General features: G+C 72.8%; 51 protein-coding genes and 1 tRNA gene (1 of these 52 running past the window's edge). 19 read left to right on the forward strand and 33 right to left on the reverse strand.

Features of this window, described 5'->3' with window-relative positions; translation table 11 throughout:
• Positions 1-75 precede the first annotated feature (75 nt).
• Both rph and murI read right to left on the reverse strand, forming a co-directional pair.
• A complete protein-coding gene (gene rph, locus DEI81_RS11270; RefSeq protein WP_111010820.1) occupies positions 76-825 on the reverse strand; it encodes a ribonuclease PH in 750 nt (249 codons plus the stop codon).
• Positions 822-1,679 (reverse strand): glutamate racemase, encoded by an 858-nt coding sequence (gene murI / locus DEI81_RS11275; RefSeq protein WP_111010821.1) that lies wholly within the window; start codon positions 1,677-1,679, stop codon positions 822-824. Before murI ends, rph begins: the two co-directional genes overlap by 4 nt.
• A gap of 234 nt (positions 1,680-1,913) precedes the next feature.
• Between murI and DEI81_RS11280 the strand changes: the two genes are divergently transcribed.
• On the forward strand, positions 1,914-3,161 hold the full coding sequence (locus DEI81_RS11280; RefSeq protein ID WP_375334772.1) for a nicotinate phosphoribosyltransferase: 1,248 nt from the start codon (positions 1,914-1,916) through the stop codon (positions 3,159-3,161).
• A 12-nt stretch (positions 3,162-3,173) separates the two neighbouring features.
• Here DEI81_RS11280 and DEI81_RS11285 read toward each other — a convergent pair whose 3' ends face one another.
• The 3 genes from DEI81_RS11285 to DEI81_RS11295 are packed head-to-tail and all read right to left on the reverse strand — an operon-like array spanning position 3,174 to position 6,396.
• Positions 3,174-3,437, reverse strand: coding sequence for a DUF3039 domain-containing protein (locus DEI81_RS11285; RefSeq protein WP_111010823.1), 264 nt, complete (start codon positions 3,435-3,437; stop codon positions 3,174-3,176).
• A gap of 50 nt (positions 3,438-3,487) precedes the next feature.
• The gene (locus DEI81_RS11290; protein ID WP_111010824.1) at positions 3,488-5,059 is read right to left on the reverse strand and encodes an ABC transporter permease; all 1,572 of its coding nucleotides are present in this window, start codon (positions 5,057-5,059) and stop codon (positions 3,488-3,490) included.
• Positions 5,035-6,396, reverse strand: coding sequence for an ABC transporter ATP-binding protein (locus DEI81_RS11295; protein ID WP_258368664.1), 1,362 nt, complete (start codon positions 6,394-6,396; stop codon positions 5,035-5,037). Before DEI81_RS11295 ends, DEI81_RS11290 begins: the two co-directional genes overlap by 25 nt.
• 265 nt (positions 6,397-6,661) lie before the next feature.
• Here DEI81_RS11295 and DEI81_RS11300 point away from each other — a divergent pair, with 265 nt between their 5' ends.
• The 4 genes from DEI81_RS11300 to DEI81_RS11315 all read left to right on the forward strand — a co-directional run bounded on the left by DEI81_RS11300 (position 6,662) and on the right by DEI81_RS11315 (position 9,385).
• Positions 6,662-7,357, forward strand: coding sequence for an NTP transferase domain-containing protein (locus tag DEI81_RS11300; RefSeq protein ID WP_111010825.1), 696 nt, complete (start codon positions 6,662-6,664; stop codon positions 7,355-7,357).
• A 43-nt stretch (positions 7,358-7,400) separates the two neighbouring features.
• The gene (locus tag DEI81_RS11305) at positions 7,401-8,219 is read left to right on the forward strand and encodes an ABC transporter permease (RefSeq protein ID WP_111010826.1); all 819 of its coding nucleotides are present in this window, start codon (positions 7,401-7,403) and stop codon (positions 8,217-8,219) included.
• Positions 8,219-8,989, forward strand: coding sequence for an ABC transporter ATP-binding protein (locus tag DEI81_RS11310; protein ID WP_111010827.1), 771 nt, complete (start codon positions 8,219-8,221; stop codon positions 8,987-8,989). Before DEI81_RS11305 ends, DEI81_RS11310 begins: the two co-directional genes overlap by 1 nt.
• Positions 8,990-9,103: 114 nt before the next feature.
• Positions 9,104-9,385, forward strand: a complete 282-nt coding sequence (locus DEI81_RS11315; protein ID WP_111010828.1) for a hypothetical protein — start codon at positions 9,104-9,106, stop codon at positions 9,383-9,385.
• Positions 9,386-9,408: 23 nt separating this feature from the next.
• Here the strand turns inward: DEI81_RS11315 and DEI81_RS11320 are convergent, their stop codons facing one another.
• The 5 genes from DEI81_RS11320 to DEI81_RS16600 form a co-directional block, all read right to left on the reverse strand.
• On the reverse strand, positions 9,409-10,683 hold the full coding sequence (locus DEI81_RS11320; protein WP_111010829.1) for a CDP-glycerol glycerophosphotransferase family protein: 1,275 nt from the start codon (positions 10,681-10,683) through the stop codon (positions 9,409-9,411).
• Between the two features lie 45 nt (positions 10,684-10,728).
• A complete protein-coding gene (locus tag DEI81_RS11325) occupies positions 10,729-11,574 on the reverse strand; it encodes a glycosyltransferase family 2 protein (RefSeq protein WP_258368666.1) in 846 nt (281 codons plus the stop codon).
• Between the two features lie 62 nt (positions 11,575-11,636).
• Positions 11,637-12,530: a CDP-alcohol phosphatidyltransferase family protein gene (locus DEI81_RS11330; protein WP_111010830.1), complete on the reverse strand. Its 894-nt coding sequence runs from the start codon at positions 12,528-12,530 to the stop codon at positions 11,637-11,639.
• Between the two features lies 1 nt (position 12,531).
• Positions 12,532-13,575 carry a glycosyltransferase family 2 protein gene (locus tag DEI81_RS11335; RefSeq protein WP_111010831.1) on the reverse strand — a complete coding sequence of 348 codons (1,044 nt, stop codon included), beginning with the start codon at positions 13,573-13,575 and terminating at the stop codon, positions 12,532-12,534.
• Positions 13,576-13,751: 176 nt separating this feature from the next.
• Positions 13,752-15,578, reverse strand: coding sequence for a S1C family serine protease (locus DEI81_RS16600; protein ID WP_258368668.1), 1,827 nt, complete (start codon positions 15,576-15,578; stop codon positions 13,752-13,754).
• Between the two features lie 290 nt (positions 15,579-15,868).
• On the opposite strand from DEI81_RS16600, the gene DEI81_RS11345 reads away from it, so the two are divergent.
• Positions 15,869-17,074: an aminotransferase class I/II-fold pyridoxal phosphate-dependent enzyme gene (locus DEI81_RS11345; RefSeq protein WP_111010832.1), complete on the forward strand. Its 1,206-nt coding sequence runs from the start codon at positions 15,869-15,871 to the stop codon at positions 17,072-17,074.
• On the opposite strand, the gene DEI81_RS11350 is transcribed toward DEI81_RS11345, so the two are convergent.
• From DEI81_RS11350 to DEI81_RS11365, 4 genes are all read right to left on the reverse strand, one after another.
• Positions 17,061-17,867 (reverse strand): carbon-nitrogen hydrolase family protein, encoded by an 807-nt coding sequence (locus tag DEI81_RS11350; RefSeq protein WP_111010906.1) that lies wholly within the window; start codon positions 17,865-17,867, stop codon positions 17,061-17,063. The two genes, DEI81_RS11345 and DEI81_RS11350, sit on opposite strands and share 14 nt — an antisense overlap.
• Before the next feature lie 146 nt (positions 17,868-18,013).
• Positions 18,014-18,087: transfer RNA gene (locus DEI81_RS11355), tRNA-Met, on the reverse strand.
• Positions 18,088-18,166: 79 nt separating this feature from the next.
• On the reverse strand, positions 18,167-21,217 hold the full coding sequence (locus DEI81_RS11360) for a UPF0182 family protein (protein WP_181435399.1): 3,051 nt from the start codon (positions 21,215-21,217) through the stop codon (positions 18,167-18,169).
• Between the two features lie 162 nt (positions 21,218-21,379).
• A complete protein-coding gene (locus DEI81_RS11365; protein WP_111010833.1) occupies positions 21,380-22,492 on the reverse strand; it encodes a PDZ domain-containing protein in 1,113 nt (370 codons plus the stop codon).
• Positions 22,493-22,627: 135 nt separating this feature from the next.
• On the opposite strand from DEI81_RS11365, the gene DEI81_RS11370 reads away from it, so the two are divergent.
• Both DEI81_RS11370 and DEI81_RS16265 read left to right on the forward strand, forming a co-directional pair.
• Positions 22,628-23,989 (forward strand): zinc-dependent metalloprotease, encoded by a 1,362-nt coding sequence (locus DEI81_RS11370; protein ID WP_111010834.1) that lies wholly within the window; start codon positions 22,628-22,630, stop codon positions 23,987-23,989.
• A gap of 81 nt (positions 23,990-24,070) precedes the next feature.
• Positions 24,071-25,024: a hypothetical protein gene (locus tag DEI81_RS16265; protein ID WP_181435400.1), complete on the forward strand. Its 954-nt coding sequence runs from the start codon at positions 24,071-24,073 to the stop codon at positions 25,022-25,024.
• Here DEI81_RS16265 and DEI81_RS11380 read toward each other — a convergent pair.
• Together DEI81_RS11380 and nudC are read right to left on the reverse strand one after the other, a co-directional pair.
• Positions 24,915-26,630, reverse strand: coding sequence for an ATP-dependent helicase (locus DEI81_RS11380; RefSeq protein WP_111010836.1), 1,716 nt, complete (start codon positions 26,628-26,630; stop codon positions 24,915-24,917). The two genes, DEI81_RS16265 and DEI81_RS11380, sit on opposite strands and share 110 nt — an antisense overlap.
• A gap of 71 nt (positions 26,631-26,701) precedes the next feature.
• Positions 26,702-27,637, reverse strand: coding sequence for an NAD(+) diphosphatase (gene nudC, locus DEI81_RS11385; protein WP_111010837.1), 936 nt, complete (start codon positions 27,635-27,637; stop codon positions 26,702-26,704).
• Positions 27,638-27,784: 147 nt separating this feature from the next.
• On the opposite strand from nudC, the gene DEI81_RS11390 reads away from it, so the two are divergent.
• Positions 27,785-28,786, forward strand: coding sequence for a phosphotransferase (locus tag DEI81_RS11390; protein ID WP_111010838.1), 1,002 nt, complete (start codon positions 27,785-27,787; stop codon positions 28,784-28,786).
• A gap of 3 nt (positions 28,787-28,789) precedes the next feature.
• Here the strand turns inward: DEI81_RS11390 and DEI81_RS11395 are convergent, their stop codons facing one another.
• Both DEI81_RS11395 and DEI81_RS11400 read right to left on the reverse strand, forming a co-directional pair.
• A complete protein-coding gene (locus tag DEI81_RS11395) occupies positions 28,790-31,993 on the reverse strand; it encodes an ATP-dependent DNA helicase (protein ID WP_111010908.1) in 3,204 nt (1,067 codons plus the stop codon).
• 83 nt (positions 31,994-32,076) lie between these two features.
• A complete protein-coding gene (locus DEI81_RS11400) occupies positions 32,077-35,280 on the reverse strand; it encodes a UrvD/REP family ATP-dependent DNA helicase (protein ID WP_111010839.1) in 3,204 nt (1,067 codons plus the stop codon).
• A gap of 103 nt (positions 35,281-35,383) precedes the next feature.
• Between DEI81_RS11400 and DEI81_RS11405 the strand changes: the two genes are divergently transcribed.
• The gene (locus DEI81_RS11405) at positions 35,384-35,608 is read left to right on the forward strand and encodes a DUF3107 domain-containing protein (protein WP_111010909.1); all 225 of its coding nucleotides are present in this window, start codon (positions 35,384-35,386) and stop codon (positions 35,606-35,608) included.
• A 13-nt stretch (positions 35,609-35,621) separates the two neighbouring features.
• Complete coding sequence (locus DEI81_RS11410) at positions 35,622-35,924, forward strand: hypothetical protein (RefSeq protein ID WP_111010840.1); 303 nt, start codon at positions 35,622-35,624, stop codon at positions 35,922-35,924.
• Positions 35,925-36,025: 101 nt separating this feature from the next.
• Here the strand turns inward: DEI81_RS11410 and DEI81_RS11415 are convergent, their stop codons facing one another.
• The gene (locus DEI81_RS11415) at positions 36,026-36,739 is read right to left on the reverse strand and encodes a ferritin-like domain-containing protein (RefSeq protein WP_258368670.1); all 714 of its coding nucleotides are present in this window, start codon (positions 36,737-36,739) and stop codon (positions 36,026-36,028) included.
• A 119-nt stretch (positions 36,740-36,858) separates the two neighbouring features.
• Here DEI81_RS11415 and DEI81_RS11420 point away from each other — a divergent pair, with 119 nt between their 5' ends.
• Complete coding sequence (locus DEI81_RS11420) at positions 36,859-38,400, forward strand: DEAD/DEAH box helicase (protein WP_111010842.1); 1,542 nt, start codon at positions 36,859-36,861, stop codon at positions 38,398-38,400.
• A gap of 87 nt (positions 38,401-38,487) precedes the next feature.
• On the opposite strand, the gene DEI81_RS11425 is transcribed toward DEI81_RS11420, so the two are convergent.
• Entirely contained in the window at positions 38,488-39,363 is an 876-nt protein-coding gene (locus DEI81_RS11425) for a PHP domain-containing protein (protein ID WP_111010843.1), read from the reverse strand.
• A 93-nt stretch (positions 39,364-39,456) separates the two neighbouring features.
• Between DEI81_RS11425 and DEI81_RS11430 the strand changes: the two genes are divergently transcribed.
• Together DEI81_RS11430 and DEI81_RS11435 are read left to right on the forward strand one after the other, a co-directional pair.
• Positions 39,457-40,935 (forward strand): aminopeptidase P family protein, encoded by a 1,479-nt coding sequence (locus DEI81_RS11430; RefSeq protein ID WP_181435401.1) that lies wholly within the window; start codon positions 39,457-39,459, stop codon positions 40,933-40,935.
• Positions 40,936-40,965: 30 nt separating this feature from the next.
• Complete coding sequence (locus DEI81_RS11435; RefSeq protein ID WP_111010845.1) at positions 40,966-41,451, forward strand: GNAT family N-acetyltransferase; 486 nt, start codon at positions 40,966-40,968, stop codon at positions 41,449-41,451.
• A 42-nt stretch (positions 41,452-41,493) separates the two neighbouring features.
• Here the strand turns inward: DEI81_RS11435 and DEI81_RS11440 are convergent, their stop codons facing one another.
• Positions 41,494-42,435, reverse strand: a complete 942-nt coding sequence (locus DEI81_RS11440) for a general stress protein (protein ID WP_111010846.1) — start codon at positions 42,433-42,435, stop codon at positions 41,494-41,496.
• 68 nt (positions 42,436-42,503) lie between these two features.
• Between DEI81_RS11440 and DEI81_RS11445 the strand changes: the two genes are divergently transcribed.
• From DEI81_RS11445 to DEI81_RS11455, 3 genes are read left to right on the forward strand one after another with little or no spacing between them, the layout of a single operon-like run.
• The gene (locus DEI81_RS11445; protein WP_111010847.1) at positions 42,504-43,832 is read left to right on the forward strand and encodes a magnesium transporter MgtE N-terminal domain-containing protein; all 1,329 of its coding nucleotides are present in this window, start codon (positions 42,504-42,506) and stop codon (positions 43,830-43,832) included.
• 52 nt (positions 43,833-43,884) lie between these two features.
• Entirely contained in the window at positions 43,885-44,430 is a 546-nt protein-coding gene (locus DEI81_RS11450) for a DUF1003 domain-containing protein (RefSeq protein WP_111010910.1), read from the forward strand.
• A complete protein-coding gene (locus tag DEI81_RS11455; protein ID WP_111010848.1) occupies positions 44,423-45,604 on the forward strand; it encodes an Mrp/NBP35 family ATP-binding protein in 1,182 nt (393 codons plus the stop codon). The genes DEI81_RS11450 and DEI81_RS11455 overlap by 8 nt, the downstream gene beginning before the upstream one ends.
• Before the next feature lie 110 nt (positions 45,605-45,714).
• On the opposite strand, the gene DEI81_RS11460 is transcribed toward DEI81_RS11455, so the two are convergent.
• On the reverse strand, positions 45,715-46,074 hold the full coding sequence (locus DEI81_RS11460; protein WP_111010849.1) for a Sec-independent protein translocase TatB: 360 nt from the start codon (positions 46,072-46,074) through the stop codon (positions 45,715-45,717).
• A 62-nt stretch (positions 46,075-46,136) separates the two neighbouring features.
• On the opposite strand from DEI81_RS11460, the gene DEI81_RS11465 reads away from it, so the two are divergent.
• Positions 46,137-46,769: an O-methyltransferase gene (locus tag DEI81_RS11465; protein WP_111010850.1), complete on the forward strand. Its 633-nt coding sequence runs from the start codon at positions 46,137-46,139 to the stop codon at positions 46,767-46,769.
• Here the strand turns inward: DEI81_RS11465 and DEI81_RS11470 are convergent, their stop codons facing one another.
• From DEI81_RS11470 to dapE, 4 genes are all read right to left on the reverse strand, one after another.
• Entirely contained in the window at positions 46,770-47,492 is a 723-nt protein-coding gene (locus DEI81_RS11470) for an AAA family ATPase (RefSeq protein ID WP_111010851.1), read from the reverse strand.
• 202 nt (positions 47,493-47,694) lie between these two features.
• Entirely contained in the window at positions 47,695-47,865 is a 171-nt protein-coding gene (locus DEI81_RS11480) for a DUF3117 domain-containing protein (RefSeq protein ID WP_111010852.1), read from the reverse strand.
• Positions 47,866-47,971: 106 nt separating this feature from the next.
• Positions 47,972-49,216, reverse strand: coding sequence for a hypothetical protein (locus DEI81_RS11485; RefSeq protein ID WP_111010853.1), 1,245 nt, complete (start codon positions 49,214-49,216; stop codon positions 47,972-47,974).
• Complete coding sequence (gene dapE / locus DEI81_RS11490) at positions 49,201-50,283, reverse strand: succinyl-diaminopimelate desuccinylase (RefSeq protein ID WP_111010854.1); 1,083 nt, start codon at positions 50,281-50,283, stop codon at positions 49,201-49,203. Before dapE ends, DEI81_RS11485 begins: the two co-directional genes overlap by 16 nt.
• 214 nt (positions 50,284-50,497) lie before the next feature.
• Here dapE and dapD point away from each other — a divergent pair, with 214 nt between their 5' ends.
• Positions 50,498-51,445: a 2,3,4,5-tetrahydropyridine-2,6-dicarboxylate N-succinyltransferase gene (gene dapD / locus DEI81_RS11495; RefSeq protein ID WP_258368677.1), complete on the forward strand. Its 948-nt coding sequence runs from the start codon at positions 50,498-50,500 to the stop codon at positions 51,443-51,445.
• A 95-nt stretch (positions 51,446-51,540) separates the two neighbouring features.
• Here the strand turns inward: dapD and DEI81_RS11500 are convergent, their stop codons facing one another.
• The 7 genes from DEI81_RS11500 to typA all read right to left on the reverse strand — a co-directional run.
• Positions 51,541-52,770, reverse strand: a complete 1,230-nt coding sequence (locus DEI81_RS11500; protein ID WP_258368678.1) for a citrate synthase — start codon at positions 52,768-52,770, stop codon at positions 51,541-51,543.
• 172 nt (positions 52,771-52,942) lie between these two features.
• Positions 52,943-54,091, reverse strand: a complete 1,149-nt coding sequence (gene dapC, locus DEI81_RS11505) for a succinyldiaminopimelate transaminase (RefSeq protein WP_111010855.1) — start codon at positions 54,089-54,091, stop codon at positions 52,943-52,945.
• 3 nt (positions 54,092-54,094) lie between these two features.
• Positions 54,095-54,412 (reverse strand): ferredoxin, encoded by a 318-nt coding sequence (gene fdxA, locus DEI81_RS11510; RefSeq protein WP_111010856.1) that lies wholly within the window; start codon positions 54,410-54,412, stop codon positions 54,095-54,097.
• Positions 54,413-54,449: 37 nt separating this feature from the next.
• Positions 54,450-55,712, reverse strand: coding sequence for a PIG-L family deacetylase (locus DEI81_RS11515; protein WP_146244084.1), 1,263 nt, complete (start codon positions 55,710-55,712; stop codon positions 54,450-54,452).
• 62 nt (positions 55,713-55,774) lie between these two features.
• On the reverse strand, positions 55,775-56,362 hold the full coding sequence (locus DEI81_RS11520) for a hypothetical protein (RefSeq protein WP_111010858.1): 588 nt from the start codon (positions 56,360-56,362) through the stop codon (positions 55,775-55,777).
• Complete coding sequence (locus DEI81_RS11525) at positions 56,362-57,555, reverse strand: amidohydrolase (protein ID WP_258368672.1); 1,194 nt, start codon at positions 57,553-57,555, stop codon at positions 56,362-56,364. The genes DEI81_RS11520 and DEI81_RS11525 overlap by 1 nt, the downstream gene beginning before the upstream one ends.
• Before the next feature lie 113 nt (positions 57,556-57,668).
• Positions 57,669-57,671, reverse strand: partial view of a translational GTPase TypA gene (gene typA / locus DEI81_RS11530; protein ID WP_111010860.1) — the final stretch only. Its footprint extends 1,920 nt past the window's final position; 3 of the gene's 1,923 nt are visible here — the last part of the coding sequence; its start codon lies beyond the right edge, outside the window; it ends in the stop codon at positions 57,669-57,671.

A 57,671-nucleotide genomic window follows, 5' to 3' on the forward strand; every position in this document is an offset into this window, starting at 1 on the left:
TGGCCCCGGCGGCGTCGTCGGCGTGGACCGGGGCGGCGGCGTCGGCTCCCTCCGCGGCCCCGGCCCCGGCCCCGGTCATGCCGTCGCCGTCTCGGCGAGGACCGCACGCTGGATCGCCGCGAGCGAGGCCGTTCCGGCGAGCCCGAGGTCGAGCAGCGTGTCGAGCTCGGCCCGGTCGAACGGAGCGTGCTCGGCGGTGCCCTGCACCTCGACGAAGGTCCCGGCACCCGTCGTGACGATGTTCATGTCGGTGTCCGCGCGCGAGTCCTCCTCGTACGCCAGGTCGAGCATCGGCACGCCGCCGACGATCCCGACGGAGATCGCGGCGACGCTGTCCGTGAGCGGCGTCGCCTTCTTGCCGACGAACCCGCGCTCGCGGCCCCAGGCGATCGCGTCGGCGAGGGCGACGTACGCGCCCGTGATGGACGCCGTCCTGGTCCCGCCGTCGGCCTGCAGGACGTCGCAGTCGAGCACGATGGTGTTCTCGCCGAGTCCCTTCATGTCGACGACGGCACGGAGCGACCGGCCGATCAGCCGCGAGATCTCGTGCGTCCGCCCGCCGACCTTGCCCTTGATCGACTCGCGCTGCATGCGCTCGTTCGTGGAGCGCGGGAGCATCGAGTACTCCGCGGTCACCCACCCGGTGCCCTTGCCCGCCATCCAGCGCGGGACGCCGTTCGTGAAGGACGCCGTGCAGAGCACCTTGGTGCCGCCGAAGGCGATGAGCGCGCTGCCCTCCGCCTGGGCGCTCCAGCCGCGCTCGATGGTCACGGGACGGTGGTCGGTGGCGGTGCGTCCGTCGATGCGGGTGCCGTCGTCGGTCATGGTGTCCTTCCGGTGGTGGCTGGGATGCGTGGCAGGTCGATCGCGCCGGTCTCGAGATGACCGACGCGGGAGACCTCCGGTCCGAGGAACCGGCGGGCGAGCCGGATGAAGCCGGCGCGGTCGGTCCCGGTGGTGTCGAACGCGTACGTCGGCGGCGTCGTCGCCGTCCGCTCGATGCCGTGCTCGACGAGTCGACGGTAGACGTCGTTCGCGGTCTCCTCGGCGCTCGAGACGAGGGTGACGTCCGGACCCATGACGTACTGGATCGCGGCGGACATGAGCGGGTAGTGGGTGCAGCCGAGCACGAGCGTGTCGACGTCGGCGGCGCGGATCGGCGCGAGGTACTGCTCGGCCACGGCGCGGAGCGCGGGCGAGGCGGTGTCCCCGGCCTCCACGAACTCGACGAACCGGGGACAGGCGGCGAGGGTCAGCGTGACGTCGGAGGCCGCCGCGAAGGCGTCCTCGTAGGACCGCGAACCGATGGTGCCGATCGTGCCGATGACGCCGATCCGGCGCGTCCGGCTCTGCTTGACCGCGGCGCGCACGGCTGGCTGGATCACCTCGACGACCGGGATCCCGTAGGCCTGCTCGTAGCGCTCCCGGGCGTCCCGGAGCACGGCGGAGCTCGCCGTGTTGCAGGCGATGACGAGCGCCTTGACCCCTTGGTCCACCAGGTCGTCCATGACCTCGAGCGCGTACCGGCGGACGTCGGCGATCCGCTTCGGGCCGTACGGCGAGTGTGCGGTGTCCCCGACGTAGCGCATCGACTCGCGCGGCAGCTGGTCGATGATCGCGCGGGCGACGGTGAGGCCGCCGACACCGCTGTCGAAGACTCCGATGGGCGCGTCCGTCACGGCCCCCAGCGTACCCGCGCGGCTCGGCCGGGAGGCCCGACACCCGTCCGGCGGTCAGGTCCGCCCATCCCGCGGCCGCTCCGCCGCGCGGCCGCTCCGACGGCCCGCCGGTCCGGCGCGCGGCAGGTCGGCAGCACGACGGCAGCACGACGGCAGCACGACGGCAGCACGACGGCCCGGACTACGCTCGGGCGGGTGACCACGGCCCTCCTCACCGACCAGTACGAGCTCACGATGGTGGACGCCGCCCTCAAGGACGGCACCGCGGACCGCCGCTGCGTGTTCGAGGTGTTCGCACGGCGCCTGCCCGACGGCCGCCGGTACGGGGTGTCCGCGGGACTGGGACGGTTCCTCGCCCTGCTCGACGAGTTCCGCTTCGACGACGACGACATCGCGTTCCTCCGCGACCGACGCATCGTCGCCCCCGGCACCGCGGACTGGCTCGCGGGCTACCGGTTCCGTGGCGACGTCCGGGCGTACCGGGAAGGCGAGGTGTACTTCCCGAACTCGCCGATCCTCCAGATCGAGGGCACGTTCGCCGAGGCGGTCGTGCTCGAGACACTCGCGCTCAGCGTGCTCAACGCCGACTCGGCGGTCGCGTCCGCCGCGGCGCGCATGGTGTCGGCGGCCGACCGCCGCCCCCTCGCCGAGATGGGGTCGCGCCGGACCGGGGAACGCAGCGCGGTCGCCGCCGCCCGGGCGGCCTACGTGGCGGGGTTCGGGGCGACGAGCAACCTCGAGGCCGGCCGCGTCTTCGGCATCCCGACGATGGGCACGGCCGCACACGCCTTCACGCTCCTCCACGACTCCGAAGAAGCCGCGTTCCGCTCACAGCTCGCGGCACTCGGTGACGGCACGACCCTGCTCGTGGACACCTTCGACATCGAGCGCGCGGTCGAGACGGCGGTCCGACTGACCGACGGACACCTCGGTGCGGTCCGCATCGACAGCGGCGACCTGCCGAGCGTCGTCGCGACCGTGCGCGCGCAGCTCGACCGTCTGGGAGCGACGTCGACGAAGATCACGGTGACGAACGACCTCGACGAGTACACGATCGCCGCGCTCCGGGCAGCCCCCGTCGACTCGTACGGCGTCGGCACGAGCGTCGTGTCCGGCAGCGGTCACCCGGCGGCGGGCATGGTGTTCAAGCTCGTTGCACACGAGGACGCCTCGGGAGCGTGGGTGCCGGTCGCCAAGAAGTCCGCCGACAAGGCGACGGTCGGTGGTGCGAAGACCGCGGGGCGCCGGCTGCAGGACGGTGTCGCGGTCGCCGAGGTCCTGCGCGTGGGCGGTGCTCCCGCGGACGACGAACGGCCCCTGCTCGTGCCGGTCGTGACGCACGGCGAGGTCGACGACGCGTTCCTCGGCGTGCACGGGGTCGATGCTGCGCGCCGGCATCACCGCCGGGCGAAGGCCGAGCTCCCGGCGGACGCCGAACGGATCGGTCGCGGCGAACCGGCCGTCCCCACGCTGTACGCGTGAGGACGGGACGGGCTACTCGTCGCGCATGCGCTCGTAGATCTCCTTGCAGGTGGGGCAGACCGGGAACTTCTCCGGGTCACGTCCTGGCGTCCACTTCTTGCCACACAGCGCCTTGACGGGCTTGCCCGTCATCGCGGACTCGAGGATCTTCTCCTTCTTCACGTAGTGCGAGAAGCGCTCGTGGTCCCCGGGCTCGACGCCCTCGTCCTCGAGGAGCTGCTCGAGCTCGCGGTCCATCACGTCGAGGCCGCCACCACCCGGTTCCATCGTGCTCATGGACCCAGGGTACGTCGCAGTCCGGTGGACCGGATGTGCGCTCCGCCCGATCAGTTCCGCTGCGCCGCAGCGAGGATGTCCGGCCCGGAGCGCTCGAAGAGCCGGCCGCCGACGAACACGCCGATCACGAGCACCACGACCCCGATGGCGATGCCCGAGCCGAGCGTCGCGAGCGCCCAGGGGTGCGGACCGTCACGGAACGCGCGCACGGCGAACCATCCGGCGGGCAGGGTCAGCAGCACGGTCACGACGATCGTCGCGGACTGCGCGGTGACGGCGAGCGCGCCCGTGGCCTGCGGCTGCCGGAACGGGTGGTCGCCCGGTCGGACCGCCGGGTACGGCAGGAGCGCGGACGCGATGCTCGACAGCCCGAGGCCCGTGAGCAGTGCGCACCCGGCCACGCCGAGCACCACCGGCAGCAGCGACGGGTCGCCGTAGAGCCAGACGGACACCACCGCGCCGATCACCAGGGCGGGTACGCCGACGACGAGCACGGGCACGAGCCGACCGAGCCGGTCGCTCCACCCCGGTGCCCCCGACGCGACGTGGAGCCACACCGCGGTGTTGTCGTACGAGGCGTCGTTGTGGGGCAGGAACCCGGCGATGAGCGCCATGATCGGCAGCGGCACGAGCGCGGTCCAGTGCCACGGCATGCCCGCGACGCCGAGCGGCAGCACCACGATGGGCACGAACAGGAGCACGAGGTACGACGACCGGTAGCGCGGGTCGCGGCTCCAGTAGGTCAAGCTCCGCGCGGCCACGGCGCCGACCGGGTGCGCCGGGAGCTGGTCGAACCAGCCGAGCGTCCGGTACCGCCGAGTGCGACGACCCGCGTCGACGTGTTCCAGCAGCGTGCCGACGAGTGCCCACCACGCCCACCCGAGCACGCCGACGACGGCGAGGGCGACGACGAGCTGCCCCACGGCGGCCCCCACGTGCCCGGCCTCGGCGGACGCGGGGAACGACCACGCCGCACCCCACGGGGTCCAACCGGCGGCCCCTGCCGCGTGTCGGACGCTCGCCGACACGGGGTCGTGTCGGGCCGCCATGACCACGAGCGAGAGCGCCGGCAGGCCGAGGACCACCACCACGAGTGCGACGAGCCAGCCGGCGTCGCGGGTGCGGTGCGCGGCGAACAGCCAGGCGCCGAGCGTCGCCGTCACCCGTGCGAGGAGCGCGCAGGTGAGCACGACGAGGACCGCGGACAGCAGCGCGAGCAGTGTCGTGCCGACGCCCCGGCTCCAGGCGACCACCTGCGCCACGGCGACGACGGCCACGGCCACGGTCGGCACCCCGACGAGTCCGGCGACGCCGAGCCCGAGGGTGAGGTCGCGACGGCCGATGCCGAACGTGGCGAAGCGCCGTGGGTCGAGCTGGTCCCCCTCGCCGAGCGCGAACGGGACGAGCGTGAAGCCGAGCGCCACGAGTGCGCCGACCGGCACGACGAGGGCCGCGGCCGTGGACGCGGTGTCATCGCGGAGCCCGGCCACGGCGGCAGCGGCGCATGCGGCTGCGACGAACGCGGCCAGCGCGGCGACCACCACGAGGACGGAGCGGGACGCGGACCGGCGGAGCGCGCCGCCCAGCGAGTCGAGTCTCAGTCGGAGGAGTTGTGCAACCATTCCATGCTCTCTCCGACGACCCGGCCACCGGCGAGTTCGACGAACTTGTCCTCGAGGCTCTTGCGCCCGCGGACCTGGGCCATCGTGCCCGACGCGAGCACCTGCCCACCGACGATGATCGCGACCGAGTCGCACGTGCGCTGCACCAGTTCCATGGAGTGGCTCGACAGCACCACGGTGCCACCACCCGCGGCGTACCGGCGCAGGATGTCGGTGATCGTCACGGCACTGACCGGGTCGACCGACTCGAACGGCTCGTCGAGCACGAGGAGCCGCGGCGAGTGGATCAGTGTCGCGGCGAGGGCGATCTTCTTCGCCATACCGACGGAGTAGTCCGCGACCTGCCGACCGAGGGCCTCGCCGAGGTCGAACGCCTGCGCGAGGTCCGCGCTCCGCGAGCGTGCCGTGGCCCGGTCGAGGCCGTGCAGCGTCGCCGAGTAGAAGAGCAGCTGCGCGCCCGTCAGGCGATCGAACAGGCGGAGTCGGTCCGGGAGCACCCCCATCGCACGCTTCGCCGCGGTCGGGTCGGACCAGACGTCGTGGTCGAGGACCGTCACGCTGCCCGCGTCGGGGCGGAGGAGCCCGGTCAGCATCGAGAGCGTGGTCGTCTTGCCGGCACCGTTCGGACCGACGACGCCGAACACCGAGCCCTTGCGGATCTCCAGGTCGATGTGGTCGGCGGCGACCGTCTGGCCGTACCGCTTGACGAGTCCGGAGGCCGCCAGGACGATCGGTTGCTGCGGCCGGGGCGAGGTGCGCTTCGTCACGGGTCGGGCGGCCCGCTTCTTGCCGGTCCGGGCGGTGCCGGGCGCGGCGGCCGTGGTGCGTTGTCCCCGGGCGTCCGGGGTGGCGTCGTCCTGCTCGGCCGGAACCGCGGGCGCCGTGGCCCCGACGGGCGGAGCGTCCGTGGACGTCACGACCGCATCGTCGTCACCGACAGCGGGAGGCAGGCCACCGACGTCCTCGAGCGGGAACTCCGACAGGTCCGCCGTCGCGTCCATGGTCGCGTAGGGCGAGGACTCGTCCGCAGCGGGGCCGGCGGCCGCGGTCGCCTCCTCGGCGCCACGGGCACCGCGGGCAGCGCCGGCGCGACCGCGCGGTGCACCCGGACGTGCAGCGCCGGAACGACCGGCACCCGTCCGCGGTGCCGCCGGTCGCTTGACCCGGGGCTTCGGCGTCGTGCTCTTCGGGACGGCGGCGGGCAGCGCGCCGCCCTCGCCGTCGGTCCGCTCGCCGTCGGTCACGTCGTCCCCCGTACCGCGCCGTTCGTCGACGCCATCCATGTTCCGGGTGGCAGCACCGACGGCGTCGTCCGCATCGTCGGTCACAGCTCCCACCGCCCCACCGTACCAACGCCAGGGATGACGCGAGCCCGGCTCCGCACGATCACGAATCGGACACGAAATGCGCGGTGCCCGGCCGCTCCGCGCACGAGGGCGCCTAGGATTCACCGAGACACAACGGTGTGTTCACGAATCAGCAACCTGCCGCGCTCGTCCGTCCCCGGGGTACCGATGTTCTCGGGCATCTCAGAGACGTCTCGGGCAGGATCGATCAGCCCGACCGCGCAACGGCGCCCGGGCGGACCCCGAGGAGACCAGCATGACCACGCAGATCGTGATCCTCGCCGCGGGTATGGGCAGCCGGCTCGGTCGCTCGCTCCCGAAGCCCCTCACCGAGCTGGCGGACGGCCGGACCATCATGCAGCAGCAGTTCGACAACATCCGCGCCGCGTTCGGGTCCTCCGCACGCGTCACGATCGTCGTCGGCTACAAGTCGGAGTACATCGTCGAGGCCTTCCCCGAGGCCTCCTTTGTCTACAACGAGTCCTACGACTCCACGAACACCTCGAAGAGCCTCCTCCGTGCGCTCGGCGCGTCCGGCAAGGGCGGAGTCCTCTGGATGAACGGCGACGTCGTGTTCGACCCGCGTGCGCTCGTGCGCGCTGCGGACATGATGGACCAGGACCGCTCGTTCGTCAGCGTCAACACCGAGAAGGTCTCGGACGAAGAGGTCAAGTACACCGTCGACGCCGAGGGCTTCATCGACAAGCTCTCGAAGCGGGTCGTCGGTGGGCTCGGTGAGGCCGTCGGCATCAACTACGTCTCCTCGTCCGACAAGCAGGCGCTCATCCGTCAGCTCGGTCGCGTCGACGACCAGGAGTACTTCGAGGGCGGCATCGAGGCGGCCATCGCCGAGGACGGGCTACGCTGGTCGCCCGTAGACATCTCCGACCTCTACGCGGTCGAGATCGACTTCGCCGAGGACCTCGAGCGCGCGAACGACCTGTTCGTCTGATCCGTTCCGTCCGGGTCGCCTCGGCTCGATGCCGAGGGAACGCATGACCACGACGAGTGCGCCGGTGACCACACCGACCGCCCCGGCGGCCTCACGGACCGCGAGCACCCGGTACCGTCACGCACTCTGGCTCCTGACGATGCGGGACCTCCGGGTCCGGTACTCGACCTCCGCGCTCGGGTACCTGTGGTCGATCCTCGATCCGCTCGTCATGTCGGGCATCTACTGGTTCGTCTTCACGCAGGTGTTCCACCGCGACGTCGGCGAGGAACCGTACATCGTGTTCCTGCTCACGGCCCTGCTGCCGTGGATGTGGTTCACCGGCGCCGTCTCCGACTCGACGCGGGCGTTCATCAAGGAGACCAAGCTCATCCGCTCGACGACGATCCCGCGGAGCATCTGGGTGGCGCGGGTCGATCTGTCGAAGGGCATCGAGTTCCTCTTCAGCATCCCGGTCCTCGCGCTGTTCGCCGTGGTCTCCGGAGCGCCCGTGCACTGGCAGATCGTCTGGTTCCCCGTCGCGATCGTCGAGCAGCTCGTGCTCGTCTACGGCATCGGCATGATCGTCGCCCCCCTCGTCGTGTTCTTCCGCGACCTCGAGCGCGCGACGAAGCTCGTCCTCCGCTTCGCCTTCTACGCGTCGCCGATCATCTACTCGCCCCTCAACCTGCCGAAGGCCCTGCACGGCTGGTCGTCGTTCAACCCGCTGACGGGCATCTTCAGCATGTACCGGTCGGGGTTCTTCCCCAACCAGTTCAACGAGCGGGCGATCGTGGTCGGCGCGGTCGTCACCCTCGTCGTGCTCGGCGTCGGCCTGCTCGTGTTCCGCGCGAGTGAGCGCCGCGTCCTGAAGGAGCTCTGATGACCGCACCCGTCGCCACCGTCGACGTCCGCACGACCCCGGTGATCGCGGTCGAGGACGCGGGCATCCGGTTCCGTCGCAACCGCCGCTCGCACCGGAGCTTCAAGGACCTCTTCGCGGGGCGGAGCCGACGACGACGGCCCGACGAGTTCTGGGCCCTCCGACACGTCTCGTTCACGGTGCAGCCGGGCGAGTCGATCGGCGTGGTCGGGCGCAACGGCCAGGGCAAGTCGACGCTGCTCAAGCTCGTGGCGCAGGTGATGCTGCCCGACGAGGGCCGGGTCCACGTCGGCGCCGGGGTCGCGCCGCTCATCGAGATCACCGGTGGCTTCGTCGGCGACCTGACCGTGCGCGACAACGTCTTCCTCACCGCCGGCCTCCACGGCATGTCGAAGGCCGAGATCCAGGCGGCCTTCGACGACATCATCGCCTTCGCCGAGATCGGTGACTTCGTCGACACCCCCTACAAGCACCTGTCGAGCGGCATGAAGGTCCGGATCGCGTTCGCGGTGATCGCACGCCTCGAGGAGCCGATCATCCTGGTCGACGAGGTCCTCGCCGTCGGCGACAGGGCGTTCCGCGAGAAGTGCTACCGCCGCATCGACGAGATGCTCGCCGGTGGTCGCACGCTGTTCTTCGTGTCCCACAACGACAAGGACCTGCGCCGCTTCTGCACGCGCGGCCTCTACCTGGACAAGGGAGCACTCGTGCTCGACGGCACGATCGACGAGGCGCTCGACCGCTACGCGGCGGACAGCGCCGGCGCCTGACCCGCGCTCGCTCCCGCTCCACAACCGGAGCCGCACCGCCCCGCTCCACAACCCCCGTCGGCCCAAGGGTCCGCCCGGCCCCCACCGTCGGCCGCTCCCCCTAGCGTCGGCCCCATGCTCCACACCGAGACCGCGTACCCCGTCCCCTTCCAGCTCGAACGATCCGACAGCCCGCACCGCTACGACCTCCGGAACCGGAGCGACGAACCACTCGACGGCCTCACCCTCACGCATCTCGGCACCGGGTACGCTCCCCCGCTCCGCATCCGCCGGCTCGATCCCGGTCAGGCACTCGGCATCGCCGTGTTCGGTGGGGCGTCGGAGGACGCCGGCGTGGTCGTCGTCCGGTGGCGCCGGCCCGACCGGCAGGAGTACCTCTGGCGGGTCGCCCTGTGAGGGCGCCCGGGCCGGAGCGCAGGTCAGGCGGTCGGCGCCGGCGCGGTGGGCGTGTCACCGCGCGCGTCATCGGCACCGCGTTCGCGCGCGACCTCGTGCCAGCGGGCGAGCAACCGCTCGACCGCGGCGTGGAACCGCGCCGTCGCCGCTCCGGGCGTCGTGTCCCCGAAGTACCGGCCAACCCAGTACCGGAGCCGCTCGGTCTGCGAGGCGTCGTGCAGCGCCGCGTCGACCCGGTCGAGCACGGCGGGGGCGTCCTCGGCGTGGAGCCAGTCCGCAGCCGTCAGGTAGCCGCCCTCGTCGACCTCGGCGTCCGGATGGACGGGCCGCGTCACGATCAACGGGCGACCGACGGCGAGCCGGTCGTAGATCATCGCGCTGATGTCCGTGATCGCGACGTCGGCGTCGGCGAGCTGCCACCCGAGCACCGGACCGTCGTCGTACACGTGGTGAGCGGCCGGATCAGCGGCGTTCGCGGCGGTGATGGCGGCGACGATGCGCTGGTGGGCCTCCCGGTAGTCGGCGTCGCGGACGCCGCTGCGAGGGTGTGGCCGGTAGACCAGCCGGTGCTGGGGCGACGCGAGCACGCGCTCGGTGAGCGCGACGCCGTGCGTGGCGATGGAGCCGTACGCGGCTGCCGACCGGTCGCCCTCCCATGTCGGCGCGTAGAGCACCACGGTGCGACCGTCGGACGGGTACGGCACCGCGCCGGCGAAGTGATCGGCCTGCGGACGTCCGATGGCGATCGTCCGGCGATCGAGGTCGTAGTCCCACAGCGCCTTCGACAGCCGGTCGCGCGCGGCGTCCCCGGCGATCAGGGCGTAGTCGTACGCCTTGAACTGGTTCGTCGTCATGTACATCTTGTCGCTCTCGCCGTGGTTGACGAAGACGTGCCACATGCGCCCGTACCGCATCATCTGGAAGTTCCGGGCGTTCTGGTTGACGTACAGGACGATGCGGGGGCGCTGTTCGTCCACGAACCGCTCGAGGTCGACCACTTGCCGCGCGTACACGACCGGCACGGGCGCCTCCTCGAGCAGACTCAGCATGGTGCCGGGCGACCGCGCGATGATCGCCACCGGGTGCTCCTTGGCGAGCTTGGCCAGCGGCGCGTACCACTGCCGGATCTGGTACATGTTCACGGGTCCGTCGGCGAAGTACACGGCGATCTCGATCGAGCGGGGATCCGGGACGTCGACGGACGGGAGCCGTCGGTCGAGTTCGCGGCGGTTGCGGCGCGAGCGCACGAGGCGGGTGACCAGCCGGCGCGCGGTGCGGACGTCACGGAGGATCGGCAACGGTCCCTCCTTCCGGCCGTCCTGGGACGACCACTTCGATCTGGGCTAGACGACGGGCGGCCGACCGGCGGCGGTCATGCGCGCGATGGTGATGAGGCCGAGGGGTCGGCGGGGGCCGCAGTCGGTGGACCAGCCCTCGCGGAGACCGGCGAACCACACGAGCAGTCGTCGCGGGTGTCGACGCCACCGGATCAGCTGGACGAGGGCCCAGCTCGCCACGTACACCGGCTGCAGCACCGCCGGCAGGTTCCGGCGGGCGAGCCACACCCGGTTCCGGGCGTTGAGCCGGTAGTACTCGCGGTGCCGAGCCGGGTCGATCGCGGGGTGGTTCGCGACGAGGTCCCCCGCGTACCAGGCACGCCGACCGACGCCCCAGACGCGCCAGGCGAGCTCGATGCCCTCGTGCGCGTAGAAGTACACGTCCCCCCAGCCGCCCGTGGCGCGGAACACCTCGAACGGCAACATCGTCGCGCCCTCCCACACGCTGAACACCGGACCGGACCGCCGCGGGTCGCCCTTGCGGATCCGGGGCACCCAGCGGCGGGGGTTGGATGCCCCGCTCGGGTCGACGACCCGCGGCTGGATGAGTCCGAGCGTCGGATCTCCCTCGAAGGCACGCACGGCGTCCGCGAGGAACGACGGGGACGGGATCGCGGCGTCGTCGTCGAGGAAGAACACGTAGTCGCCCTCCACTACGGCTGCTCCGGCGTTCCGGCCCGCGGGGATCCCGACGTTCTCGGCGAGCGCGAGCGGTCGGACGCCCTCGGGCAGGCCGGTGGGGGTCCAGCCGTTGCCGACACACACGACGTCGAGCTCGACGCGCTCCTGTGCGAGCACGGACTCGAGCCCGCGCCGGAGGTCGTCCGGACGCGTGCCCTGTGTGAGGCTCACCACCGCGACCCGTGGACGGTCACGATGCGGCACCGCTCGGCGGCGCAGGGTCCCGGGCCCGGTCACGCCCGCACCCGCTTCGAGGCGATGATCGCGAGGAAGTGCCCGGCGAGCGCCAGGACCGACAGCGGCAGGAGCGCCCCGACGAGGATCCGGTCCGCCAGCGGGTGCCCCATGACGAGCCCGAGGAGCGCGAACACGAACGCGAGGATGGTGAGCTCGACGGAGTGGTACAGCCGGTGGAACGGCAGGAACCGCGCGACCTGGCGGAGGGACGCGAGGCGACGGCCGCTCGGCACCGTCGTGTGGTCGCGGCGGTCGACCAGTCGATCCAGCCCCGCGTTCGCCCGCGCCACGTGCACCATGTCGTTGAGCGCCTTGTTGAGCACGATCACGAGCGCCAGTGCGAACCCGATCGTCGTCCACGCGTAGTCGCCGCCGTGCACGGGCCAGGTCGCGGCTCGGACGCCGAGCGCAGCCGGGATCAGGCCCTCAGTCGTGTAGTGCCCGACCTTGTCGAGGAACACCCCCGCGGGCGACCGGGTCCCCCGCCACCGGGCGACCTCACCGTCGGAGCAGTCGACGAGCATCTGGAGTTGTCCGAGCACGAGCGCGAGCGCGGCCCCGAGGAGTCCGGGCACGAGCAACGCGGCCGCCGTGCTCCAGCCGACGAGGATCATGACGCCCGTCACCTGGTTCGCGCTGATCCGGGTGCGCAGCAGGAACCAGGTCAGGTACGGGGAGACGTCGCGCAGGTACAGCGACGCCGTCCAGTGTTCCGCATTCGCACGTGAGCGGACCTCGTCGGGCTGCGTCACCGCGCGGAGCTCGGCGATGGACCGCGGCCGGTCGTACGCGTGCTCGACGTGGTCGCCGAAGGGGCGGTCCTGGGGCAGCGACTCGTCGTCCGCTCCCGACTCGCCCGGGACGTGCTCGGGGATCTGGTCGTCGGTCATGTCACCTCCCGGTGTGGGTCGTGAGTTCGGAGGTGCGGGCGAGGAACCCGAGGACGAACCCGATCCCCCACCCGATGTGGATGCACGGCAGCACGACGACGAGCCACGCCCGCGTCACCGGGTCACTGCGGCGTGCGACGACCGATGCACCGACCACCACGAACGCCAGGTACGCGCCCGGGACGACGAACCCGAGCATCGCCCAGGAGAGGGCCGACCGGAGGATCGCCCCGACGACGCCGACGATGCCGGCGATGACACCGCCGGACACCGCCACGACCATGACCGGGGGGACGAAGTACCGCAGACCGTTGCCCGTCGGGAAGCGCCGTGCGAGCTCGCCGCGCCACAGACCGGTCGCCACGAACTGCCGCACGAGGCGACGCAGGCTCGGCCGGGGCCGGTACGTCACCACGAGTTCGGGGGTGAACCACACCGTCCCGCCCGTCATCCGCAGACGACGGTTCAGCTCCCAGTCCTGGCCGCGCTTGATGCCCTCGTCGAACAGACCGACCTCGACGAGCCGCTCGCGTCGGAACACGCCGAGGTACGCGGTCTCGGCCGGACCGGCCTGACCGCCCACGTGGTGCGGGGTGCCACCGAGCCCGACCCGGCTGCCGTACGCGAGCGCGACCGCGCGCTCGAACGGGGTGCGTCCCTCGGCCCGCATGATGCCGCCGACGTTGTCGGCGCCGGACTCGAGCAGCACGCGGACCGCGACCCGCGTGTACTCCGGCGGCAGCACCGAGTGGGCGTCGACGCGGACGACGACCGGGTGCACCGAATGCCGGATGGCGACGTTGAGCCCCGCGGGCGTGGAGCCGACCGGGTTCGGGACGGCGCGGATGCGGGGATCGGCGCGGCTCATCTCCTCGACCAGCTCGTTGGTGCCGTCGATGGAGGGGCCGAGCGCCAGGATGATCTCGATCGGTCCGTCGTAGTCCTGGTCGAGCAGGCTCCCGACCGCCGCACGGACCTCGGTGACCTCGTTGAGGACCGGCATCACGTACGAGACCCCCGGCAGGGGCTGGCCGTCTGGCTGCATTCGATCAGTACCTCGTGGTCCTCGCGGAACGGAGCCGTGGCCCACCGGGGACCGCCCCGTAGAGCGTGCACGAGCCTAGCAGCGCCGTCGACCGCGCCCCTGCGCCCGGCCGGGATGGCGGGAGGCCCGGCCCACCTCGTCGAGGTGGGCCGGGCCTCCCGGTCGGCCGCCCGGCGTCAGCTGGCCTTGTAGGTGCCCAGCGTGACGTCGGCGGTGTGGCTCTGCCCGTTCCGGACGTACGTGACCGTGGTCTTCGCACCGCCCGCGAGGTACCGCACCTGTGCGGTGAGGTCGGTACCGTCGGTGACCTGGACACCACCGAGCGCCGTCACGACGTCGCCCTTCTGCAGCCCGGCCGACGCCGCGGCGCCACCGCTCGTCACCGACTTGATGACCGCGCCCACCTGCGTGGCGCTCGTGTCGTCGGTCGCGTCGCCGACCGTGGCGCCGAGGAGACCGTGGCTGGCGGAACCGCTGTCGATGATCTCGCCCGCGACGCGCTTGGCGAGGTTCGCCGGGATGGCGAAGCCGACACCGATGCTGCCCGACTGGGAGTCGGACGACGACGAGGAGCTGCCCGCGCTCGCGATCGCGACGTTGATCCCGATGAGACGCCCCTTGGAGTCGAGCAGCGCACCACCCGAGTTGCCCGGGTTGATCGCCGCGTCGGTCTGGATCACGGGCAGCGACACGACGTCCGACGTGGACGCGCTGCCGTTGTCGCCGTTGCCCCAGAAGTCGTACGGGCCCTGGCCGTTGTTGCCGCCGCCGTCGTTCGAGTCACCGGAACCGCTGCTCGGCGCGCTCGACGTGACCTGGATGCTCCGGTTCAGGGTCGAGACGATGCCGTCGGTGACGGTGTTCGACAGCCCGAGCGGCGCGCCGATCGCCACGGCGGTGTCGCCGACGTTGAGCTTCTCCGAGTTGGCGAAGTCCATCGGGGTCAGGCCGCTCGCGTCGATCTTGACGACCGCCAGGTCGACCGTGGGGTCGGTGCCGACGAGCGTGCCCTTGTAGATCTTGCCGTCCGAGGTCGTGACCTGGATCGTGCCCTTCGAGCTGTCGCCGTCGAGCGTCACCACGTGGGTGTTCGTGACGATGTAGCCGTCCTTGTCGAGCACGACGCCGGATCCGGTGCCGGCCTCGCCGCCCGCGGTCACGTTGATGGTGACGACCGAGGGCGTGGCCTTCGCCGCGACCGCGGTGACCACGGTCGCGGAGTTGTAGTCGTTCACCGTGAGGTGCCCGTTCGAGGTGGTGCCCGACGAGGTCGTCGTGGTCGTCCCGCCGTCGCGGTCGGCCACCGCCCATACGGTGGCCCCGCCCAGCCCGCCGATGACCGCGCCGATGACGAGCATCCCGATGAGCGGCAACGCGCCACGACGTCGGGCGTTGCGCGGCTGACCACTGTCGCCGCCCTCGAAGTACGTCCCGTTCCGCCGGTCGGCGCCGTCCACGTCGCCGAAGGCGCTCGTCGGCGCCTGCGAGGAACCCGGAGCGGTGGTCTGGTGCGCACCCGGTCCGTAGCCGATCGGGTGTCCGTACTGGTCGGTCGCTCCCTGGCCGCCGGCGGACGGAACGCCGTACGCCGAGCCGCCGTGCGACTGCCCGTAGGGCGACTGCTGGCCGTACTGGCCGCCCTCCTGGTGGCTCTGACCGTACTGACCGTACTGGCCGCTGTCCTGGCCCTGCTGGCCGTACTGGCCGCTGTCCTGCCCCTGCTGGCCGTACTGCCCCTGACCGTACTGCCCCTGCTGGCCGTACTGCCCCTGGCCGCCGCCGTACTGCCCGGAGTGGCCCTGATCGCCGTAGCGACCCTGCTCGCCCGAGGCGCCCTGGCCGCCCGCGTCGCGGGGGTAGGGGGCCGTGAAGCGATCGGTCTGCTGCGCGTCCTGCGCTCGACCGTCGGAGCCGTACCCCGGCAGTCGCTCGCCGTACCGCGGCTGGTCCGCGTCCCCCGTGTCGGCCCCGGTCGTGCGGGCCTCGTCGTCGTCGGCCGTCATCGGCGTGCTCCAGTTCTCATCGCGGTCGGCTCGTCGGCGCCCCGCTCCATGGCGGCCGCTCGACGGTCGTCGTTCCCGGTCGGGGTGGTGTCGGTCATGCTCGGCGTGCTCCCTTCCAGCGCAGAGCAGTCTCGCCCACCCACCTGAACGGTCGTCCTGCCACCCCTGGCAGGACCCTAGGTCGAGCATAAGCACCACCTGAACGTCGTGGTCGTCACGCCCGGACACATCGGTCGCCGGGTGCGCCCCGGCCGTTAGGTTGGACCAACCAGCCCAGAGACGGGAGCAGCATGCGAACCACCGGACCCTGGCTCCGCGCCGCCGAGGGAGCGATGCTGCTCGCCCCGGACGGACGACCCGCCCCGACCGTGCTCGCCGAGATGAGCGCGCTCGCGGCGGCCACCGGCGCCATCAACCTGGGCCAGGGGTTCCCGGACCAGGACGGGCCTGCCGCGGTGGTCGAGGCCGCGGCCGCCGCCGTGCTCGCCGGGGTCAACCAGTACCCGCCGGGCCGCGGCATCCCGGACCTCCGCGCCGCCATCGCCGAGCACCAGCGGCGGTTCCACGGGATCGACCTCGACCCGGAGCGCGAGGTCCTCGTGACGGCCGGGGCGACCGAGGCGCTCGCGGCCACCCTGCTCGCCCTCGTCGACACCGGGGACGAGGTCGTCACCTTCGAGCCGTTCTACGACGCGTACGGCGCACTCATCCGCCTCGCGGGCGGGACGCACGTCACCGTCCCCCTGGTCGCACCGGACTTCCTGCCCGACGAGGCCGCACTCCGCGCCGCGGTCACCGACCGGACCCGGGTGATCCTCGTCAACACGCCGCACAACCCCACCGGTCGGGTCCTGCCGCGCGAGGTCCTCGCGACCATCGTGGAACTCGCCGAGCGGCACGACGCGGTGATCCTCACCGACGAGGTCTACGAGCACCTCACGTTCGGCGTCCCGCACGTCCCCATCGCGACCCTGCCCGGCGCCTGGGAACGCACCGTCACGGTCTCGAGCGCCGGCAAGACCTTCAGCACCACCGGGTGGAAGATCGGCTGGTTGAGCGGCCCGGCCGCGCTCGTGGAGGCGGCGCTCGCGGTCAAGCAGTTCCTCACCTTCGTGAACGGCGCGCCGTTCCAACCCGCGGTGGCGGTCGGCCTCCGGTTGCCGGACGCCGTGTTCCAGGGTGTGGCCGACGACCTGCGCGTCAAGCGCGACCTGCTGGCGGCCGGCCTCACCGCCGCCGGCTTCGACGTCATGCTGCCGGACGCCACGTACTTCGTCATCGCGGACGCGGCCCCCCTCGGCGCTCCGGACGCCCGCGCGCTCTGCCTGGACCTCCCGCGCCTCGCCGGGGTCGTCGGAGTTCCCGTGACCGCATTCGTCCGACCCGACCACGCGGCCGGCTACCGCTCCCTCGTCCGCTTCGCCTTCTGCAAGCGCCGCGAGGTGCTCGAGGAGGCCGCCGGCCGGCTCGCGGCACTCCGCGCTACCGCGGTGTGACCGCGTAACGGCGCAACGCCAGCGACGGGTTGACCGCCCGCACGCGTTCGACGGTCGCGGTCTCGATCGTCGCGGCCAGGAGGCCCGGATCCGCTCCGAGCCCGGCGACGACGACGCCCGACGGGTCGAGCACCACCGAGTGGCCGACGCCGACCGGGGGTGTCTGCCCGGCACCGACCACGTACACGGTGTTCTCGATCGCCCGAGCCGCCAGCAGCGTCCGCCAGTGGTGCTCCTTGCCCGGCCCCCGGACCCACTCCGCCGGCACGAGCAGGACGTCCGCGCCAGCGACCGCGAGCCGACGGCTGACCTCGGGGAACCGGAGGTCGTAACACGTCTCGACGCCGATCCGTACGCCGCCGCGCTCGAACACGGGCTCCTGCTCCGGATCCCCCGGCTCGATCCACTCCGACTCCCGAGCGCCGAACGCGTCGTAGAGGTGCACCTTGCGGTAGGCGAGCACGACCTCACCGTCGGCGCCGACCGCCACGACCGTGTTGCGGAACCGGTCGGCGTCCGTACCGCGTTCGCTCATGCCCGCGACGATGGTGAGGCCCGTCCTCCTCGCGTGCTGCGCGAGCCCCGAGACGAACGGGCCGTCCAGCGGCTCTGCGGCATCGACGTACGAACGGCCGAGCTCGGGCTCGAAGAACGAGCTGTACTCCGGTGCGACGAGGACGTCGGCACCACGGCCGGAGGCGCCGACCGCCGCCGCACCGATGGTCGCCACGTTCGCGGCGACGTCGGCGACCGGCGCGAACTGGGCGACGGCGATGGTCAGGGTGGCGGGCACGGTCACGAGCGTAGACACCGGCCGGGAGGCACGCGACCCCACCGACGCGCCGTGTCTGCTCCGCCCTCGACCGGGAACGCACCAACGGGGAACACCGGAGCGGGAACGCAGAAGGCCCGGTCCTGACGGACCGGGCCTTCATCTTGTTGCGGGGGCAGGATTTGAACCTACGACCTCTGGGTTATGAGCCCAGCGAGCTACCGAACTGCTCCACCCCGCGGCACGGTTCAGAAGCCTAACACGACCGCGACGAGGACGCGAATCGGGGCCGACCGCGCACGCGAGGGCCCCGATCCGGATCACTTGCTGGACGAACTCGTCGAGCTGCTCGACCCCGTGGTCGCACCGTTCGACTCGGCCTGGAGCGCGTCCTGCACCGCCTGCTGCAGTCGCCTGTCGGCCTCGGCCGCCGCCACGAGGTCGTTGTCGGCGTAGGCCTGCTGACGGTCCTGGAGCGCCTGGCTCGCGTCCTGGAGCGCCTGCTGGAGGGCGGCGTTCGCGCTGACCGATCCCGCGCCGCTCGATCCACCGGAACCGCTCGCGCCCGAGTCGGAACCCGTGTCGCTCGAGCCGGATCCGCTGGATCCGCTGGTACCCGAACCGGTACCGCTCGAGCCCGTCGACGCGCCCTGGTCACCCGCCGCGGCACCGGAGTTCCCACCGAACAGCGAGTTGAGCGCGTCGTTGAGGGTGTCCTCGAACGCGATCTTGTCCCCGAAGGCGACGAGGACCTTCTGCAGTAGTGGGTACGACGTGTTCGAGGTCGACTGCACGTACACCGGCTGGACGTACAGGAAGCCGCCGCCGATCGGCAGCGTCAGCAGGTTGCCGCGCTTGATCGTCGTGTCACCCCGCTTCAGGATGTTCAGCTCGGTGGAGACGTCGGTGTCCGCGTTGAACGACGACTGGACCTGACCCGGACCGGGCACGCTGTCGGTCTTCGGGATCGTCAGGAGCGACAGACGCCCGTACGCCTTCGAGCGCTTGCCCTTGCCGCGGCCGCCGGCGTCCGAGTCGACCGACAGGTACCCCGTCAGCACGTTCCGCGCGTTCGACCCCGACTGCTGCGGGATGTAGGTCGAGTAGAGCGTGTAGGCCGTCTGCTCCCCCGGGACCTTCATCGTGAGGTAGTACGGGTCCTGCAGGTCGGCGCTCGAGGTCGTCGTGGTGGTGCCGAGTGCGCTGGTGACCCTCGACGTGGACGAACTCGACGAGCTCGACGACGGGTCCTGCGGCGTGACCCAGGCGTCGTCACCGGAGTAGAACGAGTTCGCGTTCGTGACGTGGTAGGTCCCGAGGATGGTCCGCTGCACCTTGAACAGGTCGGTCGGGTACCGCACGTGGTCGAGCAGCTCGGCACTCATCGACGACATCGGCTGGACGGTCGCGGGGAAGATCTTCTTCCACGTCGTCAGCAGCGGGTCCTTCGCGTCCCAGGAGTACAGGGTGACCTTGCCCGTGTAGGCGTCCACCGTCGCCTTGACCGAGTTCCGGATGTAGTTCACCTGGTCGGTGTTGTACCCGGACGAGGTGGTGCCGTTGATGCTGTCCGACAGGCTCGCGCTCTGGGAGTACGGGTACGCGTCGGTCGTCGTGTAGCCGTCGACGATCCAGACGACCCGGTGGTTGACGATCGCCGGGTAGACGTCCTTGTCGAGCGTCAGGTACGGCGCGACCTTCTGCACCCGCTGGAGCGGATCGCGGTCGTACAGGATCTGCGAATCCGCGTTCACCGCGTTCGACAGCAGGATCTGCTCCGACCCGAACTTGGCCGCGTAGACGAGACGGTTGAACACGTTGCCGATGCTCGGTCCGCCGTTCGCCTGGTACGTGGTCGTCGCGTTGCTCGCCGCAGCGTCCTCGGCGCCCGAGGGGTAGTCGAGCTCGATCTTCTTCGTCCCCTTGGCCGCCCCGACGATCGAGTACGCGGGCGAGCTCTCGCCGAAGTACACGCGCGGCTGGTAGTCCCCGAGGTCGCCCGTCGAGGGGATGCCGGACTCGAGGAACACGGGCTTGCCGTCGCTCGTGCGCTGGTTGCCGTACGCGGCGACGACCCCGTACCCGTGTGTGTACACGAACGTGCGGTTGTACTGCGTCGCCGAGGAGCCGAGGCCCTCCACATCGATGTCGCGCACGGCGATCACGGTGTCCTCGGAGGTGCCGTCGATGTCGTAGCGGTCGACGTCGAGGGTGGAGGGGAACTTGTAGTACTGGCGGTACTGCTGCAGCTGGCTGAACGACTCCGACACGATCGACGGGTCGATGATGCGGATGTTCGCCGTGGTCTGCGCGTCCGACGCGAGCGCTCCGGTCTGCGTGTCGGTCCTGGCGTCGTACGAACGCTCCTTCACTCCCGCGACGTCGTACGCGGACCGGGTCGCGTCGATGTTGCGCTGGATGAACGCCGACTCGTAGCTGCGCTCGCTCGGTGCCACCTGCAGGCGCTGGACGACCCAGGGGTAGATCCCGCCGACGACGATGGCCGACACGAGCAGCAGCGCGGTGCCCACGACCGAGATCCGCCAACGGCCGATGACCGCCGTCACGACGAACAGGAGCGCGACGACGGCGGCGATGCCCGCGAGGATCTCGCGCCCGGGGATGGTCGCGTTGACCTCGGTGTACTGCGCACCCGTGATGAGCGAGTTGTCCTTCGAGAGGGTCGCGTACTGGTCGAGCCAGAGGCTGACGGCCTGCAGGGCCACGTACAGGGCCGCGGTGACGGCCAACTGGACCCGAGCGGTCCGCGAGATCCGGACCTCCCGACTGCCGAAGCGGAGCGCGCCGTACAGGTAGCTGGCGGCGACGGCGGCGAGTCCGGCGATGAGCACGACAGCGGAGGCGAAGGCGACGAGCGCACGCCAGAACGGCAGGTCGAACACGTAGAACGCGATGTCGAGGTGGAACTGGGGGTCGACGCGGCCGAACGGCGTGCGGTTGAAGTAGGCGAGCACGAGGCTCCAGCGCGGCGCGGTCGCGAGGCCGGCGAACAGTCCGAGGACCGACGGCACGCCGAACATGACGGCGCGGCGGAGCGGTTCGATGACCTGCTGGTAGCGGTCGAGTTGCGCGTTGAGCTTGGCGTAGACCGGCCGGAACCGGTAGGCGACGGCGATGCTGACGTACACCGGCACCGCCATGCCGAGGAAACCGGCGAAGAACATCGCGGTGCCGGCGAGCCACCGGGTGGTGAGCACGCGTTGGAACCCGAGCTGCGCGAACCAGAGGTAGTCGGTGTACAGGCTCGCGAAGACGAAGAACGCGATCACCAACGCCGCCAGCACGATGATCGTGACGACGATCGGGATCCGCGGCGAGCGCCGCCGGACAGCGGACGATGTGTTCGTCACCAGGTGAGCTCCAGACGTGTCGACACGACGGCGTCGCAGCCGTCGGGACCCTGATCCTATGGGTTCGGGCTGACGATCACGCTGGGCGGAGCGCAGGCTGTGGAGCGTCGGTGGAACCGCCCGGAGCCGCCCCGGCGTGCCATGGACGGCGGCAGACCCCGGTCAGGATCCGCAGCGCGCCAGGTGGGCGGTGCTCGCGCCACTCCGGACGACGGACAGGTCGTGCACGGCCTGCCGGAGCGTCGACACCGCGTAGACGTCGAGCCCGTCGGGGACGTGTCCGGCGACCTCGTCGCAGTTGCTCTCCGGGGCCAGGAACACCGTCGCGCCCGCCGAGCGCGCACCGTAGAGCTTCTGCCGGATCCCACCGATGGCACCGACGTCGCCGTCGACGTCGATCGTGCCCGTCCCGGCCACGTGGGCTCCGCCGTTGAGGTGCCCGGGCGTCAGCTTGTCGATGGTCCCGAGCGCGAACATCATGCCGGCGCTCGGGCCACCGACGTCCTGCAGGCGGATCTTCACCGAGAACGGGAAGTCGTAGTGCTGGCTGACGCCGATGCCCAGGAGCACCGCACCGTCGGAGGCCTTCGGTGTGATCGAGACGGTCCGGGTGGCACCGTCGCGACGGACCACGAGGGTGGCGGCCGTCCCGGCGCCGTTCGCGGTCACGCGCGCGCGGAGGGTGCTGGCGTCGCTGTCGTGCGTCAACGACCTCCCGTTGATCGACTCGATGACGTCGCCCTCGCGCAGGACGCCATCGGCCGCCGACCCGGGTTCGACCGCCGAGACGGTGAGCGTGGAGCCGACCGTGAACCCCTGGTGGACGAGGGCCGCCGCGACCGCCGCCTGCTGGGAGTCCGCCATGTCGGCGGCGTCCTGCTTGTTCACCTGCTCCGTGGTCTCGCCGGTCGGGTAGATCGCCTCGGCGGGGACGACGGCCTCGGACTTCGTGAACAGCGCGCGGATGACGCTGAGCCACGACGGGCGTTCGGTCTGGGTGCCCTCGACGCTCACGGTGAGCATGTCGAGTGCGCCCGCCGTGGGGTAGGTCGGGTGTCCCGACACCTGGATGAGCTGCACCCGCTTCGGCTTCGCCGCGGTGCCCTGCTGCTGCGTGCCGATGGTGTTGAACACGGGGCCCGGCAGTTCGATGACGTACGGGCTCGGCAGCACGGTGGCGAGGAGGGCGAGGACGACCGCGGCGACGACGAGCACCCAGCCGACGGTGCGAGCGCGGGAACGCGGGCGGGCAGGAGCCGGGGCGAAGAGGGTCAACGAGGTCCTTCCGACGGGCCGGTGCTCCGCGCGTCCCGGTCACGGGAGCGCGTGTTCGCCCACGGCGCAGCGCGAACGGGCGTCCGAGGGGCACGTCCCAGGTCCGGGTGCAGGGCAGCGGTTAGCGTAGTGCGCATGGCTGATGATCCGCAGCGGCAACCGGACGACGAGTTCCAGGAGATGCTGCGCCGCCTCCTCTCCGGCGGTGCCGACATCGATCCGTCCCAGCTCGCGGGCGCCGCGGGGCTCCCGAACGACCCGGCCTTCGTCGCCCGGCTGATGGGGCAGTTGCAGGACGCCGTCCGGGCCGGCGGCGACGGCATCGACTTCTCGGCTGCCACGGAGCGCGCGGTCGCGATCGCTCGCGAGGGCGGCCAGGGCGTCGACCCGGCGACGAGCGCCGCGTTGACGCAGGCATTCCAGGTCGCCGCACTGTGGCTGGACGACGTCACCTCGGTCGCCGAGCTCACCGCGGCGCCGCGCCTCATGACACGCGAGCAGTGGGCGTCCGCGACGATGCCGGTCTGGAGCCAGATCGCCGAGCCCGTCGCGACGAGCATCGCCGACGCCCTCACCGAGGTCATCGACCAGCAGGCGCCCGAGGAGCTCCGGAGCATGCTCAGCGGTGCCGGTCGCATCATGCGGAGCGTCGGCGGCGCCCTGTTCGCGGTGCAGCTCGGACAGGTCGTCGGGCAGCTCGCGACCGAGGTCGTGTCCGGCGGCGACGTCGGGGTCCCGCTCCTCGACGACCAGCAGGCCGCCCTGGTGCCGCAGAACGTCGCCGCCTTCGCCGAGGGCCTCGACGTCCCCGTCGACGAGGTCCGGATCTACCTGGCGGTCCGCGAGCTCGCGCACGCGCGCCTGTTCCGCTCGGCGCGGTGGCTGCGCCTCCACCTCATCTCCTCGATCACCGAGTTCGCACGTGGCATCCACGTCGACACCTCCGCGATCGAGGAACTCGCGAGCGGCTTCGACCCCTCGAACGCCGAGGAGCTGCGCGACGCCCTGTCGAGCGGCGCCCTCATCCCCCCGCGGACGCCCGAGCAGGACCAGGCGCTCGCGCGACTCGAGACCATGCTCGCGCTGATCGAGGGCTGGGTCGACGTCGTGACCGCGGCGGCGACCACGCGCCTGCCCCGGTCGGCCGCCATCGCCGAGATGGTGCGTCGACGTCGCGCCGCGGGCGGTCCCGCGGAGTCCGCGTTCGCCACGCTGGTCGGTCTCGAACTCCGGCCGCGGCGGCTACGCGAGGCCGCGGCGATGTGGCAGCGGGTCGTCGACGAGCTGGGCCCGGAGCAGCGCGACACGCTCTGGTCGCACCCGGACCTCGTCCCGACGTCCGCGGACATCGACGACCCCGACGCGCTCGTCGCGCGGCTGCGGGACCCGGGCACGGCCTCCGACGACATCGACCGCGCGCTCGAGGACCTGCTCAACGACACGACGGACGACCGTCCGCACGAGTCGCCGGACGGCACGGCGCGCGACGACGACTAGCGCTCGTCCACAGGTCCCGGTTCTCCACAGCTGCCGGGAGGTCCGGGAGCCGTCCGCCCCGGACCGGCGAGACTGCCGGACATGGGCATCCGCATCGATCCGTCGCTCGAGTTCGTCTGGCGCGACCTGCACACGGTGCAGATCGGGGTGGATCCGCCACGGGCTGTGGTCCCCGTCGCCTCCGTGGCGGAGGAGCGCTTCCTGACGTCCCTCCGGCGCGAGACGAGCCGTGAGGCCCTCCCCGCTCTCGCCGCCCAGGCCCGGTGCAGCCCGGCCGCGGCGGCCGGCGTGCTCGCGGCGGTCGCGCCCGTGCTGGTCGACCGGCCGGTCGCACGCCGACGGTGCGTCGAACTCCACGGATCCGGGCCGGTCGTCGACCTGCTGCAGGGGCACCTGCGCGGCGAGGGCGTGACGGTGGCCCAGCCCGATCCTCCAGCGGGGGAACCGCATGGACCGGCGACCCCGGAGGCCGACCTGGCTCTGGCGGTCGCGGACCACGTCCTCGATCCCGCCCTGCGGTCGGCGTGGCTGCTCCGCGACCTCCCGCAGCTCACCGTCGTCGTCGGCGACGGGCGCGTCCGGGTCGGCCCCGTCGTCGAGCCGGACCGCGGTCCGTGCCTGCACTGCGTCGAGCTCGCGCGGGTGGACGAGGACGATCACTGGCCCACGCTCGCGACACAACTGTGGGGGCGACGCGCCGCGCCGCTGTCACCCCACCGCGCGGCAGCGGTGGCCGCGATCGCGTGCCGCCTGGCGCTCGACCGGCTGGGCACCGGGACGGGCGCCGGACCGATCACGACCTCGGTCACCGACGGCGAGGGCGAGGGCGTCGGCGACGGCGACGGCGACACGTCCGCTGACCGGGACGCCACCACCGGTCACGCGGCTGGCGTGCAGGTGTTCGTCGACCGCGAGACGCTCGCGGTCACGAGCCGGACGGTGCTGCCGCATCCACGGTGCGCGTGCCGAGCGCTGCCAGGAAACGACTCGGCTGACGGTCTCCTCCGCGCCCCGATCCCCGCCGCGCCCACGTGACCGTCAACGAGGCCCGCGCCCGCGTGACCCCGACGTAGAACAGGCGGCGCTCCTCGTCGACCTCGGCGTCCGTCGTCGCGTACGAGATCGGCAAGAGGCCCTCCGACGCCCCGACGATCGTCACGTGCGGCCACTCGAGCCCCTTCGCCGAGTGGAGGGTGGAGAGCGTGACGGCCTCGACCTCGGGTTCGTGATGGGTCGCCTCGCGGTCGACGAGGTCCGCCGCGAAGCGCTGGAGGGTGGTGCCGGGCGCGGCCTGCTCAGCGAGGCCCATGATCGCCTGGAGCGCCTCCCACCGGTCGCGCACCGCACCCGCACCGGCGGCATCGGGCGGCGACGCGGCCCAGCCGAGGGACCGCAGGACGTCGGACACGGTCTTCGTCACCGGCTCGTCCGTGATGCTCATCGCCGCCCCCCGGAGGAGCAGCACGGCCTGGCGCACCTCCGGCCGGTCGAAGAACCGTGGGCCGCCCTGCACGCGCGTCGGGACACCCGCGCGCCCGAGTGCCGCCTCGAGCGCCGCGGACTGCGCTCCGATGCGGAACAGCACGGCGCACTCCGACGGCCGCGCCCCGCCGGCGATGCGATCGGCGACGCGGCGGGCGACCTCGCGCGCCTCGGCCGCGTCGTCGGCGACCGGGACGACCTCCGGTGGGCGCCCCGGCTCGTCCGTGCGGGCCTCCAGGTCGAGCGCCCCCGGCTGCCCGCGCATGAGCGTGTTCGCGACGTGGACGACCTCGGTCGTCGACCGATAGTTCCGCTCGAGGCGGACGACCGAGGCGCGGGGGAAGTCGGTGCCGAAACCGAGGAGGTACCGGCTCGACGCACCCGCGAACGAGTAGATCGTCTGCGAGGCGTCCCCGACGACGCACACGTCGTCGCGGTCACCGAGCCACGCTCGGAGCAGGTCGTGCTGCACCGGGGAGACGTCCTGGTACTCGTCGACGACGAAGAAGCGGTACTGCTGCCGGACGTACGACGCGACCCGCGGTTCCGACTCGACCATGCCGAGCGTCGCGAGCAGGACGTCCTCGAAGTCGAGCTGCCGACGATCGTCCTTGAGGTCCTCGTACGCACGCATGAGGTCGACGACCCGGCGCGGCGTCGTCCCGGTCGGGATCGCGCGATCGGCCGCGGCGGCCTCGTACTCCTCGAGTGTCAGGCGTTGCACCTTCCGCCACTCGACCTCGGCGGCCAGGTCGCGGAGGGCAGCGGTGTCCACACCCATGCCGATCGTGTCGGCCGCGTGCGCGATGAGGCGGCCCTTCGACTCGACGATGCGCGGCGCCGGACCCCCGATGGTGTCGGGCCAGAAGTAGCTCAGCTGGGACATGGCGGCCGCGTGGAAGGTGCGGGCGGCGACCTGACCGGCGCCGAGTGCTCGGAGGCGCGCGCGGAGCTCGCCGGCCGCGCGGGTCGTGAAGGTCAGCGCGAGCACGTGGCTCGGCGCGTACGTCCCCGTCGCCACGCCGTACGCGATGCGGTGTGTGATCGCACGGGTCTTGCCGGTCCCGGCACCCGCCAGGACGGCCACCGGTCCGAGCAGGCGCCGTGCGACGGTCCGTTGCTCCGGGTCGAGCGCCTCGAGCAGGCGTTCGGGGTCCATGGGCGATCTCCCCTCTCGTGCGGTTCGGTCCGGCTCGTCAGCGGGACGCCGGGACGCCGGGCCGATCGACGTCAGGGGACGTCGAGTTCGGCTCCGTACCAGTCCTCGATGATGGCGCGAGCGATCGAGGTCCGACCGGGCAGGTGGACCGAGCGTCCGGCGACCGCCGCGAGGTCCGCACGCGAGAACCAGCGGACGTCCATGATCTCGACACCGTCGGGCCGGATCGTCGAGGCGTCCCCGCCCACGGCGCGAGCGCGGAACCCGAGCATGAGCGACGCGGGGAACGGCCACGGCTGGGATCCGAGGTAGACCGGGTCCTCCACGTGGACGCCCGACTCCTCGAAGACCTCGCGGCGCACGGCGTCCTCGAGGCTCTCGCCCGGTTCGACGAAGCCCGCGAGGAGCGAGTACCGGCCGGGCTCCCAGGCGGCGTTCGAGCCGAGCAGCAGGCGGTCCTCGCCGTCGGTGACGCCCACGATGATCGCCGGGTCCGTCCGGGGGAAGTGCTCATGGCCCTCCGGGTCGCGCCGCACCCACCCGCCACGCTCGGTCGTCGTGGCGCTGCCGGTCCTCGGCGAGAACCCGTGCACCGCGTGCCAGTTCGCCATGGCCACGGCCTCGACCGCGATGCCGGAGTCACGGGCCGAGAGCTCGGTGCCGAACATCCGGAGGTTCTCCCACGCCGTGTCGTCCGGCTCGATGGCGGCGGCAGTGGCGTCGTCGACGAAGGCCGCGACGAACCGGGTACCGCGCGGTGCGTCCGGGGCGTCCGCGAGCGCGCGCCCCAGGTACAGCAGCGTGGTGCCCTCGGGGATCGCGGCCGCGTCGACGAACCGCAGGACACCGTCCGGCTCCCGCAGCAACGCGGCGCGGCGGACGGGCAGGAACCGCGTCTCGCGGTCGGCTCGGAGCCGCCGCTCGAGGTCCGGTGTCTCCCGGTACTCGCCGTCGCGGTCGAGCTCGTTCCGGGCGAGCGGCAGACGATCGACGAACTCCTGCGACACGATGCGGTCCTCTCTGCGATGCGCCCGGGCGGACGCCGAGACGGTGGGACGCCAGGCGGGACCGCCGCGTCGAGTGCGCGGCGATGATCGTCCGGGAGACAGCGTGGCGTCGGTTCGACACCAGGGCACCGACCTACCCTTGAGGACATGGCGGGTTCCCACTTCACTCTAGCGGCGTTGGCCACCACGGCCGTTCCGGGGCTCGTGGTCACCGGCACCCGGACGCTCGGTTCCGCGCAGGCCGGGGACTACGACTCGGCGGTCCTCCGTGACGCCGAGGGCGAGCAGCTCGTCATCCGACGTCCACGCAGCCAGCGAGCCGAGGGGCGTCAGTCGGCCGACCTCGTCGCCATCCGTGCGCTGAGCACCGGGATCCGGACGCGCCTCCCGTTCGCGGTGCCGGAGTACCGCGGACAGGCGCCCATCGGCCAGACCCGTGCGATCGTGACCACCTACGTGGACGGCACGCACGTCGACCTCGGCGCGCTCGTCGAGCGACCCGATCTGGCGACCGCGCTGGGCGGCGCGATCGCCGCGGTCCACGCGCTCCCCACGAGCTTCGTGACGGACGCGGGACTGCCGTCGCTGACACCGTTCGAGATCCTCCGCTCGGCGGTGTCGGTGATGGACCGGGCCGTCGCCACCGGGCTCGTGCCGGCGGCGCTCACGGAACGGTGGGAGGGCGCCGCGCGCGACCAACAGCTGTGGCAGTTCACCCCGACGGTGGTGCACGGCGGTCTCGCCGCGGATCGGGTGCTCGTCGTGGGCGACCACGTCAGCGGCGTCCTCGGCTGGGGCGAGCTCCGGCTGGGCGACCCGGCACGAGATCTCGCCTGGGTCCTCAGCGCACGGAACGCGTCCGCCTTCGAGACGGTCATGCACGCCTACACAGCCGGCGGCGGCGCCCGGGACCGGCAGGTGCCGCAACGGGCGCGGCTCTACCACGAGCTCGAGACCGCCCAGTGGCTCCTGCACGGCGTCCAGGTGAAGAGCACCGAGGTCGTGGACGACGCGGTCGCGATGATGCACCGCCTCGTCGACGTGGTGCACTCGCCCCTCGCCCAGCCGCTCCAGGCCGCGTCGCCGGACACGATGGAGATCACCGAGGTGGAGCAGCTGCTGTCGTCGACGGAGCGCCGGCACGCCTGACGATCAGCCGATCGCACGCACCCACGCGCGCTCCAGACCGGCTCGGTCGAGCAGTTCCGCTGGACGCACCTCGAGGTCGTCCGCGACGAAGTAGAAGACCGCGTCGACGTCCTCGACCGGCCGTCCGGTGAACTCCGCGTACGCCACGCGGTAGAGCGCGAGTTGGAGCTGCCGCCGCTCCAGGTCCTCGGCCCCGGACGGCGCGCGCCCCGTCTTCCAGTCGACGATCTCGATCCGCCCGTCGATCTCGTACACGGCGTCGAGCTTGCACACGACGCTGTGCCCCAGGAACGGGATGTGGATCTCGCGCTCCACCTCGACCGGGGTGCGGTCGGCCCAGCGGGACCGTGCGAACGTGGCCTGGAACTCGGCGAGCCGCCGGGCGTCGTCGTCGGACGGGGCAGCGGCCGTGCCGCCGTGCTCGTCGACGTCGGCGTCGAGCTCGCCGTCCCAGGCGTCGAGGGTCTCGAGCGACCCCGACGGCCGGGCCCGGCGCTCGACCCACTGGTGGAACAGGGTCCCGAGGCGGGTCGCCCGGTAGGGCCGCTCCGGCATCGGGCGACGGAGCCGCTCCGCGACCGCGGCGGGTTCCGTCAGGTAGTCCTTGAACCCCGAGGCCGGGATCCGGTGGGGCACGGTCACGACGTGCCGGTCGCGGTGAGCGGCGCGTCGCTCGGCGAGCAGGAGGTCGAGGTCGGCCGCGTACCGTCCGGCGGCACCCGGGTGCGCTGCCCGCACCCGGTCGGCGGCCGCCAGGACACGCGCGCCCCGTTCGCCGAACGGCAGGTGGGGCCACGGCATGGTCGCGCCGGAGTCGGCGAGCGGGTTCTCGTCGAACTCGGTCCCCGCCGGGATCGCGTCCGGATCCACGACACCGGCGGCGACGAGGTCGGCGAGGTAGCGACTCGGCTCCGTCGGGCGCACGCCGGTCCCCCAGTACGAGCCGGTCACGAGCAGCGCCTGCCGTGCGCGGGTCAGCGCCACGTAGGTGAGCCGGCGCTCCTCGTCGAGGTTGCTGCGCCCGACGGCCTCCTTGAAGGTCGCGATCGCGTCCGCGACCGCCTTCTGGGTCTCGGCACCCCGCCAGGCGAGATGCGGGAGCTCGTCGGCGTCGCCGCGGAACTCGTACGGCAGCCGCCCGAAGCCGAGCCAGCCGGTCGAGCCCTCCTGCGGACGGGCCGGCAGCGCGCCCTCCACCATCCGCGGGACCGCGACGGCGTCCCACTCGAGCCCCTTCGCCCCGTGGATGGTCAGGATCTGGACGGTGCCGGGTTCCGGCTCCTCGCTCCGCGGCCCCATGTCGTCGCGGCGCGCGGCCGCGTCGAGCCAGCCGATGAACGAGCCGAGATCGGCTCGGTCGTCCGTCGCCACGAACCCGGCGAGTTCGTCGAGGAAGGCGTCGAGGTGGTCGGACGCGCCCTGCTCGTGCGCCGCGACCTCGACGTCGAGCCGCATCTCCTGCACCACGAGCGTGACGAAGTCGACCAGGTCACCGCCGGCGCGGGCGCGGAGCGCCGAGAGGGCGGCACCGAGCGCCCGCATCCGGAGTCGCCCCTCGGCGCTGATGTCGGCGGTCGCCCCGTGCTCGTCGGGTGCGGTCGCGACGAAGTCGAGGGCGTCGACGAGCGACCCGTGCTCGCCGGCCGCGACCGAGCCCCGGAACGCGTCCGCGACCGCGGGGTCGAGACGCGCGTGCGTGTGGTCGCGCTCGAACAGCCACCGGCCGACGCGCTGCAGGGCGACGACGTCGGCGGGACCGATGCGCCAGCGTGCGCCCGTGAGCAGGCGGATGAGCTCGTTGCCGGCGGACGGGTCGTGCAGCACCCGCAGGCAGGCCACGAGGTCGACGATCTCCGGCCGCTGGAGCAGGCCGCCGGTGCCGAGCACGCGGTAGGGCACCTCGCGGTGGCCCAGCGCCGCGGTGAAGGCCGCGAGGTCCTTCCGGGCCCGGAGCAGCAGTGCCATCGACGTGCCGGGTCGCGCCGCCCGCCGGGCGGCGAACCAGTCAGCGACCGCAGCGGCTTCCTCCGGCAGGGTCTCGGGGAACCGTGCCTCGACCGTGCCGACCTCCGCACCCGGTCGGGGGCTGAGTTCCTCGACGCGGACGCGCGCGGCCTCGGTGAGCGGCGCCACGAGGGCGTTCGCCCCGACGAGCACCGACACGGGGTTCCGCCAGCTCGTCGAGAGCGCGTACGTCCTGGGCGACGCGTCGTCCGCGCCGAAGTCCCGGGGGAACCGTGCCAGGTTGGCCGCGCTCGCCCCGCGGAACCCGTAGATGGACTGGTGCGGGTCACCCACGGCCATGACGGGGTGCCCGCGGAACAGCCGCGCGAGGAACCGCGTCTGGACGACCGACGTGTCCTGGTACTCGTCCAGGAGCACGACCCGGTAGCGGGCGCGCAGGTCGTCCGCGACGCGCGGTGCCGCCTCGGCCGCGGCGAGGGCGAGGGCGATCTGGTCGGAGAACTCGACGAAGCCCCGCTCGGTCTTCTGGCGTCGGAACGTCTCGACCAGCTCCACCAGCGGCGCGAGTCCGCCGACGGCCGGCACCGTCCCGACCAGCGCGGCCGACGGCTTGCCCCGGGTGGCGGGGAGTTCGAGCAGCGCGGTGAACTGCTCCGCGAAGCGACGGAGCCGGTCCGGGTCGACCAGGTGCTCGCTCATCGCGCCGTTGAGGGCGACGAGCGCCGCGGTGACGGTGTCGACGTTCCGGCCCAGACCCGCCAGGCGGTCGTCCTGGGCGGCGACCACGACGCGTCGCGCGAGCTGCCAGGCCGACGGCTCCGTGAGGACCTGCGACTCGCCGTCACGCCCGACGAGCAGGGCGTTCTCGCGGAACACCGCGTTCGCGAAGGCGTTGTAGGTGGAGACCGTCGGGGCCTCGAAGGCGTCGGCGGGCTCGATCAGCCCGGCGCCCTCGAGCGCGGCGATCCGGTCGTTGATCCGCACGCCGAGCTCACCGGCGGCTTTGCGGGTGAAGGTCAGGCCGAGCACCTCGTCCGGGCGCACCGCGCCGTTCGCGAGCAGCCACACGACCCGGGAGGCCATGGTCTCGGTCTTCCCGCTCCCCGCGCCCGCCACGACGAGCGCCGGCGCGAGCGGCGACTCGATCACGGCGCGCTGCTGGTCGGTGGGGCGAGGCCGCCCGAGGGCGTCGGCGATCGCGTCCGCCGAGTACCGCGCCGCGGGGCGGGCCGCCGCGTGCATCGCAGCCGACGGGGCCGCCGCGTCCGCCGATGCCGTCGGCGCGACCTCGGCGTGCCGGTCCTGCTCCGCGGCGGGGGCGCCCGTCACCAGGTGACCTCCCCGACGACGTGGATCCGGCACTCGACACCGGTCCGGGCGCGCTCGCAGTGGTCGTCGACGTGGGCGACGAACACGCGTCCGGCCATGCCCTCGGCGACCGTGTGCAGGCGCTGCCGGTAGGACGCGCGGGCGTCGTCGTCGAACGCGGGCTGGACCCGTTCCGTGAACGCGTGCCCACCCTGCCCGCTCGCGACGAACACGAGCCGTGCGTCCGACACGGGGACGTCGGCCGGGAGGCCCTCCACCGCCCCGTCGGCGAGCGCGAGCTGGTACGCACCCAGCTGTGCGTGCTCCGGCATGGCGGACTTGCCCGGCATCGTCGTCCCCGTCTTCAGGTCGACGACGCTGACGGTGCCGTCGGGCGCTTCCTCGATCCGGTCGATGCTGCCGCGGAGGCGAGCGGGGCCGGTCACCAGCACGAACGACGCCTCGGCACCGAGGACGCGACGGCCGGCGGCGGCAGCGGTGCGGAGGTAGTCGCTGAGACCCTCGATCATCCGCCGCGTCCGAGCGCGTTCCCGCTCGGCGATCCAGTCGGACTCGAACACGAGCTCGGACCACCGGTCCTCGACGCTGCGCCAGAGCGACTCGACGTCGACGTCGGTCGCGTGCTCCATGGCGTCGTGGACGATCGTCCCGATGCCCATGGCCGGGCTCGGTGCGCCACCGCCGAAGGACTGGGCGAACCAGTGCAGCGGGCACTCCTCGAAGGTCCCGATGCGCGACGGCGACACGGCGACGGTCGGGGGCACGGCCACCCCGCCGTCCTCCGGCACCACCGGTTCCGCCGTCAGGTCGACGAGGGGTCGGTCGGTGCTCGGCTCGGCGATGCCGTACCACTCGTCCGGATCGGCCCCGGGGACGCCCTCCGCCGCCAGGCGTGCCAGGGCCGATGCGGCTTCCGGATCGCCGGTGGTCACGACCCGTCGGCGCAGGGACCCGGCCATGCCCCGGAGCGAGAGCGGGTGGGGGTTCGGCGTGCGGTCGGGTGGCACCGGGACGAGCCGGAGGAAGGGGCTCGGAGCCTCGTCGTCGTTGGCGATGCTGCCGAGCACCACCTGTGTCGTCGCGCGGGACACCGCCCTGGCGAACAGCCGCAGCTCGTCGGCGACCACGGCGGCGCGCTCGTCGGTCGGTGTGCGCTCGATCCCGGCGGCGGCCCGGACGAGGCCGTCGGGGTCGAGCAAGCTGCCACGGACGCGGGTGTTCGGCCACACGCCGTCCTGGAGTCCGAGCACCACCACGACGTCGCACTCCACCCCGATGGTCGCGAGCGGCGTCACCACGCGGACCCGGCCGGCGGTCCGGTCGGGTCCGATCGTGTCCTCGGGCAGGTCGGCGCCGAGCAGGTCGTCCACGAACACACGCGCCGGGGCGTCCGGTGTGCGTTCGACGAACCGCTTCGCCGCCGTGAACAGACCGACCACCGCGTCGAGATGCCGGTCCGCCTCGGCCGCGCCGACACCGCCGGCGGCCGACTGCCCGCCCCACGTGCGGGCGAGTCCGCTGCGCTCCCACAGCCCCCAGAGCAGTTCCTCGATGCTGGCGCCCCCGGCGGCATCGCGGCGCGCCCGCTCGAGGCTCGCCGCGAGGCGTCCGGCTCGGCGCGCGAAGCCCGCGTCGATCGTCGTGAAGCGGTCCGGGCCGGAGAGCGCCTCGACCAGCAGGTCGTCCGCCGGGCGCGTGCCCCCGGCGGCGAGCTCCTCGCGGCGCAGGGCGAGCCGCAGCCGCCGTACCGCGAGGGCGTCGAGGCCGCCCAGCGGCCCGGACACGAACGCGGTGGCGAGGGCGGGGTCGAGCGCGCGGACCCCGAGGGCGACCGCCGCCGCGTCGATGAGCGCCCGAGCGGCGACGTCGTCCCGCGGGCGCGCCGGAGCACTCGCGGCGGTGGCGGGGACCTCGGCAACGGCCAGGGCGCGGACGAGGTCCGGCACGGCTGCCCCGCTCCGCGTGACGACGACCATGCGCTCCCACGGCACGCCGTCGAACAGGTGGTGTTCCCGCAACCGACGGGCGACGGCGGCCACGAGGCCGGCGCGGCTCGGGGCCTCCAGGTGCACCACGGCGTCGGCCCGGTCGTCCGCACCCGCGGCGGCCGCCACCCGCTGCCGCCCCGCGGCCGCCGCACCGATCCGGGCGGTGACGGCGCTCACGAGCGCCCGGATCGCGGGCGGGTGTCGGTGGACGGTGTCGAGCACGACCTCGTGCACGACCGGCACGCCGAGCCGGACCGCCAGGCGGCCGAGCACGTCGGGCTCGGCGCCGCGGAACGCGCTCGAGGCGATGTCCGGATCGCCGAAGGCGACGATCCGCACGCCCCGTCGGGCGAGCGCACCGAGGAACGCGACCTCGCCCTCCACGAGTTCCTGGGCGTCGTCGACGAGGACGTGGCGGAGCGCGGCGACCGCGGGCGGCACCTCGCCCCGCGCCACGGCCGCGGTGGCGAACGCCACGAGTTCCGCCGCGTCGAGCGCGGTCTCGCGGTACGCCGTGACCGCCGCGCGGTACTCGTCGACGAGGTCCCCGACGGCCGCCCACTCCGGGCGCCCGTGGTCGCCTGCGAGTTCGCGCATGTCGTCGGGCTCGATGCCGGCGGCGACCGTGCGCATCATGACGTCGCGCAGCGCGGTCCGGAAGCCGGCACGTTCGCGGACGGCAGGGGTGATCGGATCGGGCCAGGCCGGGCCGGTGCCGTCGACGGCGTGCCCGGCGATGAGGTCGGCGAGGACCGCGTCCTGTTCCCCACCGGTCAGCAACGTCGGGGCCTCCTGCCCGACGAGCGCTGCGGCGTGCGTGACGACCTGGAAGGCGAGCGAGTTCACGGTCCGGGCGAGCGCGCCGGGCACCACGCGGTCCGCGGCCGCCGCCAGGCGGTCCCGCAGGGCGGTGGCGGCCGGACGCGACGACGTCAGGGTCAGGATGCTCGTGTACCCGTCGGCGCTGACGCCCCCGGGCTCGGACAGCAGGTGGGCGACGAGCTGCGCGAGCACCGTGGTCTTGCCCGTGCCCGGCGCACCGATCACGGCGGCGCACGTGTCGTGCGGCAGCGCGAGCACGGACCGCTGCGCGGGGTCCAGGAGGACCGGGGCGACGACCACCGCGGCACCCGCCCGCCCGCGACCGGTCAGCCCGGCGTCGCGCAGGACGGCACGGCGGGGCGCACTGGTCGTCGAGGTCGCGGTCGGCACGCCGTCACGCTACCGAGGGCCGCCGACACCACCGGGACGGCGCGCATGTGCGCTGTGGGTGAACGCCGGAGCCCGCCCCTGGGCCCTCGGATACGCTGTGCTCGTGGACATCAAGATCGGCATCACCAACAGCCCGCGTGAGATCGCCTTCGAGACCAAGCAGACGGCCGCCGACATCGAGCAGGCCGTGTCGGCCGCGCTCTCCTCGGGCGCCACGCACCTGTCGCTCCAGGACGACAAGGGCCGACGGTTCATCGTCCCGGTCGCGTCCCTCGCGTACGTCGAGGTCGGCTCCGAGGAGTCGCGCCGCATCGGTTTCGTCGCCTGACCCCTCGGTCCACATGGAACTCCTCTTCGCCGTGCTCGGCGGGATCCTGACCGGCCTGTTCGCGCAGATCGTCGTGCCGTGGCACGTGACGCGGGGCGTGTTCCTCGCCCCCGCCGTGGGCGGGGCCGTCGCGGCCGTGCTGTGGGAGGCCCTCACCTGGGCCGGGTGGTCGTACGGCGAACCCTGGATCTGGGTGGTCACGCTCGTGGTCGCCGGTGTCGTCGCGCTGGTGACGGCGTGGTCGGTCGGGCGCCGGCGGGAGCGCGCGGACGCCGCGTTCTTCGAGCGCCTCCGCACCGTCGGTACCGCTTCCTGACGCATCCGCCGGGAGGCCCGGTCGGCCGGGAGCACCACGGTCCGGAGCGGAGACCCGGACCGGGTCCGGGATCCGCACCGGGTCCGGTCACCCGGTTCGGCTCAGGCGGTCAGCCCGAGGGCGTCCATCCGCCGGGTGTGGGCCGCGATGAGTTCGGTGAACACCGGCTCGAGGCGCTCCTCGTCCTCACGGGCGTGCGAGGCGAGCGCCGACCGCGCCACGAGCAGCGTGTCACCGACGAGGCGCCGCCCCCACATGGCGAGGCGCGAGGCCACGAGCGGGTCGCGGGCGATGTCCGCCGTCAGTTCCTCGACGACCGCGGGCTCCTCGCGCGCGTCGAACACCCCACGCAAGCGGTTCCGGACGTCCGTCGGCAGCGACCGGGCGAGGTTCGCGAACAGGTCGTTGAGGATCCCGGCCGTCACGTAACCGGTGAGGATCGACTCCGCCCAGTCCGCACCGGCCGTCCGTCTGAGGAACGCGTCGATGGCCTCGCGGTGGGGCTCCATGAGTTCCGCCGGCTCGTGTCCGGACCGTTCGATCTCGGCCACGATGGCGCGGTGCCGATCGAGCGCGGTCGTGGCGAGCACGCCCGTGACGAGGCGCCCCGACATGGTCGGCGCCGAGGCACCGGCGCGCCCCATGGCCTCGTACAACGACAGCTGCAGGTACGCGGCCTGGCCCAGGTAGACGGTCAGTTCGGGCGAGACGTCGTCGAGTTGGAGCCGCTCGACGGACGCGGCCGCGCGGGGGTTCCGCGACGCCAGCCAGCTCGCCGCGAGACGCGCGCGTCTCCGGTTCCACCACGACACCACCGGACCAGCATAGGGGCCGCGCCCGAGCCCCATCCCCAGTCCGCCAGCGTCCCGAACTGCGGAAATGCGCAGAACGGTAGACTGAGCGGACTCCCCGACAACGAACAGGGTTGAACTCTTTGACTTTCTCAGATCTCGACATCGAGCAGGACATCGTCGACGCGCTCGCGGCCAAGGGCATCACGGAGCCCTTCCCGATCCAGCAGCAGACGATCCCGCTCGCACTCACCGGCCAGGACATCATCGGCCAGGCCAAGACCGGAACGGGCAAGACGCTCGGCTTCGGCCTCCCCCTCATCCAACGGCTCGGGCACGACCCCGAGCCGGGCGTCAAGGCGCTCGTCGTGGTCCCGACCCGCGAGCTCGCCGTCCAGGTGTTCGAGGACCTCGAGCTCGCCGCGTCGAACCGTCCGGTCAAACTGGCCGCGATCTACGGCGGCAAGGCGTACGAGGGCCAGATCGAACAGCTCAAGGACGGCGCGCAGATCGTCGTCGGCACGCCGGGTCGCCTCATCGACCTCCACCGGCAGCGGGTGCTCGACCTCGGCCACGTGCAGGAGATCGTCCTCGACGAGGCCGACAAGATGCTCGACCTCGGGTTCCTGTCGGACATCGAGCGCATCTTCCAGTCGGTCCCGGCGGTGCGCCACACCATGCTGTTCTCGGCGACCATGCCGGCCCCGATCGTGGCGCTGGCCCGGCGGTTCATGTCGAAGCCGATCCACATCCGCGCTTCCGACCCGGACGAGGGCCTGACCCAGGCGAACATCAAGCACCTCATCTACCGGGCGCACGCGCTCGACAAGGACGAGGTCATCGCCCGGATCCTCCAGGCCGACGGGCGCGGCAAGACCGTCGTCTTCACGCGGACCAAGCGCGCCGCGGCCCGGCTGATGGAAGAGCTCCAGGACCGCGGGTTCAACGCCGCGGCGGTGCACGGCGACCTGAACCAGGAGCAGCGGGAGCGCGCGATGGCCGCGTTCAAGGCCGGCAAGAGGGACGTGCTCATCGCCACCGACGTGGCAGCGCGCGGCATCGACGTCGACGACGTGACCCACGTCATCAACCACACGATCCCGGACGACCCGGACACCTACCTGCACCGGGCCGGGCGGACCGGCCGCGCGGGCAAGACCGGCATCGCGGTGACGTTCGTCGACTGGGACGACCTCCACAAGTGGTCGCTCATCAACAAGGCGCTCGACTTCGGGCAGCCGGAGCCGACCGAGACCTACTCGTCCAGTCCGCACCTGTACACCGACCTCGACATCCCGGCCGGCACCAAGGGCCGTCTGCCCGGTTCGTCCCCGCACGCGGCCGCGCCGGCCAAGCAGCGGTCCGAGGGCGGCCGTTCCGAGGGCGGCCGGTCCGAGGGCGGCCGGTCCGGGTCCGGGTCCCGCTCGCGCACCCGGTCGGGAGGCCCGACCACGACGAGTGCGCCCGCCGCGGGCTCCGACGCGGTCGGCGCGGAGCCGGAGGCGGCGGAGACCACCGCCGGCACGACCGGTCCCGAGGGCAGCTCGCCGCGGCGTCGGCGTCGCCGCCGTCGTGGTGGCAGTGGTCAGGCCGGGTCGACGGCCGCCGATGCGGCGGCCACCGGCGGCGAGTCCGCGGGGTCTGCGGCGAGTTCGTCCGCGGCGAGCGGTCCGGCTGCCGAGTAGTCCGCACACGGTGGTCGTCCGGCGACGACCACCGTGACGGGTCTCGTCGACGCGCGTCCAGCCTCCCGGCCGGACGCGCTTCGCTCGTCAGACGGTGAGTCGGGATCCCTCGCCGACGACCGGTTCGGAACCGGTCGCGGACGCGACGATGGTTCGGAACGCGCGCTCGGCGGTGCGGTGCTCGCCGAGCCGGTTCGGCTTGCCGGTGCCGTGGTAGTCACTCGAGCCGGTCACGAACAGCCCGTAGCGGTCCGCCCAGTCGAGCAGGACGCGCTTACCGTGCGTCAGGTTCTCGCGGTGGTCGACCTCGAGCCCGCCGAGTCCGGCCTCGACGAGATCCTCGAGCGCTCGCTCGTCGAGCACGATCCCCCGGGTCGACGCCGCCGGGTGCGCGATCACGGGGACCCCGCCCGCGGCACGGATGAGCTCGACGCCGGCCAGCGGCGACGGCGCCTCGTGGGGCTCGTAGTAGCCCGCGGCGGGGTGCAGGATGCCGCGGAACGCCGCGCTGCGGTCGGCCTCGAGCCCGGCGGCCACGAGTGCGTCCGCGATGTGGGGCCGGCCGATCGTGGCACCCGGGCTCGCCTGCGCGATGACGTCCTGCCACGACACCGGGTGGTCGCGGGCGATCCGCTCGACCATGCGCATCGCACGATCGACGCGGCCCTCGCGGATCCGCTGCGTCTCGGCGACGAGTCCGGGGTGGGTGGGATCGACGAGGTACCCGAGGACGTGCACGCTCCGGTAGCCGATCCGCGTGCTGAGTTCGAGCCCGGGCAGGAGCGTCATCGGGAGCGTCCGGGCCGTCGCGATGGCCTCGTCCCACCCGGCCGTGGTGTCGTGGTCCGTCAGCGCCAACGCGTCGAGGCCCGCGGACGATGCCGCACGCACCAGGTCGGCAGGCCGCTCGGTGCCGTCCGAGACGCTCGAGTGCGTGTGCAGGTCGATGAAGGGATCGGGCACCCGGCCATGCTAGCCGTGGACTCCCCGGTGCCCTGGCGATCGACGCCCACGGCGCCCGGGTCGGTGCGCGACGCATGGTGGGATGATGTGAGCATGGCCGAGCCGACTCCCCGCGCGACGAGCAACCGATCGACGACCCCCGGGTCCTCGACCTTCAAGGACCACATCGCGTCCAACTGGGCGGAACACGACCGCGCACTGCCCGACGCACGCGAGCAGGCATCGTTCGCTGCCGAGCGCCGGGCACGGCTCTCGGCGCTGCACCCGGGCCGGACCCTCGTGGTCCCCGCCGGCCAGGCGAAGGTGCGCTCGAACGACTGCGACTACCCGTTCCGACCGCACTCCGCGTTCGCCCACCTGACGGGCTGGGGCACGGACGCGGTCGTCGGGTCGGTCCTCGTCCTGACGCCGAGGGCCGACGGCCACGACGCGACCCTGTACTTCCGAGCGAGTGCGGGCCGGGACTCCGAGGAGTTCTACGCGAACCCCGAGATCGGCGAGTTCTGGGTCGGACCGCGCCCGTCGCTCGAGGCGGTCGCGGCGGACCTCGGCATCGCGACGCGCGATCTCGGCGCATTCGCCGACGTGGCGGACCGGCTCGACACCCACGCGCTCCTCGTCCGGGACGCCGACCCCGCGTTCACCGAGGCGCTCGACGGCCGGCTCGGGGTCGCGGTGGGCGGGATCGACGCCACGAGCGACACGCCCGCGACGGACGACGTGCTCGCCCGCGACCTCAGCGAGATGCGTCTCGTCAAGGACCCGTACGAGGTGAACGAGCTGCGTCGTGCCGTCACCGCGACCAAGCACGGGTTCGACGACGTCATCGCGGACTTCGACACGGTCCTGGCACACCCCCGCGGCGAGCGCATCGTCGAGGGCACGTTCAACCGTCGCGCCCGGGCGGACGGCAACACCGTCGGGTACGACACCATCGCCGCGGCGGGCTCCCACGCCTGCATCCTGCACTGGACCCGGAACGACGGTGCCGTCGCGCCGGGCGACCTCATCCTCATCGACGCCGGGGTCGAGGTCGAGAGCCTCTACACAGCCGACATCACGCGGACGTTGCCGGTCTCCGGGCGCTTCACGGAGGTGCAGCGCCTGGTCTACGACGCGGTGCTCGAAGCCGCGGACGCCGCGTTCGCCATCGTGCGCCCGGGCATCACCTTCCACGACGTCCACGCGACCGCCATGCGCGTCATCGCCGAGCGGACCGCCGAGTGGGGCTTCCTCCCGGTGAGCGCCGAGGAGTCCCTGCGCCCGGAGGCCCAGTACCACCGCCGCTACATGGTGCACGGCACGAGCCACCACCTGGGGCTCGACGTGCACGACTGCGCGAAGGCCCGTCGCGAGCTCTACCTCGACGGCATGGTCGAGGCCGGCATGGTGTTCACGATCGAGCCGGGCCTGTACTTCCAGGAGGACGACCTGACCGTCCCCGAGGAGTTCCGCGGCATCGGCGTCCGCATCGAGGACGACATCCTGGTCACCGAGGACGGCGCGGAGAACCTGTCCGTCGGCATCCCCCGCACCGCCTCGGACGTCGAGGCCTGGGTCGCGAGCCGCTGAGGCCAGAGGTCGACCGATACCCTGCTGCCCGTGAGCACCCCCGAGACGCGCCCGTTCACGATCGCGCCGGAGCACTTCGACGCCCCTGACGCCGTTCGCCTGCGCGCCGCCCAGCGCATCGAGATCGACGGCACGTACGGGCGCGACACCGAGCCCGGCGAGAAGCCCACGGCCGAGTCCATCGCGGTGTTCTTCGTCGCCCGCGACACCCACGGCGCGCCGCTCGGCTGCGGCGGACTGCGGGTGGTCGAGGACGGCGTCGTCGAGATCAAGCGCATGTACGTGCGGTCCGAGGCGCGCGGCACCGGGGTCGCCGCGGCGCTCCTCGCCCAGCTCGAGGTCGCCGCACGGACCCTGGGGGCTCCGGCGCTCGTCCTCGAGACCGGGACGGAGCAGCGTCGGGCGATCCACTTCTACGAGCGCGAGGGCTTCACCCGCATCGCGAACTTCGGCCCGTACGTCGGCGCTCCGTTGTCGGTCTGCTACGCCAAGGTGCTGACGGCCCCCGAGGCGTGACCGACTGACCCGCGTGCGGCTGGCCCCGCGCCGTCCACGTGCTCAGTCGGCCTGGTCGTCCCGCCGGCCGCCCTGGTGGCCGCGGTCCTCGGCGCCCTCGTGGTCGCCCGAGTCGTCAGATGCCGGCTGCGCGGGCGTCGGCGTCGGCGTCGGGCTGACCCGTTCCCCGTAGCGCGGCGGCTCGTCCACCGGTGCCTGGGGGCCCGGCTGGCCGGGGCGGGCCTCCTGTCCGGACGGCCGCTCGGCCCGGACGGCGCCCGGTTGCCCCTCCTGCCCGTACGGCGGCTGCTGCTGCTGTCCGGACGGCTGCTGCTGCTGCTGTCCGTACGGTGGCTGCTGTTGCTGTCCGTACGGTGACTGCTGTTGCTGCCCGTACGGCGGCTGCTGCTGCTGCCCGTACGGCGGCTGCTGCTGCCCGTACGGAGCCTGGCCGTGCCCACCCTGGGGCGGTCGGCCGGGGTACTGCGGCCCGCCGAACTGCTGGGGCCCCGCCGCCCAACCGCCCTGCTGCTGACCGAGCAGCTGCCGGGCCCGCATCGTGAGCTGGGGGTCGACGATGATCTGGTAGTTCATGGCGAGGACCTGGTGCACGCTCGTGAAGTCGCGCTGCCGCCGCGTCACCGAGAAGCTCACGACCCCGTAGAGCATGCCGAACGCGGCGCCGATGAGCGCGGCGGCCCAGAACGACCCGCCCGGCGCTCCGGAGAACAGCGTCAGCACGATCCCGAAGAAGAACCCGAGCCACAACCCGCTGAGTGCACCGGCGAGCGCCGCGCGTCCGTAGGTCAGCTTGCCCGTGACCCGCTCGACGGTCTTGAGGTCGTTGCCGACGATCGACACCTGTCGGACGGGGAAGTCCGCCGCGGCGAGCTGGGCCACGACGCGCTGGGCCTCGGGGTACGTCTGGTACGTGCCCAGGACGTCGCCGCGCGGTGGGGTGGGGAACGCGGCGCCGGGACGACCGAACGGGCTCTGAGTACTCACACAGGGCATCTTCCACCAGCACCCTTGGCGCCCGACGTGAACCAGGTGCGAGCGACTACGCTGGACGGGTGAGCGCCACGAAGGTCTTCGTCGCCCGCCTGGCCGGGTGCTCCGTCTTCGACCCCGCGGGCGATCGCGTGGGCCGCGTCCGTGACGTCCTCGTCGTCTACCGCCGAGCGGATCCGCCCCGGGTGGTCGGGCTCATCGTCGAGGTCCCCGGCAAGCGCCGCATCTTCGTCTCGATCGGCCGGATCACCTCGATCGGCGCCGGACAGGTCATCACGACCGGGCTCGTCAACATGCGTCGCTTCGAGCAGCGCGGGGGCGAGGTCCGGGTCATCGCCGAGATGCTCGGTCGCCGGGTGCTCGTGACGCGGGACCGCGTCCGCGCCACGATCGAGGACGTCGCGATCGAGGACCGCGGCCAGGGTGACTGGGAGGTCGCGCAGCTCTTCCTCCGCAAGCCGAAGACGACCCCTTCGCCGTTCGGCAAGGGCCCGACGACGTTCGCGTCCTGGAACGAGGTCACCGAGGAGGACACGCTCCCCGGCGAGTCCCAGTCGGCCGAGCACGTCATCGCCGCCTACTCCGACCTGCTGCCGGCCGACCTCGCCTCGACACTGCTCGACCTCCCCGCCGAGCGCCGACTCGAGGTCGCGGGCGAACTCCCCGACGACCGTCTCGCCGACGTGCTCGAGGAGATGCCGGACCAGGAGCAGATCGCCATCCTCTCGGGCCTCGAGGACGCCCGCGCGGCCGACGTCCTCGACCAGATGCAGCCGGACGACGCGGCGGACGTCCTCGCGCAGATGCCGGACGAGCGGAGCGAGGCCCTGCTCGAGCTCATGGAGCCGGAAGAGGCCTCCGACGTCCGCATGCTCCTCGAGTACGCGCCGGACACCGCCGGCGGGCTCATGACGACGGAACCGGTGATCGTCTCGGCCGACGCGACCGTCGCCGAGGGTCTGGCACTCATCCGCCGACACGAGCTCGCTCCCGCGCTCGGCGCCGCGGTGTGCGTCACCCTGCCGCCGTACGAGCCGCCCACCGGACGGTTCCTCGGCTTCGTCCACTTCCAGCGCATGCTGCGCTACCCGCCGAACGAGCGCCTCGGCACGCTCGTCGACACCCAGCTCGAGCCCGTCCGCGTCGACGCCAGCGCGGCCGAGGTCACGCGGATCATGGCCACCTACAACCTCGTGTCCGTCCCGGTCGTCGACGACGCCCACCGTCTCGTCGGGGTGGTGACGATCGACGACGTCCTCGACCACGTCCTGCCGGATGACTGGCGAAGTCAGGACGGGCCCTCCGGCCCGGCCTCCAGACCACGGCAACGCACGCGCAGGACCCCGGTGACAGCCGGAAGGAGGACCACAGGTGGCACGAGCACGAGATGACGACCGTCGCCGCACCGACCGCAACGAGCTCCGCCTCGACTCGCCGAAGGGCATGCGGACGCGGGTGCTGCCGAGCCGACACCGCGGCCGAGGGGACGCCTTCGGCCGACTGACCGAGGCGATCGCACGCGGCATGGGCACGCCGTGGTTCCTCGTCGGGCTCACGCTGTTCGTCGTGGTCTGGATGGGCTGGAACACGCTCACCCCGGCGGCTTGGCAGTTCGACTCCGCAGCGATCGGGTTCACCGCGCTGACGCTCGTGCTCTCACTGCAGGCGTCGTACGCGGCACCCCTCATCCTGCTGGCGCAGAACCGGCAGGACGACCGCGACCGCGTGCAGTTCGAGCAGGACCGGCAGCGCGCCGAGCGGAACCTCGCGGACACCGAGTACCTCGCCCGCGAGGTCGTCGCGCTGCGCCTGGCCGTCCGGGACATGGCGTCGAAGGACTTCATCCGCTCCGAGCTCCGGTCGCTCCTCGAGGAACTGGATCGTCGCGACGAGGCAGCGGCCGCCGCGGCCGCAGCGGCGGCGTCCGACGCCGCCGACGCCGCCGCGAAGGCCGGACAGGAGACGGCGGCGAGCGGTCTGCATGGCTGAGGTCGCGCCTCCCGGTCGACCCGCGACGACCGGTGACGTCGCGCTCGCGGGTGCCGTCGTGGCCGCGCTCGGTCGTGTGCTCGACCCGGAGATCCGCAGGCCGGTGACCGAACTCGACATGGTCCGGAGTGTCGACGCCGAGCCGGGAGGCACGGTGCGGGTCGACCTGCAGCTCACGATCGTGGGGTGCCCGGCCGCCGACACCATCGAGCGCGACGTCCGCGCGGCCGCCGCGAGCGTGCCCGGCGTGGCCGACGTCGTCGTCGACCTGTCCGTGATGTCCCCGGCCCAGCGGTCGGCCCTGACGGAGCGGCTGCGCGCGGGGCGCCCGCGCGGGGTGCAGTTCACCCCCGAGACCCTCACCCGCGTCGTCGCCGTGACGAGCGGCAAGGGCGGCGTCGGCAAGTCGACCGTCACCGTGAACCTCGCGGTGGCGCTCGCCCGCCGCGGGTTGCGCGTCGGCGTCCTCGACGCGGACGTGCACGGGTTCAGCGTGCCGGGCCTCCTCGGGCTCACCGACGAGCGTGGGCGGGCGCCGCGGCCGACGCGGGTCGACAGCATGATCCTGCCGCCGGTGGCCCACGACGTGAAGGTCGTCTCGATCGGGATGTTCGTCGACGACGCCTCGACGGCCGTGGCCTGGCGGGGGCCGATGCTCCACCGCACGATCACCCAGTTCCTCACCGACGTGTGGTTCGGCGACCTCGACGTCCTCCTCCTCGACCTGCCGCCCGGCACCGGTGACGTCGCGATCTCGGTCGGGCAGCTGCTGCCCCACGCCGAGGTCCTCGTCGTCACCACACCGCAGGCGGCGGCGGCGGACGTCGCCGAGCGGAGCGGCGTCGTGGCGCGCCAGACCGGTCAGCGGGTCGTCGGTGTCGTCGAGAACATGGCCGGCCTCGTGCAGCCGGACGGCAGCGTCCTCGAGCTCTTCGGGTCGGGCGGCGGTGCCGAGACCGCCCGACGGCTGTCCGTCGGGCAGGACGAGCCCGTGCCGGTGCTCGGGAGCGTGCCGCTGTCGGTGGCGCTGCGCGAGGGCGGGGACGCCGGTGTCCCGGTCGTCGCGGCACACCCCGAGGACCCCGCTGCCGTGGCGCTCACCGCCGTCGCGGACCGTCTCGTCGGGATGGGCCGCGGTCTGGCGGGCCGGAAGCTCGGGCTCGGCGTGCGGTGACCCGCTCGTCGGGGCGTCGGCGCGGTCGCACCGCTGGATTCCGGTCGAACACCGGGATCACGCGGTTCGACCGGAAGCGAGCGGTGCGTCCCGGCGTCGGGAGGCTCGGGTCAGGTCGCTTCGCCGTCGTACGGCGCCGCCTCGCCCGCCTCGAGGGTCTCGACGGGCGCGGTCGCCCGGACCGCCGGCGGGGTGATCGGCTGCGGCGTCTCGCCCACGGAGTCGGCCAACAGCGCGTCACGGATGATGCGCCGGGGGTCGTACTGTCGCGGGTCGAGCTTCTGCCACTCGATGTCGTCGAAGTCCGGCCCCATCTCGTCCCGCATGCGGGTCTTCGCGGTGTCGGCCAGGCCGCGGAGCATCTTGACGAACTGCGCGAGCTTCTGCGCGTACATCGGGAGTCGCTGCGGGCCCAACAGGAACACGGCAATGATCCCGATGACGAGGATCTTGTCGAACGAGATGGACACGGGAGAAGGGTAACGCCTCCGGCGGTCAGGTCACCCGTAGAGTTGATGGCCGAGGAGTGTGCGTGTCAGAGAAAGAGTCGAACTGGAAGTTCGCGGAGGACATCGTCGCGGAGCCCGAGGTCGTGGCCCGTGCGCGGGAACACTCCCTCGAGCTCGGCGTCGAAGCGGTGTCCCCCGCCGTCGGCGCCCAGATGAGCGTCATCGCGGCGGCGTCCCGCGCCACGGGCATCATCGAGATCGGGACGGGGCTCGGCGTCTCGGGGCTGTACCTGCTCGCGGGTGCCCCTGACGCCACGCTCACGACCATCGACGTCGAGGTGGACCACCAGCAGTACGCGCGCGACGCGTTCCTGCACGCCGGTGCCGTGCCGAGCCGCGTGCGCCTCATCCCCGGTCGCGCCGCCCAGGTGCTCCCCCGCATGAACGAGGCCTCGTACGACGTCGTCGTCGTCGACGCGGACCCGGAGAACGTCATCGAGTACGTCGAGCACGGGCTGCGGCTCGCGCGGATCGGCGGGACCGTCCTCGTCCCCCACGCCCTCTGGCGCGGCCGGGTCGCCGATCCCACCAAGCGCGACCGTGCCGCCACGGACTTCCGCACGCTGCTCACCGAGGTCTCGACGTCGGGGGCGGTCCGGAGCGCGCTCTCGCCCGCCGGTGACGGTCTGCTCCAGATGACGAAGGTCACCAGCTGATCAGAGCAGGTGCCGCAAGTACCGCTCCGGCGCGTCCAGGTAGGCGCGCCAGTTCCTGACCAGCTCGAGGTCCTCCCAGGCGGACGGCCGGATGCCCCACTCGCCCACCTCGTGCACCTTCGCACCGGGGAACGACGCCAGGATCGGCGAGTGCGTCGACAGCACGATCTGCGCCCGCGGATCCGTCAGGACGTCCTGCATGAGCCGCATGAGCTCGAGACACCCCTGGAACGACAGCGCCGACTCGGGCTCGTCGAGCAGCCAGAGACCCGGCCAGGTGGACCGGTCGGCGACGAAGTCGAGGAACGCCTCGCCGTGGCTCCGCTCGTGGAACACCGGTTCGGGCCGTCCGCCCGGGTGCTGCTCCAGGTAGGTGAAGAACCCGTACATCGTCTCCGCGCGCAGGAACGTGCCGTTGCGCTCCGCGCCGGGGTCCCGGACGAGCCGCAGGTGGTCGCCGAGTGTCGACTCGGACGCACGCGTGCGGTGCACCGCTCCGGTCGACCCGCCCTCGGCGTTCAGTCCGAAGGCGATGGCGAGCCCCTCGACGATCGTCGACTTGCCCGCGCCGTTGTCGCCGACGAGGACCGTGCACCGATCGAGGTCGAGCCCGGACTCGAGGACCTGCGCGACCGGTGCGAGGGTCGCGGGCCACACGCCGCGGGGCATGGGGTCCCCCCCGCGCTCCTCGATGCGACGGACGGGCAGGCGCGAGGCGGGCATGCGCTCATCCTGCCCGATCCGGGAGGCCCGCTGACCGCCGTCCGGGGAGGCGCGGCGACGGCGATCCGAGCGGCCCGGCGACGGCGATCCGAGCGGCGCGGCGCGGCGATCCGGGCGGCCCGGCGACGGCCGCTCCGGCGGCGGAGACGACGAACCGCCCGGGTCCGAGGACCCGAGCGGTTCGTGTGGTGCGTCGTGACGACTACACCGAGACGACCTCGGCGAGTGCGTCGTGGAGTTCCTTCGCCTCGGCATCGTTGACCGAGACGACCAGACGGCCTCCACCCTCGAGCGGAACCCGCACGATGATGAGTCGACCCTCCTTAACAGCCTCCATCGGCCCGTCACCGGTCCTCGGCTTCATGGCTGCCATCAGATGTCCCCTTTCGTGCAGTACATGCCCGTCCATTATCCGGCACGGAGGGCCGATCTGCGAAACCATCCAGCTCGACGTACCCCGAACCGCCCCGGGAGCCGGATCACGGCGGCGTCCAGTCGTACCCGTTGATCCACCAGCAGGAGTACATCCACGCCACCTGCAGCGCGATCGAGACGGCCACCACGGCGACGCGGTACGTCACCCATCGCGGGCGGGCGACGATCGCGAGCATCGGGAAGAGCGGCATGAGGATGCGCCAGGTGCTCGACTGCGGGAAGAACACCGCGAGCAGGTACACGAAGTACGACGCCGACCAGATCCGCAGCTCCGGCCCGATCGCCCGGGCGGGCGGCATGAGGAGGAACCCGGCGAACCCCGCGAGCACGAGCACGAGCAGGACGCCGCCCGCGGGCTCGTGGAACCACCAGTCGAACCCCTGGATCCACGGCGCGAACGGGACGAGTTCGTGTCGGCCGATGTAGGACTGCCGCCAAGCGAGCTCGGTGTCCGTGTACGCCTTCGGCACCCCGGTGACCGCCCACGCGATCGTCGGCCACGCCAGCCCGACGAGCCCCGCGACCACGGCCACGACCGCCGCCGGGATCGCGGCGCGCAGCGACAGGGGGTCCGCGGCACTGCGGCGCACGAACCGCAGCACGAGGTAGCCGACCATCATGAGGGCGATCGCCAGGCCGGTCGGCCGGGTGGACCCGAGGACGACCACGACGGGCAGCATCCACCAGAACCGGCGCGTGACGAGCAGCCACAACGCGAGCGTCAGGAGGAACACCCCCATCGACTCCGCGTAGGCCACCTGGAACATCGTGGACACGGGGGCCACGCAGAACAGCACCGTCGCGAAGGTCGCCGTGCCCTCGGGCAGGAACCGGCCGACGAGACGCCGGAAGAGCAGGGCCGCCGCCCATCCGAACAGCACCGAGACCGTCACCGCGACGACCGCGTACCCCGCCCCGGTCGCCTCCATGAGGCCGCGGACGAGGAACGGGTAGGCGGGCATGAAGGCCCAGGCGTTCTCCGTCACGGCGCCGTCGGTCCCGATCGGCAGTGTCGCGGGGTACCCCGTCTGGGCGATGAGGGCGTACCAACGGCCGTCCCAGATCGTCGCGAAGTCGAGGTAGCGCGGCGACGCCAGCGTGAACGAGTTCTGGGTCTGGACGCGCGCGAACGCGGCCAGCAGCCCGAAGGTCACGATCCGCGCGAGGACGTACACGATGGTGACGCGGAACCACCACGGCACCATCCGGTACTGCACGAGCAGCCGGACCCGGACCGGCCGTCGCGGGCGCTCCCGCTCCGGCCTCGCGGTCGTCAGGCCGTCAGCCACCGCCGGAGGCCCTCCTCGACCGCGGTGATCTGCGCGACCGGCACGCGCTCCTCGTCGTGGTGGGCGAGCGCCGGGTCCCCGGGGCCGTAGTTGACGGCGGGCACGCCGAGCGCCGAGAAGCGGGCGACGTCCGTCCACCCGTACTTCGGCTTCGGGGCGGCGCCCCCGACCGCGGCGACGAACTCCTGCGCGAGCGGCGCGTCGAGCCCGGGGCGCGCACCGGCCGCGAGGTCGACGATGGTGACGTCGTACCCGTCGAACAGTTCGGTGACGTGCGCCACGGCCTCGTCCGCGGAGCGGGAGGGTGCGAAGCGGTAGTTGACGTGGAGCATGACCTCGTCGGGGATCACGTTGCCCGCGATGCCGCCGGTGATCCCGACGGCGTTGAGGCCCTCGCGGTACTCGAGACCGTCGACCTCGACCGTGCGCGGCTCGTAGGCGGCGAGACGGTCGAGGGCCCCGGCGATCTTGTGGATGGCGTTGTCACCGATCCAGGAGCGGGCACTGTGCGACCGCTGGCCGTACGCGCGGACCTCGGCGCGGAGGTTCCCGTTGCACCCGCCCTCGATCTGGGCGTTCGACGGTTCGCCGAGGATCGCGAAGTCCCCGGCGAGCAGCTCGGGCCGCGTGCGAGCGAGGCGCCCGAGGCCGTTCAGGGCGTCGCTCACCTCCTCGTGGTCGTACCAGACCCACGTGACGTCCACGGTGGGGTCGACGAGGTCGTGCGCGAGCTTGAGCTGGACGGCACACCCGCCCTTCATGTCGACGGTGCCGCGGCCCCACAGGACCTCGGCGTCCGCTTCGGTGCGGGTCTGGGTCGGCAGGTTGGCGTTGAGCGGCACGGTGTCGATGTGACCGGCGATGACGACCCGGCGATCACGGCCGAGCCGCGTCCGCGCCACGATCGCGTCGCCGTCGCGCACGACCTCGAGGTGGTGGAGCGGCGTGAGCACGGCCTCGATGGCGTCCGCCAGTCCGCCCTCGTTCCCCGACACGGACTCGACGTCGCAGATCGCGCGCGTGATGTCGATGGACGAAGCGGTCAGGTCCAGCGTGGCGACGGGCATGGGGGCAGCCTAGCGGGGCCGCCCCGGCACCCGACCGGGAGGCCCGCGACCGCCCGCGCGGACACGCAGGACGAGCGGCTGAGGGGGGCCGGGCCTCCCGTCCGGACGGTCTGCGGACGGACGGAGGGGCGCCGCTACCCTGGTGCCCGTGACCGAATCGAGCAGCAGCACCGACGCCCAGCAGCGTGACCCGGACGCCGTCGGCGACGACCGGGTGCCGACACACGCGTGGGGGCACGGTCTCGCGACGATCGCCGCGGACGGCACGGTCCTCGACACGTGGTTCCCGGCGCCGCGGCTCGGCCGACGGCCCGAGGGCACGGACGGTGCCGTTCCCGCCGACCTCACCGAGGCCGCCGGCGACGACCCGCGCCGCGGCGTCCGGCTCACGGTGACGACCGTCGAGATCACCCTCGACGCCGCGCCCGCCTCGACCCCGGATGCGTACCTCCGGCTCCACCTGCTCAGCCACCTGCTCGTGCGGCCGAACACGATCGCGCTCGACGGCGTGTTCGCGCACCTGCCGAGCGTGGTCTGGACGAACGCGGGTCCGGTCGCCGCCGACGACTTCCCGCGACTCCGACCGGCACTGCAGCGGGCCGGGATCGTCGCGCACGCGATCGACAAGTTCCCCCGGCTCCTCGACTACGTCGTGCCCGACCGCGTCCGCATCGCGGACGCCGCACGCGTCCGGCTCGGCGCGCACCTGGCGCCGGGCACGACCGTCATGCACGAGGGCTTCGTCAACTTCAACGCGGGCACCCTCGGCGACGCCATGGTCGAGGGCCGCATCTCGCAGGGCGTCGTGGTGGGGAACGGCAGCGACATCGGTGGTGGCGCCTCCATCATGGGGACGCTCTCCGGCGGCGGCACCCAGCGCGTGCGCATCGGGGACCGCGCGCTCCTCGGCGCGAACGCAGGGCTCGGGATCTCGCTCGGGGACGACTCCGTCGTCGAGGCGGGCCTGTACGTCACGGCGGGCACGAAGGTCACGCTCGTCGGCGCGGCCCCCGCCCCCGACGGCACCCCCCGGACCGTGAAGGCCGTCGAGCTGTCCGGCGCGCCGAACGTGCTGTTCCGCCGCAACTCGCGGACCGGCGCCGTGGAGGCCCTGCCCCGGTCCGGCACGGGCATCCAGCTCAACGCGGCGCTGCACGCCTGACGGGCGGCCGGTCCGGCCGGCGCCGGGCCGGCCGGTCCGCTCCCGTTCCGTACGGGAACAGCCGCGGGGGCAGCCGCGGGGATCAGCCGCGGGGGTCAGCCGCGGGGCGGCAGGTCGCGCTCGGCGTGGCCGAGGTACAGCTGCTGCGGCCGACCGATCTTGTTCTGCGGGTCGGTGTTGAGCTCGCGCCACTGGGCGATCCACCCGGGCAGCCGGCCGATCGCGAACAGCACGGTGAACATCCGCGGCGAGAACCCCATCGCCTTGTAGATGACGCCCGTGTAGAAGTCGACGTTCGGGTACAGCTTCCGCGACACGAAGTACTCGTCCGCGAGCGCGATGCCCTCGAGCTCCATGGCGATGTCGAGCAGGTCGTCCTGCACCCCGAGTGCCTCGAGGACCTCGTGGGCGGACTCCTTGACGAGCTTGGCCCGGGGGTCGTAGTTCTTGTAGACCCGGTGCCCGAAGCCCATGAGCTTGACGCCGTGTTCCTTGTTCTTCACACGCTCGACGAACCGCGACACCGGCTCGCCCGAGTCACGGATCTTCGCGAGCATCTCGAGCACGGCCTCGTTCGCACCACCGTGCAGCGGACCGTAGAGGGCGTTGATCCCCGCCGAGATCGACGCGAACATGTTCGCCTTCGTCGAGCCGACGAGTCGCACGGTGGACGTCGACGCGTTCTGCTCGTGGTCCTCGTGCAGGATGAGGAGCCGCTCGAGCGCCTTCGACAGGACCGGGTTGACCTCGAACGGCTCGGCCATCGTGCCGAAGTTGAGCCGCAGGAAGTTGTCGACGAAGCTCAGCTGGTTGTCCGGGTACAGGAACGCCTGCCCGATGCTCTTCTTGTGCGCGTAGGCCGCGATCACGGGGAGCTTGGCGAGCAGGCGGACGGTCTGCAGCTCGACCTTCTCGGGGTCGTCGACGTCCATGTCGTCCTCGTAGTAGGTCGACAGGGCGCTCACCGCGCTCGACAGGACGGACATCGGGTGCGCCGAGTGCGGCAGGGCGTCGAAGAGCCGCCGGAGGTCCTCGTGCAGCAGCGTGTGCCGCCGGATGCGGTCGTCGAACGCCGCGAGTTCGTCCGCCGTGGGGAGCTCGCCGTAGATGAGGAGCCAAGCGACCTCGAGGTACGTGCAGTTCGCCGCGATCTGCTCGATCGGGTACCCGCGGTACCGGAGGATCCCCTGCTCGCCGTCGATGTAGGTGATCGAGCTCTTCGTCGCGCTCGTGTTCACGAAGCCGTAGTCGAGCGTCGTGAAGCCGGTCTGTTTCGTCAACGTCGCGATGTCGATGGCCGACGCACCGTCCGTGCTGCGCAGGATCGGGAACTCGGCGGTACCTCCCGGGTAGTGGAGGACCGCGGTGGGTGCCGCCTCGTCCGGGGTGCCGGTCGAGGGCAGTGTGGCCGCCTTCTGAGCGTCATTGGCAGTGTCAGTCACGACGACAGCCTAAACCGACGACCGTGGCGCACGCGCACGGGAGGCCCGGCGCCCGTCAGCGCGGAACCGGCGACTCCGCCGCGTGGTCGGCGACCGGACCGGTCCCGGACGACCGCAACCGCACGACCGCGGCATCGATGCGCTCGTCGGTCGAGGTGAGGGCGATGCGCACGTGCGAACCACCAGCACTGCCGTAGAACGTGCCCGGTGCGACGAGGATCCCGAGTTCCGCGAGCGCCGCGACCGTGGCCCAGGCGTCCTCGCCGCGCGTCGCCCAGAGGTACAGCCCGGCCTCGCTGCGGTCGATCCGGTAGCCCGCCGCCACGAGTGCCGACGCCAGGCGGTCGCGCCGTCCCGCGTACCGCGCCTTCTGCTCGCGGACGTGGGCGTCGTCGGCGAGCGCGACGATCATCGCCTGCTGCACCGGCGCCGGGGGCATCATGCCGGTGTGCTTGCGGACGGCCAGGACCTCGGCCAGCACCCGCGCGTCACCCGCCACGAAGCCGGCGCGGTAGCCGGCGAGGTTCGACTGCTTGCTCAGCGAGTACACGCTGAGCACGCCGTCGTGCGTGTCACCGACCACGCGGGGGTCGAGGATGCTCGGCGTCGGGGTGTCGTCGTACGGCGGCTCCCACCCGAGCTCCGCGTAGCACTCGTCGCCCGCGATGACCGCGCCGAGGGCACGGGCTCGCTCGACCGCGACCCGGAGCTCCTCGATCGACAGCACGCGGCCGTCGGGGTTGCCCGGCGAGTTGAGCCAGACGAGCTTCGTCGACGCCGGCCAGGACGCGGGGTCGTCGGCGGCCAACGCCTCGGCGCCGACGAGGGCCGCGCCGAGCTCGTAGGTCGGGTAGGCGGCCTCGGGGAACACGACCGTGTCACCGGGGCCGATGCCGAGCCACAGCGCGAGTCCGGCGATGAACTCCTTCGACCCGATCGTCGGCAGGACCTCGTCCGTCGTCAGGGTGATCCCCTGGCGTCGGCCGTACCAGGCGACGATGGACTCGCGCAGCGCGGGTGTCCCGGCCACCTGCGGGTAGGCATGGGCGTCCGTGGCGTCAGCGAGAGCGCGACGGACGAGCTCGGGCGTCGGGTCCACGGGCGACCCGACGCTCAGGTCGACGATGCCGTCCGGGTGGCCGCTCGCGCGATCCTTCGCGGCGGCGAGCTGGTCCCAGGGGAAGTCCGGCAGGTCGAGCGGCACGGGTCAGCCCCGCGGCGGCTCGGCGAGCACGACCGGGTGGTCCTGGTGGATCACACCGACCTTGGCGGCGCCGCCCGGCGACCCGATCTCCTGGAAGAACTCGACGTTCGCCTTGTAGTAGTCCGCCCACTCCTCGGGGAGGTCGTCCTCGTAGTAGATGGCCTCCACCGGGCACACCGGCTCACACGCACCGCAGTCGACGCACTCGTCGGGGTGGATGTAGAGCGAGCGGTCGCCCTCGTAGATGCAGTCGACCGGGCACTCGTCGATGCAGGCGCGGTCCTTGACGTCCACACAGGGCTGGGCGATCACGTACGTCACGGTTCTTCGGTGTCCCTTCGAGGCGGCAGCGTCGAGTCTACTCCGGGCGGGTGAGCGTCCCCGCCGTCGGCGCCGTGGCGTCGACGGTGGCCGGACCGCGCTCTCGGCCGTCGGCGGGAACCGTGCCCGCCGGCGGAGCGCCGCGAGGGGGCAACGACGGCCACGCGAGCACGAGCATCGCGATCACGGCCGGCCCGAACGTCCACACGTACCCGGCCGTGTTCGCGAGGACGAGCGGCGAACTCGTCCCGCCGACCGCCACGAGCACCTGGGTGACGAGCAGGACCCCGAGCGCCGCCGCCGTCACCATCCACCGGGAGCGGAAGACGAGCCGGACGCCGAGCAGCAGGCACGCGACGAGCAGCGTCGTGATCACCATGCCGACCGGGAGGCTCCCCAGGGTCTGCTGGTGGGTGATCGTGCCGAGGCCGCCGACCACGGCCCCCGCTGCGAGCGCGGCGACGACGAGCAGTGACTGCACCCCCCGGCCGTGCTCGGCGAACGTCTGCGCCGCCGGCGCTGCGGGTGGCGCGTCGTGCCGGAAGCCCTCGCGCGCGGGCGCCTCGAGCCGTGCGCCGTGCGGCATGACGTACGTCAGGCGCTCGGGCTGCTCGGGGTCGAGGGGATCGACCGTGAGCTGGCTCCGGTACTGCTCGAGCGCGGCACGCACCCGGGGGCGCACCGGCAGCACGTCGACGACGAGGTCGGCCTGACCGCTGTCGGCGTCGACGATGATCGAGAACGGGACGTCCTCGGCACGGGCGGCGTACCGGGCAGCCGCATGCACCCGCACGTGGTCCGGGTGTCCGTACCCGCCGTCGTCCGCGTAGCTGACCACGGCATCGGCACCCGTCGAGCGGATCGCCGCGCGGACGTCGTCGACGACCTCCCCGAGGTCCGCCGCGGTGAGCGAGTCGGCCGGCGCGTCCTCGGCGGCCGTCGCCCGCCCGTCCGCGGCCCACCGCATGCCGGAGTCGCTGTACCGACGCGGCGGCAGGTCCGTGGGACGGGCGCCGGGGCCGCCGAGCCACAGGTGCCGAGGCCCGCCGAGCGCGGCGAGCGCGGCCGCGATCTCGGTCTCGCGGTGCGCGGCGACCCGGGGCGCGTCGCCGAAGAGCGGCGCGAGCGCCGGCGTGAGCATCTCGCCGCGTTCACCCCGCGTCGCGGTGAGCACCGTCACGTCGGCACCGAGTTCGACCAGGGTCGCGATCGTGCCCCCGGTCGCCAACGTCTCGTCGTCGGGGTGGGCGTGGACGAACAGGACACGCTCGGGGCGCGTCGCCGGGGTGGGCGTGGACATCGCCACCCAGGGTACGGGATCGGCTGGGATCGGCTCGGTGGCGGAGCGCCGCCGGACGGCGGTCAGCGCGGGGTGACGATGTACGTCGCGGTCACGCCGTCGTGGCCGGTCGAGAAGGCGAGCACCACGCGGTACCGGTCGCTCCGGAAGAGGCCGAACGCGCTGCGGGCGTCGCTCCGCACGGCACCGTCCGCGAAGCCGTCCGCGGTGAGCCGAGCGTGTGCCGTCGTGAACTCCGCGACCGAGGCGACGCGGACCTGCACCACCCAGCCCGACCCGGCGGGTCCGCTCCCCCCGCCGAGGACCGTGCCGTCGACGAGCGGGACGGCGTGGGTCGGGAACCCGGCGGGGACCGCACCGTCGGTCGTCACCGCCGCGCCCCGCAGGGCGGCGTCGAGCGCGCCGTCGATGCCGCCGGCCACCTGCCGCATCCCGCGCTGGATCGAACCGCCCGTGACGCCCTGGAGGCCCGACCGGACGCCCGACGCCACCGACGACGCGACCGCCGTCCCGACCCCCGAGACGCGGTCGGTGATCCCGGCGCAACCCGTCAGCCCGACGGCGAGGACCGCCAGGACCGCGGCCGTCGGCACGACCCGCGGTCGCGCCGCACGGCGATGCGCCCGGCCGGAACGCGGCGTGCGCGACATCAGGCGAGCCAGGCCCGGGTCGCCGCGACGAAGGCGCCCACCCCGACCGGGATCGACGCCTCGGCGAGCGGGGCGAAGAACGGCGAGTGGTTCGTCGGGACCTCGGCGCCGTCGGCGAACAGCGCCGGGTCCGTCGTGCCCGTGAACCAGTACACGATGGGGGCCTCGGCCGCCGTCGCGAGGTCGCCGACGTCCTCGCTCGCCATGCCGAGCACCGAGTCACCGGCCACGAGCGACGGCACGACCCCCTCGAGGGCGGCCAGCACGCGCCCGGCGGCGTCGGCGTCGTTCACGAGGACGTTCGCGCCGGGCCGCACCCGGACGAGCGGCTCGTCGAGGCCGCCCGCCGCCGATTCCGCCGCGACGATCCGGCGCACCGCCTGCTCGACCTGGTGCCGGGTGTCGTCGGTCTGGGCACGCGTGCTCACCTCGATCGTCACCTCGTCGGGGATGATGTTGGCGCGGGTGCCACCGTGGATGCTGCCGACGGTGACGACCGCGGCCTGCCGGGGACCGACCTCCCGGGCGACGACCGACTGCAGCCGTACGACCGCCGACGCGGCGGCGACCACCGGGTCACGGGTCGTCTGCGGCGCGGAGCCGTGGCCGCCCCGGCCGCGGAACGTGATCGTGAACCGGTCGCTCGCGGCCATCACCGGCCCGGACCCGACCGTCACCCGTCCGACCGGCTCGGGCGCGGTGTGCTGCCCGAGCACGACGTCGGGGCGGGGGACGCGACCGACCAGGTCGTCGTCGACCATCGCGCGGGCACCGCCGATGACCTCCTCGGCCGGCTGGAACACCGCGACGACGGTCCCCGCCCACGAGTCCCGCGTCGCGATGAGCCGCTCGAGCGCACCGAGCAGCCAGGTCATGTGCAGGTCGTGACCGCAGGCGTGCATCGTGCGGGTCTCGGAGCCGTCCTCGTCGACGGCGGTGTGGACGCTCGCGTACGCCAGGCCCGTTCGCTCCTCGACCGGCAGGCCGTCCATGTCGGCGCGGAGCCACACCACCGGGCCGGCAGCGTTCTCGAGGACCGCGACCACGCCCGTGCCACCGACCCCCGTGGTCGGTTCGAGGCCGAGCGATCGGAGATGGTCCGCGACGACACCGGCGGTCCGGTGCTCGGCGAACGCGAGCTCGGGGTGCGCGTGCAGGTCGCGGTAGATGTCGAACAGCGGGAGCGTCGTCACCCGACAACCGTAACCGGCTGCCGTCGACGCGACGGGCATCTCGTCCGGGAACGACGACGCCCGCCGGCTCCGGAGGGGCCGACGGGCGTCGTCGTGTGCGGAGGGACCGCGGCTCA

This window comes from Curtobacterium sp. MCBD17_013 (assembly GCF_003234565.1).
Classification (GTDB): domain Bacteria; phylum Actinomycetota; class Actinomycetes; order Actinomycetales; family Microbacteriaceae; genus Curtobacterium.

Excerpts from the sequence above, each read along its gene's own strand:
- DEI81_RS11345 (WP_111010832.1), top strand. The coding sequence starts at position 15,869 with ATGCGAACCACCGGACCCTGGCTCCGCGCCGCCGAGGGAGCGATGCTG.
- DEI81_RS11310 (WP_111010827.1), top strand. The coding sequence starts at position 8,219 with ATGACCGCACCCGTCGCCACCGTCGACGTCCGCACGACCCCGGTGATC.
- DEI81_RS11480 (WP_111010852.1), bottom strand. The coding sequence starts at position 47,865 with ATGGCAGCCATGAAGCCGAGGACCGGTGACGGGCCGATGGAGGCTGTT.
- DEI81_RS11470 (WP_111010851.1), bottom strand. The coding sequence starts at position 47,492 with ATGCCCGCCTCGCGCCTGCCCGTCCGTCGCATCGAGGAGCGCGGGGGG.
- DEI81_RS11285 (WP_111010823.1), bottom strand. The coding sequence starts at position 3,437 with ATGAGCACGATGGAACCGGGTGGTGGCGGCCTCGACGTGATGGACCGC.
- DEI81_RS11410 (WP_111010840.1), top strand. The coding sequence starts at position 35,622 with ATGGAACTCCTCTTCGCCGTGCTCGGCGGGATCCTGACCGGCCTGTTC.
- DEI81_RS11305 (WP_111010826.1), top strand. The coding sequence starts at position 7,401 with ATGACCACGACGAGTGCGCCGGTGACCACACCGACCGCCCCGGCGGCC.
- DEI81_RS11515 (WP_146244084.1), bottom strand. The coding sequence starts at position 55,712 with ATGTCCACGCCCACCCCGGCGACGCGCCCCGAGCGTGTCCTGTTCGTC.
- rph (WP_111010820.1), bottom strand. The coding sequence starts at position 825 with ATGACCGACGACGGCACCCGCATCGACGGACGCACCGCCACCGACCAC.
- DEI81_RS11380 (WP_111010836.1), bottom strand. The coding sequence starts at position 26,630 with ATGGACCCCGAACGCCTGCTCGAGGCGCTCGACCCGGAGCAACGGACC.
- DEI81_RS11300 (WP_111010825.1), top strand. The coding sequence starts at position 6,662 with ATGACCACGCAGATCGTGATCCTCGCCGCGGGTATGGGCAGCCGGCTC.
- DEI81_RS16265 (WP_181435400.1), top strand. The coding sequence starts at position 24,071 with ATGGGCATCCGCATCGATCCGTCGCTCGAGTTCGTCTGGCGCGACCTG.
- DEI81_RS11370 (WP_111010834.1), top strand. The coding sequence starts at position 22,628 with ATGGCTGATGATCCGCAGCGGCAACCGGACGACGAGTTCCAGGAGATG.
- DEI81_RS16600 (WP_258368668.1), bottom strand. The coding sequence starts at position 15,578 with ATGACGGCCGACGACGACGAGGCCCGCACGACCGGGGCCGACACGGGG.
- DEI81_RS11390 (WP_111010838.1), top strand. The coding sequence starts at position 27,785 with ATGGCGGGTTCCCACTTCACTCTAGCGGCGTTGGCCACCACGGCCGTT.
- DEI81_RS11450 (WP_111010910.1), top strand. The coding sequence starts at position 43,885 with ATGCGGACGCGGGTGCTGCCGAGCCGACACCGCGGCCGAGGGGACGCC.
- dapE (WP_111010854.1), bottom strand. The coding sequence starts at position 50,283 with ATGCCCGTCGCCACGCTGGACCTGACCGCTTCGTCCATCGACATCACG.
- DEI81_RS11315 (WP_111010828.1), top strand. The coding sequence starts at position 9,104 with ATGCTCCACACCGAGACCGCGTACCCCGTCCCCTTCCAGCTCGAACGA.
- DEI81_RS11330 (WP_111010830.1), bottom strand. The coding sequence starts at position 12,530 with ATGACCGACGACCAGATCCCCGAGCACGTCCCGGGCGAGTCGGGAGCG.
- DEI81_RS11335 (WP_111010831.1), bottom strand. The coding sequence starts at position 13,575 with ATGCAGCCAGACGGCCAGCCCCTGCCGGGGGTCTCGTACGTGATGCCG.
- DEI81_RS11520 (WP_111010858.1), bottom strand. The coding sequence starts at position 56,362 with ATGTCGCGCACGCCGCGTTCCGGCCGGGCGCATCGCCGTGCGGCGCGA.
- DEI81_RS11280 (WP_375334772.1), top strand. The coding sequence starts at position 1,914 with ATGGTGGACGCCGCCCTCAAGGACGGCACCGCGGACCGCCGCTGCGTG.
- DEI81_RS11290 (WP_111010824.1), bottom strand. The coding sequence starts at position 5,059 with ATGGTTGCACAACTCCTCCGACTGAGACTCGACTCGCTGGGCGGCGCG.
- DEI81_RS11455 (WP_111010848.1), top strand. The coding sequence starts at position 44,423 with ATGGCTGAGGTCGCGCCTCCCGGTCGACCCGCGACGACCGGTGACGTC.
- DEI81_RS11395 (WP_111010908.1), bottom strand. The coding sequence starts at position 31,993 with ATGCACGCGGCGGCCCGCCCCGCGGCGCGGTACTCGGCGGACGCGATC.
- DEI81_RS11430 (WP_181435401.1), top strand. The coding sequence starts at position 39,457 with ATGGCCGAGCCGACTCCCCGCGCGACGAGCAACCGATCGACGACCCCC.